Raw genomic sequence first — 53,204 nt, forward strand, 5'->3', positions numbered from 1 at the left:
CACGCGGCCAACCCGGCCACCGCCTTCGCGCTCTCCCGGATCGCCGACGCCGACACCCTCCACCACACCCCGATCGGCGTCCTGCGCGACGTCCGGCGGCCCGTTTACGACGAACTGATGACGAGCCAGCTGGCCGCCGCCACCGCCGATCGCGGACCGGGCGACCTGGCCGCGTTGCTCGCGGGCGGCGACACCTGGACGGTGGACTGACCGGTCCGGTCCGGCCTGGTCCGGTCCGGCCACTGCGGCGCCCCCTCGGTCGAGGGGGCGCCGTCGTTCGGGCCGGGCTACCGCTCGCGCTCGGGCGAGCGGTTACTGCTTGGCCCACTCGACCAGTTCGATCACCACCCCGTTCGGGTCGGTGACCTGGAACAGCTTCTCGCCCCACGGCTCCTCGCGCAGCGGCAGGGTGATCTCGACCCCTTCGCCGCGCAGCCGCCGCTCCTCGCCGGCGAGGTCCTCGACGACGAACGCCAGGATGGCGCCGGACGCGGTCCGGTCGCGCTGGCCCTCGGGCAGCACCTCCAGGCCGCGCCGCAGGTAGACGACGTTGACCCCGCCGCCGGTGTGCTGGAGCGAGACGAAGCCGTCGGCCGACATCTCCTCGGCGTAGCCGAAGTGCCGCTGGAGGAAGGCGGCGGAGGTGGTGACGTCCTCGACGGTCAGGGCGAGGGTGGAGGTGGTGATCTGCATGGCGGAGCCCTCTCGTCGGCGCGTGCGCACGGTTATCCCGTACGCAGTACACTATACATAGTACGGAGAATTGTGCGAGAGGCCTGCGCCCTGGGTCCGGACGCGGGAAAAGCCGTAGGGAGGCTCCCGGGCGGGAGCCTCCCTACGGCTCGGTGCGGTGCGTCAGGTGCGGCGGGTCAGTAGACGCAGGGGATGCCGCCGTCGCTCTGGGCGTCGACCGACGGGCCCTGCACGGGCAGGTTGGCCGCCGGGTCGGACGGGGCCCCGGTCGCGCCGCCGCCCGGCGCTGCGGCGCCGGTCTTGTCGTCGGTCGCGCCGGTGAAGCCGGTGCCGAGGGTGACGACCACCCGGTCGACGGGGGCCGACGCGGACTCCGTGGCGGTGACGCCGTAGCGGGCGGCGATCTGGTCGGCCGCCTCCTTGGCGCCCTTGCCGTAGGCCACGGTGGTGGTCTTGGGCTTCGCGGCCGCGCTGCCGGTCCTGCCCGCCTTGAAGCCCATCGCGACCAGGGCCTTGGACTCGGCGGTGGAGGAGACCCCGGCGGCCGTGGAGGCGTTGAAGACGTCCACGGTGGTGGGGGCGGCGGCCTTGGTGGTGGGCGGCGCGGTCGTGGCCGGCGCGGAGGGGGCCGCCGGGGCGGGCGTGTCGCCCGCCGCGTCGGGGGCGGCCGGGGCGGAGTCGGCGTAGCCGAAGATCTGCTTGACGACCTTCTGGAGCTTCGCGGGGGTGACCAGGTTGACGTCCTGGCCGTTGCGGGTGCCGAAGCCGTCGAAGGTCAGGGTGTTGAACTCGACGTTGCCGCCGGTGAGGTTGGGGGCCTGCTGGGCGAAGTCGAGGACGTTCCACTCGTTGTCGATGACCAGGTCCTTCTGCACCACGCCGAACAGCTGCTGCAGCTTGCCGAGGTCGCTGATGACGCCGTCCTGCTTGAGCTTGTGCACGACGGAGGAGATGAAGGCCTGCTGGCGGTGGGTGCGGGCGAAGTCGCCGCTGTTGCCGTCCGGGCCGTCCAGGTTGTGGCGCTGGCGGACGAAGGAGAGCGCCTGGGAGGCGTTGAGCTTGTTGACGCCCTTGTGGAAGTCGGCGCCGGAGCCCTGGCCCTCCATGGCCGGGTCCTTGGTGTCGTGGGTGAGGCAGACCTCGATCGGCTCGACGGCCTTGGCGATGTCGTAGAAGCCCATCAGGTTGACCTCGGCTATGTGGTCGACGGGCTGGTCGAGGAACTTCTGCACGGTCTGGATGGTGGCCGCCCGGCCGGCGTCGCGGCCGGCCTTCTCCAGGTCCGCGCCCTTGAGCCCCTTCGCCTGGAGGGCCGGGGTGGCCTTCTCCTTGGCTTCGCCGTAGGCCTCCTTGATCTTGCGCATGCCGGCCTGCTTGCCGTCGCCGGTGTAGGTCATGACGTAGTCGTCACGGGGGATGGAGACGGCCTGCACCTTGCCGCCGCCGGCGGGGATGTGCAGCAGGATCAGGGAGTTGGTGTTGTAGCCGCCGATGTCGGAGCTGTGGCCGGCGTGCAGTTCGTCCTGGACGAACTCCGGCGGCAGGTCCGTCCCGTCCATGTTCTTGCGGCTGTCGAGGCCGATCAGCAGGACGTTGACCGAGTTGTCGAGGTGCTTGGGCGCGTTCTTCTTGGTCTCGGCGATGGCGTTGGAGGTGGTCATCCCGTCGGTGAGGGACGTCACCTCGTACCAGACGACCCCGCTGGCGACGAAGACCGCCAGGGCGACCGAGCAGGCCAGCGTCCGGCCCGCGATCAGCAGGGGGGAGGTGCGGCGGGTCGGGGGCGCGGCGGCGCGGCCGCCGTCCCGGGTCTGCCGGTTCTCAGCCATGGTCCCTCCTCCGGTCCCGGACCAGCCGGACCACGATCACCAGTGCGGCCGCTGCGGCGGCCGCGGCCATCACGGGAAAGTCGTGGACCACCCACTTCGCGGAGCCGGTGGCCAAGCCCTTGCCCCGGTAGGTGTCGCCGTTGGCCAGCACTTCCGCGCCGGCCGTCACCCCCAGGACCAGCAGCGGAGAGGCGGCGACGACCCACCACCAGCCGTTGCGGCTGCTGAGCGCGGCCGCCAGGCCGGTGCCGAGCACCGAGCCCACCAGGAAGGCCGTCCCCATGCCGGGGCCGGAGAGCTCGTCGATCCCGGCGCCCACCGCCGGCAGCCCCACGGCCAGTGCCGCGGGCAGGAGCGCTCCGCCGGGGAGGGGTCGGGCGGGGGTCTTGTTCGCCCGCCGGCGTGCTCCCTGGTCGGGGGTGCGCCCCCGTGTCCGCTGGTCGGGTGCCCGCCCTGGTGCCCGCTGGTCGGTCGTCCGCGCCCGCGTCTCCTGGCCGGGCGTCCGCCCGCGTGCCTCCTGGTCGGACGTCCGTCCTCGCCGCCCCGCCACGCACTCACCCCCGGTGTTCCCGTGCTTGCGCGCCCCTGTGGCGCCTGCGCCCGGTCGTCGTGTGATGAGCCGTTTGTGCGCTGCCACTTCTGGACGCTGCTGTTCGGCCGGCCGGTTCCCGCGCTCGGCTTCCGTTTTCCGGTCGGGGGCAGGCGTGCTGTTGAATCCCCTCTACACGGGTGTAGAGGTTGTAGGCAGCATAGAGCACCCTTGTTCGATGGCAACCCTGGCCCGACAGGCCCGGGATACACTACACCGGGCAGTTTTCGAGAGCCCCGGTAGATGAGGAGTGACGCCGTGGCGGCGACGGGCGGAGCGGGACGGCCGGAGAAGCGCAAGGCGATCACACGGGCCGCGACGGCGGTGTTCGGGCGCGAGGGGTACGCCCGGGCCAGCATGGACGCGATCGCGGCGGAGGCCGGGGTGTCCAAGCGGACGGTCTACAACCACTTCGCCGACAAGGAGACCCTCTTCCTCTCCGTCGCGCTCCAGAACTCGGCCGAACTGACCGAGACCATCGGCGAGTTGATGGACAAGCACCTCAACCGGGTGGTGGACCTGCGCCAGGACCTCACCGACTTCGCGGTCGAACGGGCCCGGACCGTCCTCTCGGCCGGGGACCGCGGCGCGCTCGGCCGGGCCATCCGCGCCGAGGTCGCCAACATCCCGGCCGACGTCCTGGAGGCGTGGCTGGAGGCCGGCTCGATCGCCTCGCAGCGCGACCTCGCGCAGCGGTTCGAGGCGATCGCGGGCCGCGGCCTGCTGGCCGTCGACGACGCCCCGCGGGCCGCCGAGCATTTCACGCTGCTGACCTTCCACGGCATCGCCGAGCGTTCGTTCTGGGGCGCCCTGCCGGTGGCGGACGAGGAGATCGCCCGGATCGCGGCGCTCGGCGTCGACGCCTTCCTGCGGATCCACCGGGTGCCCGCGGCGCAGTGAACCCGGGCCCCGGGCGGGGAGGTCGGCCGCACGCCGCCTCCCCGCCCGGGGCCCGTGCCGATCACTTCCAGTTGAGGCCCTTGCCGAGGGTGTACGGCTCGCCCCAGTACTCGGCGCCCGCGACCTTCGAGGCCGCCGGGGCGAGCGCCACCGTGCAGGAGGTGGCGGACTGGCCGTTGGTGAAGCCGCTCGGCAGCGAACTGCTCGGGCACTTGGCGAAGGTGCCCATGATCAGCAGGTCCTGCGCCTCGGTGCCGTCCGCCAGCAGGCCCTTCACGTGGCCGACGCTGGTGAACGACAGGTCGGTGGCGCCGGCGTTGGTGACCTTGTAGTGGATGTAGTACGGCACCAGGCCCTTCGCCTTGTCACCGAGCTTGAGGGCGGTGAGGTCGGCCGGGTCGCCCTGGTCGATCGAGGTGACGGCCAGCGAGATGGTGCCCTTGGTGCTGCCCGAGGTGAACGGCAGCTGGACGGCCTCGCCGATCTTGACGGTCGTCCCGGGCGCCGCGGTCGCCCCGCCGCCGGCCGGCGCGCCCCCGGCGGCCGCCGGGGTGGTGGGCGCGGTGGCCGGGGTGGTGGGCGCGGCCGGGGCGGCGGCCGAACCGGTCGGCGTGGTGACCGCAGTGGTGGGCGCGGCGGCCGCCGGCGGCGGGGTCTTCGCCGTGTCGGACGACGCCGCGTCGTCGTTGCAGGCGGTCAGGCTGAGCGCGCCGACCACGACCAGGCCGGCCAGTACCGCCGTGTTCCTGCTTCTGCCGATGGTCTTCATGTGGAGTCCCCCGTATCTTCGGGCCGCCGGACGGCCGCCCTTCTGAGGGATCTTCATAGTGCAGGGGCAGGGTCGGCCGCCACGTCCTTGGCGTTCTCTTGACCCGGCCGTGACGAGCCCCACGTGGCACGGTGACAGCGGATGCAGGACGGTGACACGCCGCCGGGGGAGGGGGTCGGCGGCGTGTCACGGCGCCCACTCGTGGGCGAGCAGGTCGAGGACCGGCTCGCCCACGAACCCCTCCGCCGGCCCAGGGGTGGCTCGGGAGGGGGGTGGTGGGCGCGGGCCGGTCCGCCCGCCGGCGTCGGCGGGTGGACCGGGGTCGGGGCGGGTCCGGCGATTCGCGCCCCCGGCGGGGATCGCCGGACCCTCCTGGGGACCGTCAGCCGATCTTCCAGCGCTGGGCGGGGTCGTTGCCGTTGCAGGCCGTCACCGAGGTGAACTGGGCGACACCGTTGGACTTGAGGCACTGGCCGGTGGCCACGTTCTGGAGCAGGTACCAGCCGCGGTCCTCGCTGGTCCGGATCCACTTCTGGTTGGTCGGCAGCCAGTCGCCGGCCGGGCGGTTGAGGCCGTCCCAGCCGCCGGGGGTGTCCCAGAGCTGGACGGCGCCCGAGCCGGTGTCGAGGTCGACGACCTTGCCGGCCGAGCCGTGCGAGATGGCGGTGGTGCCGTCGCAGTAGCCCCAGAACGACCAGGTCTGCGCGGGGCTCAGGTTGCCCTGGTAGACGCCGACCCGCTGGCCGTTGGCCTCCGTGTTGGCCGGCAGGTCGAGGGCGCCGGTGGCGCCGTTGGAGACGGCGGTGACGGTCTGCAGGTTCGGCGCCAGCTCGCAGCCGGCGGCGTGCGCGGCCGGGGCGGTGACCACGGCCGCCCCCGCGACGGCCGCGACGGCGCCGAACCCGGCGAGGAACCTGCGGGTACGGGTGAGGGGCTTCATCGGGTTCTCCTTCTGGGTGTGGTGGAGGTGCGGCGTCAGCCGCGCGGGACCTGGAGGGCGTCCCACTGCTTGGGGCCGGGGATTCCGTCGGCGTCGCTGCCGGAGTCGCCCAGCTTGTGCTGCCAGTTGCGGAAGGACTCGCGGTCCGCCCCGGACCACTCGGGGCCGGGGCCCTCGGCGTAGGCGGAACAGCCCTCGGCGACCAGGCGCTCGCCCATCCGGGTGATGACGTCGCTGTGCTGGCCGTCCTGGAAGAAGTCGGCGCCGGGGAAGGGCTCGTAGCCGTCCCCGCCCCCGGCTCCGCTGCTGTCGGCCTGGGGCCGGGAGCCGCCGTTCGGCTGGTCGGCGGCGGAGGCCTCCTGCCCGAAGTAGACCGCCCCCTGGCGGTCCCGCCACTGCGGGTCGGCGAGGATGACGCCGTCGGCGAAGTCCGGGACGCCGTACCCGTACACCCAACTCGACTTGCGGTCGCGGGTCTTGAGGTAGACGCCGTCGCCCTCGGAGCTGCCGTCGTCGTTGGTGTTGCCCTCGATGGTGGTGATGGTGGAGCTGGTGTAGGCGACGCAGATGCCGGTGTGGCTGCCGCCGCCGGGGCCGTAGAACACCTGGCCGCCGATCACCGGGTAGTCGGTGAAGCGGTCGCGGTCCTTGAACCAGGCGACGCCCTCGGCGCAGGAGGCCGTCACCGGGAACAGCCCGCCGTTGCCGGACTGCTGGGCGCACCAGGCGACGAAGGTCGCGCACCAGGCCTCGCCCTGGGACCACTCCAGGCCGGGGACGGCCGGGGAGTACTTCTGGATGTTGTTCCAGTGCGAGCCGCTCCGGCCCTCCTGGTATCCGACCTCGTCTCGGGCGACGCGGATCAGGTCCGCCGCGTTCGAGGACATGAGGGTGGCTCCTTGCTTTGCTGTGGTTGCTGGGCTGCTGGGCTGCTGGGGGAGGGGAGGTCAGGCCTGGGCGAAGGTCTGGACGTAGCGGCCCCAGTTGCCGCGCTGGCGGGGGGCGTAGCCGATGCCGATGTAGTTGAAGTCGCGGCCCAGGATGTTGTCGCGGTGGTGCGGGCTGTTCATCCACATCTGCATGGCCTCCGCCACGCTGTTGCCCGGGGTGACGTTCTCGGCGGCGGAGCGGAACTGGAAACCGGCGGCGTGCATGCGGTCCCACGGGTTGCTGCCGTCGGTGCCGTCGTGCTGGGTGAGGTCGTGCGACGCCATGTCGTTGGCGTGCCGCTGGGCGGCGGCGCTCAGACGGTCGTCGAGCCGCAGCGGCTGGGCGCCGACCCGGCCGCGCTCCGCGTTGACGGCGGCCAGCATCTCGGTGCGGAAGTCGCCGCCGGGCTGCGGCTGCGGCTGGGGCTGCGGCTGCTGCTGGCCGCCGGCGCCGCCGTTCTGGCCGCCGGCCGGGATGAGCTGCCAGCGCTGCGCCGGGTTGTTGTCGTCCTGCTTGGTGAGGGTGAGCGGGGAGCCGGGGGCGGCCGCGGTGAGGAACAGCTGGCCCTCGTCGCAGCGGACGGTCCGGACCCGGAACCAGTCGTTGTCGATGACGTCCAGCACCCAGCGCTGGTTGGGCTGCCCGTGCTCGTTGAACAGCCAGGTCTGGCCGGTGGAGTAGTTGTAGTCGATGGCGATGGCCTGGCCGGGGGCGTGCTTGCCGTTGGTGAGCTGGGTCTCCAGGAGCCAGCTGCCGCCGTCCTTGGCCCAGAAGACCCAACCCTGGGCGGCGCTGCCGTTGGGGCCCCAGGACTGGACCGGGGTGCCCGGGCTGCTCTGGCTGGAGCGCACGTCGGCGACCGTTCCGTTCGCGGACTTGAGGGTCCAGACCTGGGCGTTCTGCGGGAGCGTGGGCATGGGTGGCGCCTTTCGTCGATGGGAGTGGCCCCGGCTCCGCACTGCTGCGGTCCGCGACCTGACGAGAGACAAGATCGCGGACCGCGGTAGACAGATGATCAACAGGCGGTGGACGCGGCCTAGGGCTGCGGCAGGGTCTCCAGCAGTGCCCTGGTCTGCTCGGCGTCCGTGTCGAGCCCGAGTCGCTCGTACACCTCCAGTGCGTCCGCCAGGCAGGCCCGGGCCTGGCGGGGGCGGCCGAGGCCGGTGAGCGCGGTGCCCAGGGTGCGCAGCAGTGCGGCCTCCAGGGCGGCGCTGGTGCGGCGGGCGAGCGGCAGCGCCGCCTCGGCGGCGTCGGCGGCGAGCAGCCAGCGGTCGGCCTCGGCGTGGATCCGGGCGGCGAGGTCGCCCGCCGCCGCCTCGAACACCGTCACCTGGAGGGCGGCGAACTCGTCGCGGGCGCCGACCGCGTGGACGAGGGCCGCCTCCGGGTCGCCGCACAGCCGCAGGACCCGGGCCAGGTAGTAGCGGCCGGTGGCGGCGGACACCGGGCCGGAGCCGCCCATCAGGCGGGCGCCGCGTTCGGCGGCGTCCCGGGCCTCGGCCAGTCGGCCGGTCTGGGCGCAGCTGAACGCGAACTCGCCGAGGGCGCTGCCCTCGGAGCGCTCGGCGCCGAGGCGGCGGAACAGGTCGGCGGCGCGGCCGGCGTGTTCGGCGGCGTCGGCGTAGCGGCCGTGGACGCGGGCGTTGCCGCCGAGGGTGAGCAGGGCCTTGGCGAGGACGCGGACGGTCGGGCCGTCCCCGGTGCCCCCGTTGCCGTCGCCGCCCCCGTCGTCCCCGTCGTCCCCGTCGCCCTGGCAGAGCGCGACGGCCTGGCGGATCTCCTGTTCGGACTCGGCGTAGCGGTTGATGTGCCAGAGCATCCCGCCGCGCACGTAGCGGGCGAGGGCGAGCGGGCCGTGGTCGCCGCGGGCGGTGGCCTCGCGGGCGATGAGGTCGGAGAGGTCGGCGATGTCGCGGGTCTGGGTGCGTTCGGCGAGTACGGAGCCCATCCGGTCGGCGAGTTCGGCCGCCCGGTCGAGCGGCAGCGCCGGGTCGGCGCAGCTCAGGGCGATGGCGGCGGCGTGCACGCCGGCCTGTTCGCGCATCCAGCGGACGGCGGCGGCCCCGTCCGTGATCGGTCGGCCCGCAGCGCGGACGGCTGCGTCGAGCAGGCTGAGTTCGATCGGGTCGGCCTTGCGGGCGGCGCGGTCGGCGTTGCGGGCGCTGGCCAGGCAGTAGTCGACCAGCCGGTCGGCGGCGGCGGTGCGTTCGGCGGCGGGCTCCTCGGCGGCGAGCCGGCCGCGGGCGTAGTCGCGGACCAGGTCGTGGAAGCCGTAGCGGCCGAAGCGGGGGGAGTGCAGCAGGTTGAGGTCGACGAGCGCTTCGAGGAGTTCGTCGGCTTCGGCTTCGGTGCGGCCGAGCAGTGCGGCGGCGCAGGGCAGCGGGACGTCGGGGGCGTCGGGCAGGGACAGCAGGCGGAAGGCGCGGGCGAGGTCGGCGTCGAGGCGGTGGTAGGAGAGGGCGAAGGTGGCCTCCACGGTGCGTTCGCCGTCGCTGAGTTCGGCCAGCCGGTGTTCCCGGCGCAGCCCGTCGGCGAGTGCCGCCAGGGTGAGCGCGGGGTCGGCGGCCAGCCGGGAGGCGACGATGCGGACGGCGAGCGGCAGCAGTCCGCAGGCCCGCACGATCTCCTCGGCGGCCCCGGGTTCGGCGGCGACGCGGTCGGCGCCGACGATCCGGGTCAGCAGTTCCAGGGCCTCGGCGGGCGGCAGGGTGTCCAGGCGCATCTGGTGCGCCCCGGCGAGGCCGGCCAGTCGGACGCGGCTGGTGACCAGGACGGCGCAGCCGGACGAGCCGGGCAGCAGCGGTTCGACCTGGCCGAGGGTGGCGGCGTTGTCGAGGACGACGAGGACCCGCCGCCCGGCCAGCGCCGAGCGGTAGAGGGCGGAGCGCTCCCCGGTGTCGAGCGGGATCTCGGCGGCGGCCACGCCGAGGGCGCGCAGGAAGCCGGCGAGCACCGCGCCCGGGTCCAGCGGGGTGCGGTCGGCGCCGCGCAGGTCGGCGAAGAGCCGCCCGTCGGGGAAGCGCCCGTGGGCCTGCCGGGCGACGTGCACGGCGAGCGTGGTCTTGCCGACCCCGCCCATGCCGTCCAGGGCGGAGACCACGACGGCTCGCCCGCCGGCCCCGGCGAGGCGGTCCACCAGGGTCTCGACCTCCTCCGTGCGGCCGGTGAAGTCGGCCAGGCCGTCGGGCAGTTGGTCCGGCGGTTGCCAGGCGGCGGCGGGTTCGGCGCGGGCGGCGGAGACGGGCAGCAGGGCCGGGTCCTCGCGCAGGATCCGCAGGTGCAGCGCGGCGGGGCCGTCCTCGCCGGGCGGCAGCCGGCGGCGGGCGTCCTCGTACACGGCGAGCGCCTCGGCCTTGCGGCCCGCCTGGTAGAGGGCGCGCATCAGGACGGCGGTCAGCCGGGGCCGTTCCGGGTGCTCCAGGGCGAGTGCGGCGGCCTCGGCCGTCAGGCCGGTGTGGTCGCCGATCTCCGCGTCCAGCTCCAGCCGCGTCTCCTTGGCGTGAAGTCGCTGTTCGGCGAGGCGGCAGCGGACGGCCTCGGCGTGCGGCCCGGGCAGTCCGGCCAGCGGTTCGCCGACCCACAGCCGATGCGCGGCCAGCAGCACCTCCCGGACCTCCTGCGGCGGGGCCTGCTCCTCGCGCAGCCGTCCGGCCGCGGCCAGCAACTCCTCCCAGCGGGCCGCGTCCACCTCCGCGTCCGGCACCCGCAGCGCGTACCCGTCGCCGACCCGCACCAGCGGCATCCGCTCCGGATCCGGCCCGGTGTACGGCTTGAAGGCCGCCCGCAGCCGGGAGACGGCCAGCTGGACGGCCTTGCGCGGGTCGGCCGGCGCGGCCCCGCCCCACACCCCCTCCACCAGTACCGGCGTCGCCACCGTCCGCCCGTCGGCGCTCAGCAGCACCGCCAGGACGGCCCGCTGCTGCGGCCGGCCCAGTTCGATCTCCCGCTCCCCGTACCAGGCGCGCAGCGGTCCCAGCAGTCCGAACCGCAGCCCGGATGCCCCGATGTCAACCATGTCCCGTCCCCGAATGTCGTCCGGTGCCCGGATCACGCCACTTCCGTGCGGACGGCGGCGCCCCCCTGATCCGGTCACCTATGCTTTGTTACGGACTGTGCATTGAATCTCATGGCTTCGAGGGGTGGGGGCATGGGGCTCGAATTCCACGTTCTGGGGCCGCTGCGCGCCCGGCGCGACGGCCATGAGATCGACCTCGGCCGACCGCAGCAGCGGGCCGTCCTCGCGGCCCTGCTGCTCGCCCCCGGCCAGCTCGTGCCGACCGAGCGGCTGGTCGAGGGCCTGTGGGGCGAGGATGACGCCCGCTGGCCCAAGGACCCGGCCGGCCAGATCGGCACCCACGCGCACCGGCTGCGCCGCGCCCTCGATGCCCCCGGGCTGCTGGTCGCCACCGCCGGCGGCTACCGGCTGGAGGTGGAGCGGGCCGCCGTCGACCTGTTCCGCTATGACGCCTGGGTGGATGAGGCGGTCACGCTGCGTTGCGGCGAACCGCTGCGGGCCCGGGAGCTGCTCGCCGGGGCGCTCGCGCTGTGGGAGGGGCGCGCGCTGGACGGCGTGCCCGGCGGCTTCGCCGAACGCGCCCGCGAACGCCTCGCCGCCGGACACCACGCCGCCGTCAAGGTGCTGCACGACCTCGACCTGGCGCTCGGCTGGCACGCCGAGGCACTGCCCGCGCTGGACGCGCTCGCCGCCGCACACCCGCGCGACGAGGAGGTGCAGCGCCTCCACCTGCTGGCCCTGCACCGCTGCGGGCGGACGGCCGAGGCGCTGGCCGCCTTCGAGGCGCTGCGCGAACGGCTGGACCGCGAGCTGGGGCTCGAACCGGCACCGGCGGTCGCCGAGCTGCACGCCCGCATCCGGCGGGGGGACGCCGCGCTGGCCGCCCCGGCCGCCCCGGTGCCGCCGTGCCGGCCCGCCCGGCCCTGCCAACTGCCGCCGGACATCCCCGACCTGGTCGGGCGGGCGGCCCAGGTCCGGGAGGCCGAGCGGATCCTGCGGGCCGCCGGGGCCTCGCCGGTGCTCGGCCTGTCCGGGCCGACCGGCAGCGGCACCTCCGCGCTCGCGGTCCACCTGGCGCACACCGTCCAGGACGCCTTCCCGGACGGGCAGCTGTACGCGGCCGGCGAGACGGCGGAGCCGGGAGCCGTGCTGGCCGCCTTCCTGCGGGCCCTGGGGGAGCGGCCCGTCGAGGGCGCCGGTGTCGACGAACTGGGCGCGCGCTACCGGGCCGCGCTCGCCGGTCGGCGGGTGCTGGTGGTGCTCGACGGCGTCACCGACCCGGCGCCACTGCTGCCCGCCGTGGCGGGCTGCGCGGCCGTCGTGGCCGGCGCCGAACCGGGCGCCCTGCCCGCCGACGCGGCCAGGCTGACCGTGGGCCCGTTGGAGCCGCAGGACGCGTACGAGCTGCTGGCCCGGGTCGTCGGCGCCGAGCGGATCCGCCGGGAGCCGGGCCCGGCCGCCGAGGTCGCCGAACTCTGCGGCTACCTGCCCGTCCTGCTCCGGTCGGTGGCGGCGCGCCTCGCGGCCCGCCCCCGGTGGTCCGTCGCCGACATGGTCCGCTGGCTCGCCGAACGGGGCGCCTGAGTCGCGCTCCGGCGCGGGCGCGGCCCCGGCCGACGGGGAGCTGTCGGCCGGGGCCACGCCGTGCGGGGGCCACGCCGTGCGGGGGTTGCCGGGGCAGCGGATGCCGGGGCAGCGGTTGCCTGGGCGGGGCGTCAGTAGAGGTCCGAGGACAGCGCCCACATGCGGACGTCGCTGCTGGGCGTGGTGACGATGGGGACCCCGCCGTCACCCCAGTAGATGGCGACGCCGCCGAGGTCCTTCACCACCAGCCGGGCACCCGGATGCCCGTACGTGCCGGAGGCCCAGCAGACGCCCCCGGAGGCGGAGTAGACGACCAGGTTGCCGTCGGACTGCATGACCGCCTTGTACCCGCAGCGGTTCACGTTGGTGCCGGTGTTCCAGACGGCCACCGGGTTCGGGGTGTTGTACCCGCGGTAGACGACCAGGTTGCCGTCGGGCTGCATGATCAGCCGGGAGTTCGCGGAGTCGACGTGCCAGCCCGGGTAGAGCGGCTCGTCGTTCCACAGCGTGTGGGTCGCCGGGTCGTACGCCGCCTGCGCGGTGCCCGCCCCCAGCATCGTCCCCGTCAGTGCCAGCGCCGCGGTCGCCGCCCCCACGGCCAGGCGTCGCACTGCCTTCACTGCCTTCATCCCCGGGTACCTCTTTCGTCCATATCGCGCCCGTGAAAGTCCGGGGCGCCCCGTGGCACTGACCATGGGCCAAGGCAGTAGACAAACGATGAACGATCCCGTTGATCTGCCGGGCGGGACGCCTCAGCCCAGGTGCTCCTCGTCCTCGTGGGCGGAGGCGTGGGCGGCGGCGTGGGCGGAGGCGTGGCCGGCGGTCGGGCCGGACATCACCCGCCGGGCGTTGGCCTCGGCCTCGCGCTCGAAGCGGTCGGACGGGTCGCTGACGCTCAGCCCGGAGCCGTTGTCGGAGCCCGCCACCGGGCCCTGCCGCTGTTGGAGGACGTGGGTCAGTTCGTGGGCGAGGGTGTGCTTGTCGCCGCCGCCGTCACCGATGACGACGTGGTTGCCGGAGGTGTAGGCGCGGGCGCCGATCTCGGCGGCGGAGCTCCGGGCGGCGCTGTCGTCGTGGATCCGGACGTCCGAGAAGTCGGCGCCCAAGCGGGCCTCCATGTCGGCGCGGGTGGCACCGTCGAGCGAGCGGCCGCCGCTGCGCAGCACGTCGTGGACGGCGGCGGCGGAGCGCTGTACCTGGCCGGCCCGCTGGAGCCGTTGGACGACGGCGGCGTTCCCGACGCTCGCCTGGAGCCCGAGCAGCGCGGGTGCTGGTGCGGGCGCGTGCGCGGGTGTCCGGGCGGTCGAGGGGGCGTGCGCCTTGTCGTCACTGTCGCTGGTCCTCATCGGCGTCCCTTCGGGTCGATGGCCGGTGAGTCCTGGATACCCCGCCCACACCCGGAGCGATAGGGATGGCGGGGGCAGCAACCGTGCCCACCGGGGGCAGCCCCGCCCGCCGGTCGGTCCCCAACGCGCGGGCAGGGCAGGGGTTTTCGCTTTTTCTGCCGTCAGCCTCGGACCGGCACCGGGTTGCTCGGGCTGTCCAGCCACACGGTGTGGCTGCCGGCCGTGACCGTCAGGCCGAAGCGGTCGAAGCCGGGGCGGCCATGGCCGTCCCACCAGCGCCACGCGGCCTCCACCTCGTCCCAGAGTCTGCGCGGGCCGGACTGGTAGACCTCGTACTCGGTGCGGTCCCGCTCGTAGTCGGCGGAGGCCCAGGAGAGGGTGTCGCGGCTGTAGAGCCAGAGTGTGTACGCGCCGTTGTCGTAGCGCTCTGTCCGCCAGAACGTGGCGGGTACGGCCGCCCCGATGACGAACTGCTCGAACCACCCGCCCGTGGCCCGGGGGGACAGGCCGGTGGTGCTCCGCACCCCGTCGGCCGGCCACTCCTGGCCGTGCAGGTAGTCCTCGAAGGGCGGCCGGTCCGTGCGCTGCTGGCGCAGCCGCATGAACGCGGAGCCTCCGGTGAACCTCCCGCTCGCGCTGCTCCCGTCCTCGCTCATGGTCAGCCTGACGATCTGCTCGCCACCGTACTCGGTGCCGAAGGGCGCCACGATGATTCCGCCGGGGACCGTCTGTTCCAGCCACGCGGGAGGGATCTCCAGCAGGGAGCAGGTGGCGATGATCCGGTCGAAGGGGGCGCCGTCCGGCCAGCCCTGTCGTCCGTCGCCCTCGACCACGGTCGGTGCGAGTCCGGCCCGGTGCAGGTTCTTCCGGGCGCCGCGCGCGACGTTCGGGTCGTACTCGACGGTCACCACGTTGTGGTTGCCCAGGCGGTGGGCGAGCAGGCCCGCGTTCCAGCCGGTCCCGGCTCCGACCTCCAACACCTTGTGGCCCGGGCGTACGTCGAGGTCCTGGAGCATCGAGAACACCATGGTCGGCATGGAGTTGGACGAACTCGGGGTGGTGCCGAGCCCGTCGCCCTGGTGGTCGCCGTCGTCCCACTGCGTGGTCAGCGGGATGTCCGAGTAGACCGCCCTCCGCCATGCTTCGGGGTCCTGAGACCGGTACACCACGGGGTTCTGCCGGGAGCCGTCAGAGATGCCCGGCCAGATGCGGTCCGGGACGAACAGCTCGCGGGGTACGGCGTTGAAGGAGGGCAGCCAGTCCGAGGAGAGCGCGCCGCCGGCCACCAGCGCGGAGGCGAGCCCCTGGGGGCCCGCCTCCTGGTGCGTTTCGCTGGTCACTTTCCGCTGCCGCCCGCCGGGTTCTGGCCGTCCGAGGTGTTGCCGCCCTCGTCGGACCCGCCGCCGTGCCCGGCGCCCTTGTTGGAGTCGTCCTGCTGCCCGCCGCCCTTGCCGTCGCCCGAGCCGCCACCGCGCTTGCCCATGGTTTTCCCCTCTCTGTCGGTCGGGTCGGTCGCTCCCTCGGAGCTGCTGGACCCGATGGCAACACGCTAGGAACACAGGCTGGTTGGGCTCTACGACGTTGCACGACCTTGCACAGATTCACCCGAGAGAGTTGATCGCCGAGGTGATCAGCGTCCGGGAGTCCGGGCCGTAGACCGCCATGTCAGCCAGTTCGGCAAACGTGTCGGCATACGTTGCGACCTCGCTGGGCTGCGTGATCGTGAGATAGCCCGAGACCAGCTCGACATTGACCTGGGCAGCGTCGAAGATCCAGAACCCCTCCACCGGCATCCGTGTCCGACCCGGCCGATCGGGCACGATGCCCAAGCTCACGCTTGGCAGCGAGCCGACCGTGAGCAGGTGACCGAGCTGCTCGATCAGCACGTCAGCGCCGCCGAGCCCGTTGCGCAACACCGACTCCTCCATGAGGAAGGCGAACCGTCGGCCCCCCTCGTACAGGACGGCTTGACGCTCCATGCGAGCCGTCACCGCTTCGGCCACGTCGTCCACCTCGACCCTGCGGCGTTGCACAGCGCGCAACACCGACTCGGTGTAGCCGCGAGTTTGGATCAATCCGGGCACAAGCCATGACGAGTACGAGCGGAAGCGTCGCGTGCGCTGGTACAGGGGCAGGCGCGCTTCCTGCGCCCGCTTGAGCCCGGACCGCTCCATGCGCCGCCAGCCGATCCACATGTCTTCGACGGTCCGCAGCGAGGCAATCAGGTCTTCGGCTTGATCTTCCGCCCCGCATGCCTGGCACCACGCCCGGATATCGTTGGCGGACGGGGGAGTTCTGGCGTTGATGATCCGGGACGACTTCGACGGATGCCAGCCACACAGGCGTGCGATGCCAAGCCCGGTGAGCCCAGCATCCCGGCACAGTTCGGCAAGTCGATTCGCCAGAACATGACGGGCCTGCTGGGCACTTGAAGAGGGTGAGGCGGTCATGGTGGATCAGTGAAGCCGGTACTCCTCGTGCGGTGTGGCCCGGTCCCACACCGCCTCGAATGCCGACTTCACCAGTTCGACGACGGCCGGCTCGGTGCGCCATTCACGGTCGACGACCTCACCGACACCCGAGAAGTACGTGAACAGCACCGACGACCCGTCGAACAGCCACAGGTCGGTGCCGGGCAACGCGATGTCGGCCGCCTTCCGGCGGGGAAGCCAGCGGATCTGCTCGCCTGCTCGGACGTTCGGGAACGTCACGTCGTACTCGTACCGGATGTAGTCGGTGACCGGTTCGGAGACGATCCGGGCGCGCCTCATCGCGACACCGCGCGCCGTCGTCTCGGTCACCACGTCCAGGAACGGGCGCCACCAGGACGACCGCTCGGCAGCAGGGTCAAGGCGTTTCCCCTGCTGCCATGCGATGAACTCGGGGTCGCTGGGTTGGTAGGCGTCGCGCATCTCAAGATGCACGGCGGAAACCTTGGCCTCGGCCAGGCCCTCAAGTACCGGGTTTGTCATCGCTCCTACTCACTGTCGGGCTTGGGGATGAACTGAAGCATGATCTTGGGAAGCCTGATGATCGTCTCGTGATCGGGCACGTCGGTGGAGTAGCCGGGGATCGAACCGATCTCCTGACATGCCTTCACTTCGTTGTCCGTGGCCTTGTAGGACTGGATCAGCAAGTCTCCGGTTTCCTCGTCCAACCAGATCGTCGGCGAGTCCGTGTCCGGGGTGTTCGGGATGATGCCGAGGAACCTCAGGGCCATTCTCACTCCCGTAGTCGAGTGGGGTGCACCGGTGTGCGTGAGCCTCACCCTTCCGGTTGATAGCCGTCAAGAGGGCGGTAGGACGTTTGCCGCCCGCTCGTTGGGCTCCAACGAGCGGGCGGGTGCGGCCTCCTCCTACGGCACCTGGCTAACGCCAGATTGCCTTGCTGGACGCCGGATGACGCGCGTGCACCGGTCAGTGGAGCCGGAAGTCCTCGTGTGGCACCGCGCGCTCCCAGACAGCCTCGAACGCGGAGTGGCAGAGCTTCAGGGTCTGTGGGTCGGTGCTGATCTCGTCATCGACGAAGTCACCCTCGCCGCTGAAGTGGTGGACGACGAGAAGCCGTTCGTCGATGAGCCAGAAGTCGTTGCCCGGGAGGGCCAGGTCGGTCGTCTGCTGGCGGGGGAGCCACCTGACCTGTTCGCCGGAAACGACGTTCCGGAACGTGATCTCGTGTTCGAACCGGATGTACTCACTCACCGGTTCCGACACCACGCGGGCGCGTCGGACCTCGACGCCTCGGGCGGTGGTTTCGTGGATCAGCTGCAACCACGGGTTCCACCACGACGAGCGGTCGGCCAGGTCGTCCCGGTGCCCGTCGAGCCAGCGGAGGAACAGCGGGTCGTCCCGCATGTAGCCGTCGCGCATCTCAAGGTGAAGCGCGGAGTGGGTGCAGGATCGCAGCAGGTCCTCAAGTGGGGGATCTGCGGGCATCGTTCACCTCCGGGAAGAACTGCATCGTTCGTTTGGGAGATTCGACCACGGCCTCGACCCTCCGGGCGCCGATCTTCGCGGGACGGCCGGGGTTCGCGCGCAGCCGAGATGCTCGAAGAGGAGGTCACCGGCGTGGTCGTGCCGGAAGGCGGGAATCGGCCAACGATGCGTCATGGCGGGATATTTGAGGGCGGGAGGCCGGCTGGGCAACGGGAGCGCCCGCTCGTCGGGATCGACGAGCGGGCGAGGGTGTGTAGCTGTGGAGTGGGGCTGCCTCAGATGGCGAAGAGGCGGCGGCGGGGAGCGCGCGCGATGACCTTGGCGTGTTTGAGGGTGCCGACGAGCTCGATCCGGAGCCGGGGCCTGGTGGCGTCGTCGCCGCCGTCGGAGCGCTGCTTGACCGTGGAGTAGGTGAGGGTGAGACCGTCGGTGTCGACGGTGACGAGGCCCGGCGGGCTGATGATGAGCAGCTTGCCGTACCGCAGGGCCGAGTCGATCAGAAGGGTGTCGGCCGTGATCACCGCCTCGGTGAAGTCGAGGGTGACCGTGCAATGTTTCGGCCGCAACTCGATGTGCCGGGGGACCACCCAGCGTCCGGTCCGGGTGTATTTGCCGCCGTGCTGGTCGATGACCAGCACGTCCTTCGGCGCGGGCACGGTGGACGGGAAGTTCGGCAGGTCGGTGGTCAGCTCGGCCAGCTCGGCGAGCGTCCGGGCCGAGAGCGCGGCCTCCAGCCGGGCTTCGAGCTCGTCGGAGGTGAGCCGGCCGTCCGCGGCGGCGACCTGCAGCGTTTCTACGATGCGGTCCCGGTCCTCGTGGGATGCCCGGAACGCGGGCAGGTCACTCGACATGGACTCCACGCTAGCCCAGTGCGGGCGCCCGGGCACAGAGCGGCGGTCAGCACCAAGTGTGCTGACCGCCGGGCGTGCGGGGGGAGTTCAGATGTGGTGGTCGAACTCGCCTGCCTTGGCTCCGAGGATGAAGGCGCGGAGTTTGGGGACGGTGGTGGTGACGATGACGTCGGGGTCGTCGGACTCGCGGAGGTGACGGATGGCTTCGTTGCCAGTGGCAAGTTCCAGGCATGCATTGCCGGCATCTCCACCACTGAACGACGATTTCTTCCAGGAGAGTTCGGGCATTTGTGACGCCTCTCATGCTTGTAGCGGGTAAAGGAGATACTGGAGAAGCCCCCATGAGTTACGTGAGCTGTGGCCGCGTGCCGATGTTGCGTCGATGGCTGGCAGCGCAATCTCGCTCAACTGCTGGAACTTCCACAGGTACCCCGCAATGCTCTCAGGGTCACCGCTGTGCTCCGCACTGCCGGGCACATCTAGAACGATCGTCGAGAGGTCGACGCAGCCGGGATCGCACAAGAGAAAGGGGCCAGACTGGGAAGGCTTCCTGGGCGCTGCGAACGGAAGGATCTGGATGGTCACGTTGGGACGCTCTGCCACATCCAGTAGGTGGACCAGCTGAGCCCTCATGACGTCCGGGCCAGGGAATAGCATTCGCAGGGCCGCTTCATGGATGACGAACCGGAACTCTCGTTGGCTATCAATAACGCACTGGCGGTCCATGCGGAACTGGACCGCGGCTGTCAGATCCCATGGACCATTGCGATAGCCATCCTTGTAGAGAGCCTCGGCGTATTCGGGAAGCTGAAGTAGCCCGGGAACGTAGAGCGTTTCGTAGTTGTCGAAACGGGTCGTACGGTCTTCGAGCTCTGCAAGGTCGAGTGAGAGGTCGGGAACCTTGCCTTCGAAGCTGCTCCACCAGCCTTTGCCAGTGCTTCGGCCCATCTCGGCCAGGATCTTGCGATAGGCAGGATCGTTGCACCCGTAGGCGTCGAGCCAGATCTCAAGGCGCTCGGGGTTGAGGGTGATCCGGCCAGCCTCGGTGTGGCTCACCGCCGGACCCTTCATGCCCACCAGCGCGCCAGCTTCCGGCGCAGACAGTCCGGCGGCCGTACGCAGAAGCTGCAACTCCTCGCCGAATCTGCGCTGCCGCTGGCTGATTGGTCCCTTGTATCCCACGATCATCCTTCCCTGTCGGCGCAGTCTCGCGCACAACCCATCCGGGATGCCACCAACGAGTGACGGCCTTGCAATGTTGTCATAGACCCCCCTACTCTCAGTGTTGCACCGGTCACATGACGGATCGTCAGTGGCTCCCCCCTCTCCCTCCCGGGGTCTCCCATGCGTGCTTCCAACCCTCCCGACTGGACCACCGCCCGCACCGAGCTGTGCGACCTCCTCACCGCCGCCGGCTGTCCGCCCTCCACCATCTCCGACGCCGAACTCGCCCTCCACGAACTCTTCTTCAACGCCTAGGTGCGCTACACGTAGTAGTGCCCTGGAAGTCCCTGCGCTCTCCCGTGGTGTGAGACGAGTAGGGAGCGTGAACCATGGCACCGAAGACCCTGACCAGCACCGAAGCGCCCGTAACCCCATACGACGGATGCGGGAAGTGCCTACTGGGACTGCGCCGCCTGTCCCGAGTCCGGGCATCGACCAGCAGCCCTGAGCGGCAGATGGACTATGTGCTGTCGGCGGCTATGGAAGTCGGCGGGCACATCATCGCGTGGGCCGATGACTGGGAGGTGTCAGGCGCAACCGACCCGAACACCCGGCCTCGACTCGGCCCGTGGCTCCGTGGTCAACAAGGCCCCTTTGACGGCCTAGTGGCGTCGTCCGTCGACCGCATCGGTCGTGATGTGCTCGAAGGGCTCACCCTCGCGTGAGACGCCAGCCGGCGCGGACAGCTACTGGTCACGGCCGACCATCGGGGCATCTGGGATCTCCAAGACCCCAACCAGGAAAGCGAGTTCACTCTAAAGCTCTTCGGTGCGCAGATGGAGCACCGGGCTATTCGGACCCGCAACCGACAGGAATCCCGTCGTGCCCGGTCGGCTGGGCAGGTGGCCAACAAGCCGAGTTACGGCTACCGGCATGTACGCCCGGGGCCGACAGCGAAGATCTCGCACACTGAGATCGATCCCGAGTCCGCAGAGGTGATCCGGGAAGTGGTTCGGCGCATCCTGTCTGACGAAACGGGCTGCATCACGCCGTGGACTGAGATCCACCGACTCACCCGGGCGGGCGTGCCCAATCCGGGGGATCGACTTGCAATGCTGTACGGCCGTGAGCCGAAGGGGGCTCCGTGGCGGCCGAACAGCCTGGTCCGAATACTCCTCAGTGAAGCTGCAATGGGCTACCTGATGCACGATCGCCGTGCGGTGATCGGTGACGACGGCATGCCTGTCCGCATTGCGCCGCCCCTGTGGGACCGGCCCACCCATGATGCGCTGATGGCGAAGCTCGGGCCGAAGCGTGCGACCCCGAGGAAGCGCCCGGCCCCAAGGGGAACGGCACTGCTGTCTTACAGGGTGTGGTGTGGCGTCTGCGGCCACCAAGCGGAACGAGCGGGTTCGGCGGATATAACCGTTGACGGCAAGCGGGTGAGTATTCCAGCGTGGGGCTGCCGGGCTCGCACGCTGGCGTGGGAAGACGCGCAGCACTGCAAGCCGGCTCCCTCGTTCGGGGTGGCCGCTCTGGACAAGGAGGTGGAGTCCTGGTTCCTGGGCCGGTTCGGGGCCGGTCAGCTCATGCAGCGCATCTACGACCCGGGCAACGGGATCGCCAACGAGATCGCCGAGCACGAGGCGGCGAAGCAGCGGTTGCGTGCCGACCGGCAGGCGAAACTGTATGACTCGGTGGAAGACACCGCCTGGTACCAGCGCGAGTACAAGCGGATCACCGACAAAATCACGGAGTTGAAGAAGCAGCCCGAACGGCCCGCAGGCTGGTACAGCATTCCAACCGGTCGCACGGTGGCGGACGAGTGGCACGCCGCTGACAACGTCGCCCGGCGCGAGATGCTGGCGGAACACGGCGTTGTGGTCCGCCTGTTCCCCCGCAGAGGAATGAAGAAGAAGGGCGGCGAGAACCACCCGACAGGCTTCGAGATCTCTACCGAGATCGACCACGACCCGGCGGGGGAGATCGCAGAGCCACCGATGAGCGGCAAGCCGTTCATCCCGGGATCGCGTCTCCGCATCCACGAGTCCGCCAAGGCCGCCTGACGGCCCCAAGGCAGCCCCGGCAGGCCCTGAGCCTGCCGGGGCTTTCTCATGCCTCAGAGGGGCGCCCAGGACCGCGCTAGGGTGCATGGCCACCTGCACCCGTACGGAGAGGAAGACTTAAGGCATGGACCGAGCAAAGAGCCGCGAGGAAGTGGCGCAGCGAGTCCGGGACCTACTGGACACCTGCGTAGGCAGTGAGTTGGGGGGTTATGACAGCCTTCGTGCCACGCTCGAAGTCGAGATAGCCAAAAAGCAGGTCGCCAACATGGCAGAGGACGAAGCGGCCGGTTTGTACAGCACGGGCTACGGCAAGGAATGGTTGGCGAGGAGCCGCCCCGCAGCCGTCGAACGAGTCCGCGCAACGGAAGGACGCCTTGCCGACCTTGAAGCGGAGACGGCTCGACGCATGGCCGAATGGGAGGCTCAAGGAAAGTAGCGGCCTAGCGACCCTGGCAGCCCCGGTACGGCGCTTCGGTGCCTGCTGGGGCTTCTCTTTGGGGGCTCTATGGCGTGCGCACGACAGAACCAGCGGGAATCCTGGCGTTCTGGTGCTTTGGTACCTGTTTTCTACACACCATAGAGATCTCTAAGGCATCCCAGAACTGACCATCGAAACGCCAGAACACCAGTCGTCGCCCCAGGAAGTGCTTGCGCTCTAGAGGAAGTGGGAGAACGCAGTTCGGCACCGCGCGTTCTCCAGCTGCTGAATGTACCTAGAGTGGAGTGTCGCATGAACCATGCCGAGATTGCGCAAGTAGCGATAGACAGGCGAGAGGCCGCCATAAGGCAGCTTCGCGAACTGACCGACGGTGCGAAGAACCGTTCACTTACTCGCGGCGAGAAGAAGCGAGAGAGCGAGCTTCTCGATCTCATCGCAGAGGAAGACTCGAACGCGAAGCGGCATATCTCTGCTGCTGCCGCCGAGGATTCGGCAATGCGTGCGCACTCTCCGCTTCGCGGTATTGCGTCGGCTGGTTACCCCGAGAGGTTCACGAAGGCATCTTCGAGCGCCACACCCGGGGAACTCATGCACCGTTCGCTGGAAATTTCCCGGGGAATCACCACTCCTAGCACGGGAAAGGCGTTCTCTCCGGAGCAGGTGGCGAAGAACTTCGTTGACCTTCTCGCGCCGCAGTCCGTGGTCATGGCATCCGGCGTGAACCGAGTGGAGACGGACGCTGAGACCTACTCGTTCCCGGTGATCCGGTCGGACTTCTCCGCTGGATTCGTCGGGGAGCTGGACGACCTTCCGACCGGTGGCTTCGGAGCCGAGCCGCTCAAGGTCACTCCGAAGAAGATCGCCGTTGCTGACCTGATCGCCAACGAGCTGATCCAGGATGGCGGCCCCGCCTTTCTGAACCCCATGGCGAAGTCGCTGCTACGTACGGTCGCCCTGGGATTCGACAGGGAAGCCTTGGTGGGCACCGGCACCGGGAAGGGTTTTGTCGGCATAGCCAACACCGCCGGAATTCAGAAGCTCGCCATCACGGGCGGTCTCAAGGACCTGGACCCGTTCGTGTCGGCCTTCGGCCTCCTGGAGTCCGCCAACGCGAAGGCTTCGGCAATCGTCATGGCGCCCAAGTCGTGGTCTTCGCTAATGGCGCTGCGAGAGATGTCCGGTTCACTCAAGCCGCTTCTGAGTGAGTCGGCTGGCTCTCCCACTGCCGGGGTCCAGCGGTCGATCCTCGGGGTTCCCGTGTGGCTCTCCTCGTTCATGCCGAATACCGACATTCTCGTGTACGAGGCGGATCAGGTCTTCGCCGTCTGGCGCAAGGACGCCGGATTCGAGATCAGCAATCAATTCGGCTTCCTCAAGGACGGTACGGCAGTCCGCGCGATCGCCCGCGCTGCGATCGCGGTTCCGAACGCTGCCGCCGTCTGCAAGATCACCGTTTCCGCCTGATAAGGAGTTCACCGCAATGACCAACTTCAACACCAACGAGCCGACCGCTTCCGTCCGCATGACCGGCTGGATGGGATACGGCCCGGCCCGCAATGGCACGCCTTCCCGGATTCTCCAGAACGGGGAGATCTACGAGGTTCCACAGAGTGAGGTGGAGTGGCTGGTGGGCGCTGGCCTGGCCGTACGGGTCTGACCGTGTTCGTTGAGCTGCTGACCGGGCTGCGGATCGACCGGGCCCCGGTAGGGGCGGGTATGCGGGTGGTGGTGCCCTCCGATGTCGGGGGGTACCTCATCGCACAGGGCTGGGGCCGGAAGGTCGAGACCGGTCACCGCGTCGGCGACGACCGGCAGCTTGTTGGGTTCAAGGCATCCCAACTTCCTGGCGCAGACGAGTGGTTCAGCGAATGGCCGTCGTGGATGCGACCCGCTTGGGTTCAGCCGGCCGGGCGAGCGCTGCGGGACGGTGGTGAACGGTTGTGGGTTCCGGTTCGCTGCCGTTCCTGCCCGCGATACTCCTACGCACCAAAGGACAAGCTGCCTGTTGGCACCGAGCGTGAGGCGCGTTCGGATGCCTGGCTGGTCCTCTGCACAGCATGCCGTCGACGTGCCTGATCGTGGCCACGCTGGGTGGGCAGGGCGCTGCCGAAGTTCCCAGCTCTGCCGCCGCAGCGATCCCGGTAGCAGCTCGAAACACGCGCCCTGGGTGTAACGCCGTTTTCAGGCCCCCCACGCGTCAACACCGTTACAGCTTCGGCATGTTGACGTTCTCAACCCGCTAGAAAGCGCCCTGTAAGCGCACCTTAACCGCGCGATCAGAGTCCGGAACATGCTCCCAACAGCAAAGAGACCCCAGCGGATTCCGCTGGGGTCTTTCTGCATTCTGGGTCCGCCTACGGCGTGTACTCGTAGCCGATGGTGAACCGGGGAGGCAGGCAAGCCTCCGTGTACTCGATCAGCCCTTCGTCATCCGACCAGCGGTGGACGAGCGCCAGGATCGAGCTGCCGACCGGCACTGCCAAGGCGGCTGCTTCTCGTTGGTCTGCCGTTCGCGCGTGCATGTCGTCGCGTGCCGCCGTGATGGTTCGACCAGTGGCTTCGAGAACCCGCGCCGTGATCCCGTCGTTGCGCCCCGGTGCCGTGTTAAGCAAGTCGGGTACGAGAGCCGCGAAGTGCGCGGGGTACCAGGACACTGCGAAGAGGGTGCGCGACTTACCGCGTCCAGCGATGTATTCGCGACGCACCAGTTGGGCGCCGTGCTCCAGATCGAAGAGATCCGCGACGTAGAGCGGCGGGATGACGAGTTCGGCAGCCGTCACACGGCTGGTCTCGCCCTCCATGAGGCTGGACTGGACCCTCTGCACCCGGGCAAGACGGTCCCGACTGCTGGCGCTCACGCGCGGGTCGTCTGCGACGAACGTTCCGCGTGGTGACGTGCGCAGATAGCCCTCCACCTGGAGGTGCTGGAGTGCACGGCTTACCGTGGCCACGGCGACGTTCCAACGACCGGCGATCTCCTTGTTACTGGGCAGCTTCGCGCCCGGCTCCAGCCCCCCAGACAGGATTCGCTGCCGGTAGTGATCCGCGATCACAGACCATGTCTTCGGCGTCTTGCTCGGCATGTTCGCTCGCTTCCGCTCGATGGACGGTACCCCGCTTGAGCAGACTAGTTCACTCGGAACCGTAGCGACCGAACTAGGCCACTCTTCATGCTGGACTAGTTCACTGACTGGCCGTCGGTTGATCCGCGACCAGCCCTGTCTTGAGGGAGTGCGCATGCAGGATGAGAAACCCAACCGGTGCCCGTGCGGTGATGAACTCAGCCCTGGCCCACCGCGACCGGACGGCATCGCTGAATGGCGTTGTGCCTGTCGCCGCTTCGGCTACTTGCTGCCGCCGGACTTCGTGGTGACGCACCCCTTCGAGACCGCCGTTCAGGTCTGCGGCCGGAAGCGGGTCCACAGCGTGCCCGCGCCGGTTATGGCCTGACGGCACCAACGATCAACACGCCCAAGTGGCCCCCCGGCACCTGGACGAGTAGCCCCTTCAAGCCCCGTCCCGGGCGCGCAGTCATGGCAGATAGCGGCCCGGGGCGGTCTCATCTCCCGTACCCCGCTCCGGGGCTGAAAACGGTGGGCGACACCGGTACGGGAACTGGTCTCGTCCGTCCGTGCAACAACCCCCGTTACGGACGGGCGGGACCACCTCACGACCCCTGTCCTGGGGCTATGGGTCTCCTGGTCCGAGCCCGGTCACCCTGGGGCGGGCGCCAGTCCCCTGGGCGTTCTGACAAACAACTGGGGGGCCGGCACACAGACCCCCGCCCCGGCCGCGCCGACCGTCCAAAGTCGCTGAGCCGACCGGGGCGGGCTCAACCGTTGGACCACGACTGACGGGAACGCCCGTGAACTACAAGGTTGTTCAACCGGCCCTGCTCGCGCGGTGGACCGCGTGATGGGCGAGACGTCGAGCGGCGGCTTCAACCCCGAAGGCAAAGCCTGGCGGGCTGAGTACGTGTTCCTGGGGCAGCGTGGCGTTCCCGGTTTCAGCGCCGGTGGCTCCGACGTCCACGGGTTCGCCGCCACGCACAGCTTCGAGCGACTTGCCGCGCACCTGATCTCGGAAGCGGCGCGGCGGTGGTGGACGCTGGACGTCCCGCCGGAGATGGCGGACTTCGGGGAGATCCTTCTTCGCCACGCGAAGGCGGTGGCCGAGTCGCGCGGCGCCTGGAAGTACGAACCCGGAAGCCGTCAGGAATGGGCGGACGTCACCGTGACCCACCACCCCGCCGGCTGACCCGTGGCGGCGACTAAGCGCCCCGGTGAGCTGCACGTCGAGGCCGCCGTTCACACGGGCGGGAACTCCACCAGGTGTCGGTGCCCCCAGCCCGCCACATGCGTCATGCGGCTTCAACTCCCGCCGCCGGGGGGCTCCTTCCGAGACACTATGAACCGGTTGTGGACGGTGGTTCGACGGGATCAGGCCGCCGATCCGGTGTCCGGGCAAATCAGGAACACGACGATCAAGATCCGGCGAATCGAGCAGGGCAAGCCGGTCGACCTGTCGTTCACGTGCGCGGGCCCGGTGAGGGTGGAGAACCACTACGAGAAGAACCGTCTTCACCGCCCGCCCAGCGCCCGGACCTAACGGGCTCCATAGACCCCCGCCCCGGCCGTCATCCCTGGCAGGCAGCCGACCGGAGCGGGTTCCGCAACACCGTACGAACCGGACGCCGACCGGTGTCCGGAACTCCGCGCGATGTGAGGAGACACCAGTATGACCACTCCGACCGAGCGCCCGCCGGGAGACACCGGCCCCGGCGTCCGCAGCCTGCTCACCCCCGACCAGTTCAACGGGGTCGTGTTCACGGTCCTGGATAGCAACCCGGGGATGGCGCCCGCCATGGCCGAGCGCATCGTGATCGAGGCGCTCAAGTTCGTCGCCACCGCCCGCACGTTCCCCAAGGTGCGGATCACCCCGTCCAACGTCGTGGACGAGGGGTGGCACGCCCTGATCCTGCACACCCGCCCGTACGCCGAACTGTGTGGCAGGCTCGGTGGGTTCGTCCACCACTACCCCGAGCGCCCCGACCCGGAGCGCCACGACGAGGCGGCCTTGGTGCGGACCGTCGCTCTGATCGAAGAGGCTGGCTACACCCCGGACCGCGAACTGTGGACGGGCCCGACCCGTGCGCTGGTGGCCGTGGCTGCGCAGTGCTCCCACACCCCCGTCCCGGGTGGGTGCGGACCGATCAACCCCGGCGGGTGCGCCTCCCACTGCAACGGCGGTGGTGGCGGTGGTGGGGGCGGCGAAGCGCACTAGCCTGGGCGCACCGACACGGAAGGGCGCGAGCATGGATCGAAACGAAGCCCAGCGAGTAGCCGCAACGCTCCGGAGCCTGGGCATTCGGGGAGTCGTCTCCCCGGAAGACCCGGACAACCCGGATGGCCAGTGGTGGGTGTACGACAGCACCGACCCCGACACCCGGCGGGACGTCACCGACACGGCACTCACCCTTGTTCGGGGTAGGTCCAGTGAGGTCGGTCCGGGGCGAGGCTTCGTCCTCCCTGTGTCTCGCTGACTTCTCCGGAAACGGCCCCGTCCGGGTTCACCTGGGCGGGGCTACTTCGTGCGGTCCGTGACGAAGCTCCCCATCCCCGTCTCAGTCCGGATCAGCCCGTCTTCGCGGAGCGCCGCCGTGACCTTCTGGACAGTCGCCCGTGCCACGCCGAAGTCCCGTTCGAGTTGCACCGCCGAAATGAGGTAGCCGGGCGGGTACTCGCCGCTTTCGATCTTGCGGGCGATCTCGTCGCGGATCTGTCGCCACTTGGGGCGGGTCGGGTCGAACTCCATGCCATGAAGGTAGCCGCCGACGACCGTTGACGGGAGTCGGGTGCTATAGGGGGTGATAGACAGGGGTAGGGACCCCTAGTAAGGTCGGCGCACAAGAAACCCGGCGACCGCGCCAACGGTCCCGGGGATGGCCCTAGCTTTCTCGGAGCTAAGACATGATTCAGCTTATCGTTCTCGCACTCCTCTGGGCGTTGCGTCTGCTGCTGCCGGCGCGGGGAAAGCACCGCGCACCGTGGGAACAAGGCGAAGCTGCCGAGCAGCGTCCCGCAAACACGCTGCCGCTGTGCTCTGGATTCCGGCAGCCGATCCCGCCGCACGTCATTGCCCGCACGATCATGCCGGAGTGGGAACCGGTCCGGATGCACGTGATCGCCCACACCGAGCACTACGTCACCGAAGCCGCAGCCGTCCGAGCCCGCCGGGCCGCAGCCTTCGCCGCCGCGCTGGATCTTCCCGACCCCTCACACTGGCTCGACACCGTGGTGACCGGTGTACCGCACACCCTTGCCGGGGCGGTGGCGTGATGGCGGACGCCCCGAAGGCGCACCCGTGCTCCCTCTGCGGCACGAAGACCGCTGACGGCAAGGTCATCGGCGTCATCGACCGTGTGAGCGGCCCGTCCTACGTCCGCTGGGCGTGCCGGACCCCCTGCGCCCCGCCGAAGACCCGCTAGACCCCTCACAGCCCCGTCCGGGCCGATCCTGGGCGGGGCATTCATTCAGACCCTCTTACTACGGGAAGAGACAGCAGGCGAACGCGTGGAGGCACGCCGGGAGCCTCGCGCCCCTCGTCGTGCTCTCCCTCCTCGACCGCAGGCTCCGCGTCTCGGTCTGCGACGACAGCCAGGCCCTCCCGCCCGAGCCGTGCGCCCCCGTCGACCCCTACGCCCTCTCCGGCCGAGGCCTCCACCTCGTCCGTTCCCTCACCCACCGCTTCGGCGCCGACCTGCGCAAGCAGGGCAAAGCCGTCTGGTTCGAGCTGCAGTTGGACGCCGCCTGATGCCCCTTCCCCGCCGCCGCCCGATGCTCCCGACCGACCCCCGGATCCGGTACTACACCGACGACCACATCCGCACGCTCCTCGCCGAAGTCGACGAGCGCGGCCGCAGGTTCGGCCTCGTCTTCCCCTCCGCCACCATCGACCGCACCATCGACGGCCGCGTCCTCGTCCGCTTCAACACCGCCCCGGCCTCCACGCTCCTCAACCTCCTCTCCCTCCTCCTCGCCGCCGACCGAGACCGCGAAGACCCGTGCGCTTCCTGATCGCCGCCGCCTTCGCCGTCCTCCTCGCCCTGGCGATCGCCACCGTCGTCCTGGGCGTCATCACCGCACTCAACGTTGCAAAGCCCGACGAGGAGGACCCCTGACATGTCCGACCCGGTCCCGGAGCCCGACTTCGGCCCCAACCCCCTGGCCAACGCCCTCGCCGCGACCCACTACGCCGTCGCCGCCGCCTTCAACACCCTTGCCCCCGGCGCCGCCCAGCCCGTCCCCGACGACTTCGACTGGCGCGAACTCGAAACCTTCATCTTCCACTTGGGCTTCGCCGCCGACGACTCCGACGCCGCCCTCAACCTCTACCGCCTGCTCACCGCCGTCCAGCGGATCGCCTACCGCGAGGCCGCCGGCCGTAACGCCGCCGGGCACCCCGCCCGTCTCAACCCCCGCCCGTCCTCGACCGCATTCACCCGTGGGAGTGGTGCCGGGTGAATGCCACCGACCGCGCCCCGCGCGGCCCCTAGCGTGGGTAGCGCCAAGCGCCAGCCACCCCAGGGGAGGGGACCCGACGTGTCCGACGTCGCCGAATACCTGCTGCTCTACGTCGACGGCGACGCGGTCGTGGCGCACGACGTCGACCTGCGCCCGCACACGTTCCCCCTCCCGCCCGGCGAGCTGGGCGCCGCCATCGCCCGGGCCGATGCCGCCGGGGGCTCCCAACTCCTGCTGGCCGTCAGCCCGGCTGGGATCGTCTCCTGCCGCGAGATCTGATGCATCGTCAAATCCCGGGCGTGTTCCGCGCCGCCCACCGTCCGCGTCTGGTTGGCTACCCGGATGCGAGGCGACAGGCGCCTCCAAGTCAAAGGAACACCGGCATGACGACAGAGCGCACCAACCCGGCGGCCCGGCTCGGGTTCGATCCCGGGCAGGTCGTCCAGGAGATCGGTTACGACGAGGACGTCGACCAGGATCTCCGCGAGGGCATCGAGGTGCTGATCGGCCAGGACCTCGTCGACGAGGACTACGACGACGTGGCCGACACCGTCCTGCTCTGGTTCCGTGAGGACGACGGCGACCTCACCGACGCCCTGGTCGACGCCATCGGCCTCCTCGAAGAGGGCGGCACGATCTGGCTGCTCACCCCGAAGTCGGGCCGGGACGGCTACATCGAGCCCAGCGACGTCAACGAGGCCGCCCAGACCGCCGGCCTCGCCTCGACCAAGGCCATCAGCGCCGCTGCGGACTGGACCGGCATCCGCCTCATCGCCCCCAAGCGCTGACACCCCCGGAGCAGGAAGTCGGCGGAGCAGGAAGTCGGCCCCGCCGACTTCCTGCTCCGCGCCCCTCACCTCACCGCTGCGGCAGCTCGCACCCGTCCGGCCCGCAGACCTCGCCGCTGCCGTCACCGCTCGTGCCACCGCCGCTGCCGCCGACCAGCAGCGGCACCACCGCTCGGCTCTCCCAGGCCTGCTCCAGCGCCGCCGTGAACGTCTCGGCCGGCTGGGCGCCCGAGACGCCGAGCCGCCGGCCGAACACGAAGAACGGCACCCCGGTGGCACCCATCGCGCTCGCCGTCGCCTCGTCCTCGCGCACGGCCTCCGCGTAGGCGTCCGGATCGGCCAGCACCGCCGCCGCGGCCTCGCCGTCCAGCCCCGCCTCGACGGCCAGCTCGACCAGCCGCCCTTCCGCGAACGCGGACCGCGCGTCGGCGAAGTTGGCCCGGTACAGCGCGTCCAGCAGTTGCCCCTGCCGCCCGTGGTCCTTGGCGAAGTGCAGCAGGCGGTGCATGTCGAAGGAGTTCGCCGCGTCGCGCCCCTCGCGGAGGTACGCCAGCCCCTCCCCGCGCGCGTTGTCAGCGATCCGCGCCTCCGCCGCCTCGGCCTGCTCCAGGCTGAGCCCGTACTTGGCGGCGATCAGCGGGACGACCGGCCGCGCCTCGGCCGGCGAGTGGGGGTCGAGCTCGAAGGAGCGGTGGACGACCTCCACGTCCCCGCGGTGGGGGAACCGCTCCAGGGCCTGCTCGAACCGGGCCTTGCCGATGTAGCACCACGGGCAGTTGATGTCGGTCCAGATCTCCACGCGCACGGCGTCGCTCCCGTCTCCAGCCGTGCGGGGCCTTCCCGCACCCGGCTCCGTGGCCAACGCCGACGGCCACCTGAATATTTCTCGTGATGAAATATTCAGGTGCCAGTACTCCAGCTGTCGTTCGTGAGGCGTGGCTGGAGGGATGGAACGGGAGATCATTCCCAGCCGTGCTCGGCGTAGGTCTGTCTGTCCCACTCTGGGTGCTCTGCGGTGTAGGTGCCCCAGCCCATGCGCTGGTAGTACAACGTCATCGCGTCGAAGTAACTCGCGGCCTCGACGGTCCACACGAGCCGGGCACGTTCGGACAAGAGCGCACGAGCCCCGTCTCCGCGCGGTCCGGCCAGGCAGAACGTCTTGCCCTCCTCGCCTTCGTCCCAGAGCTCATGAAGCACTGGCTCAGGATAGTGGTCAGGATCGGACGGCCGGCATTTCATCCAGACCGGTCAGTCCTTTTCCGGACTCGAATGACTCCTCGACTTTCCACCTGGTGCTGGCGGTGGCGACCAGAGCGGCCGGAGACACCCGCTCGCGAGCCCGGCCGCGGTAGAGCGCTCGCCGGTGACGAAGTCGCGGCGGATGGGCAGGTAGCGCTGGCCGCCGTGGGGCGAGGGGTCGGCGCCGGATGCTCGGCGTGGAAGGCCTTCAGGAACGCTTCCTGCGCTGTGGTCGTCGTCATGTTCCCGGACCCGGACCCGGACCCGGACCCGGACCCGGATCGGCGAGAGCAGCAGGGAAGCGCCATCATCGGGCGCCCGCACGCCTGTTACCGTACCGGTGGTGACTCCAACGGAAGGGTTGACCGGATGGGAACCTCCGCGCACGTCATGGCGCCGCCGCTCCTCGCGGTCGCGGTGCTCCTGCTCGCCGTCAAGTGGATCAGGCGGCGTCGGGACGGCAGGCCCGTGCCGTTGCTGCCTCGATCGGGACCGGCCTGGGCGGGCGCGTTGGCCGCCGTCGCGTTCGTGCTGGTCACCGGCGGTCTGGCCGGCCGTGCCGGGGACGCGGTCGTGCCGGCCGTCGCGCTCGGGGGGCTGGTCGGGGCCTTCGTGGACCTTCGCTTCGACGCCCGGCGATGACGTCCGGCGCTGACGCCGCCCCTGGCCGCAGCACGAAACGACCCCGTGAGCAGGAAGTCGGCCCGGCCGACTTCCTGCTCAACTCTCGGCGCATCAGCAGGAGATGTTGCCGCCGCCGACGTCGGTGCCGAGGACGCCGACGAACTTCTTGAAGAGGTTGATGCGGTCGTTGCGCTCGTCCGGGTTCTTGCCGTTGCACTCCAGGTCGCCGTTGATGCTGCGGATGGTCTCGCCGAAGCCCTTGTTGTTGACGATGGCGTCGTGCGGGGTCATCGTCCCGGCGCCCTTCTGGGTGTCCCAGAACCAGAGGGCGGTCTTCCAGGAGACCGCGGCGTCCCGCTCGACCTGGTAGGGGTTGTTCAACAGGTCGATGTGCAGGGCGTCGCCCGCCGCCTTGTAGTTGAAGTTCCAGCTGATCTGGAGCGGGCCGCGCCCGTAGTAGGCGCTCTTGCCGGCGGGACAGCCGTAGGGCTGCGAGGCGTCGCAGTAGTGGCTGTAGTTGGCGGTGTTCTGCTCGACGACGTACTTCAGGTCGCCGGTCTCGTGGCTGACGTTGGCGAGGAAGGCGGCGGCCTCGCGCTTGCGGGTGGCCTCGTTGCCGGTGGTGGTGAACCCGGGGTAGGCGCTGAGGGCGTCGGTCAGGCCGCGGTAGGTGTAGAAGGAGTTCCGGCTCGGGAACATCTGGTTGAACTGGGCTTCGCTGACCACGAACGAGGCGGCGGCCGCCGGTGTGGCGTGCCCGGTGAGGGCGCTGGTGCCCAGGGCGACGGTGCTCAGGACGGCGGCCGAGGCGGCCATGGACAGGGTGCGGGAGAGCTTCATCGTCACTTCTCGCTTGGCGTCGGGGTGGGGTGAAGTGGGGTGCTTCGGGAGCGAAGCGCCGGTGACATCGTGGTGCGCGATTTCCGGAGAAAGGCGCTCGTCGACGCCCAAACCACTCGTTTGGGCCCTATCCACCCCAAGGTCTGAGAGCGATTCAGGCCATTTCCAGCTCGTCCGACACACCGACAGCGTGATCATCAGGTCATCAGATTCGCGGGATAACCTCGTCCGCGCACAGGAGACACCGCGAGCGGGGGGATGACCACATGGGGCACGCCGACGACGAGGGCGACGAGCGGCTGGCGGCGGAGGGCGAGGTGGCGGTGGCCCGGCTGGCCATCGACTCCGGAGACCTCCCGCACGCCGCCGACCACCTGGCCGACGCGATCCTCGCCGACCCCCAGCTGCCCGAACTGCACGAGGCACTGGCCGAGTTGAGCGCCGCCGCCGGAGGCCCGGCCGCCGCCCGCGAGCTGTTCCCGCTGGACGGCCAGGTCTACCTGGGCACCGTCGCCTGCCGGGCCCACGTCGAGGCCGCCGCCGGGGACTGGGACACCGCCGTCGGCCTGCTCGCCTCCGCGATCCAGTACGAGCCCGCGAGACCCTGGGCGCACACCGCCTGGCTCGCCCGCGAGGACCTGCCCGCCCTCGTCGACCCCGACGCCGTCGCCCAGGCGGTGGCCCGGGCCACCGGCGGCCTGCCCGACCCACTGCCCACCGAACTCGCCGACGCCGTCCAGCCGTTCGAGGACTTCGTGCAGGCCGTGGTGGCCCGCCACGGCGACCACGCGCTGCTGCTCGCGATGGCCTCCGGCCTCACCCGCCGCCTCGGCGCCACCGACCGCGCCGTCGAACTCGCCGAACTGGCCCACCTGCTGGCCCCCGGCTACCTGCCGTCCGTGATGCTCGGCAACGCCCTGCGCGCCCACGGCCGGCCGGAACGGGCGCTCGCCGTCTGGGAGGCCGAACTGGCCCGGGTCGAACCGGAGCGGGACAACTCCAGCAGCTACCTCGCCGTCGACGTCGCCGAGTTGTACGGCGCCCTCGGCCGCCCCGCCGACGGCCTGCCCTGGCTGGACCGGGTGCTCGCCACCGAACCCGACCACCCCAAGGCGGCCCCCGCCCGGTACGGCCTGCTGCACGCCGTCGACGGCGACCCCGCCCACCTGCTCGCCCTGGCCGACCACCACCGCGCCCACCCCGACCACGAGTACGCCCAGGACCTGCTGGAACGGCTCAGCCACCGGGAACCCTGGCTCGGCATGGTCTCCGGCGCCACCGAGGCGACCGTCAACGTGCTGCACCAGGTCCTCGCCGCCCCCGGCACCACCCGCGACAGCGAGATCGAATGCAGCGCCTCCGCCGTGGAGCCGCCCAGCTCCCTGCTGGCCGTCCGCCTCGCCCTGCCGCGCGCCACCGTCGACTACCGGTCCGTCGCCGAGCCCGACCCCCGGCTGCCGCTGGCCGAACCGACCACCCCGATCTGGTCCTGGGACGGCACCGACCCGCGCCCGGCCGTCGCCCCGCCCGCGCCGGACAGCGCCGAACTCGTCCGGGACACCGCCGAGATCGTCTGGGCGACCGTCCCCGCCGCCTACGACCACGCCGTCCGGCTGGCCGGGCTGCCCCTCGACGACCTGCTGGGCACGCTCGTCCACCCGCCGACGCCCCGGGAGGACGACCTCGGCCGGGCCCTGCTCGCCCACCAGCCCGAACTGTGGGTGCGGGCCGTCCAGGTCTTCGCCTGCCTCGGCATCGCCCACCACCGCACCGACCAGCCGTGGGAGGGCTCCGACCGCCGCCGCGTGCTGGTCGACCTGCTGCTCGGGCCCGAGGACTGGGTGGTCGAGGCGGCCGGCTTCGCCCTCGTCGCGATCGGCTGGACGCACCCCGAGACCCGCGCCGACATCGCCGACCGGCTCCGGCAGCGGCTGCACTACAGCGCCCGGGCCCACCGCACCCGGGTGGTGACCGTCCTGCGCTCGCTCGCCGCGCTGGCGCTCACCGCGCCGTGGCTGCCCCCGGCCGACCTCGATCTGGCCCGGCGGCTGATCGAGCGGGCCAAGGCCCGGGAGGCGCGGGAGGCCCGGGAGGCGGCGGAGGCCGGAGAGCCCGGAGGGGCCAGGGCGACCGAGAAGGCCGCGGAGCGCGAACCGGCGACCGAGGAGCAGCCGGAACCCCGCCCCGGCCTCCTCCGCCGCCTCTTCCGGCGCGCCTGACGAGCGGAGCGCTACGCGGCCGGCGCCGGTTACCCGGCGCCCGCTAGCCGATGCCCGCTACCCGGCGCCCGCTACCCGATGCCCGGCAGCGGATCCTGGTCGACGTCGAAGCGCGCGACCCGCTCCGCCGGATCACGGCACTCCGGGCCGAGCCGCAGGATCCGCGACTCCGGGTCGTGCAGCGGGCGGTGGCAGCGGCGGCAGGTGACGCGGGGGCGGATGGCCTCGGGGGTGTCGGTGCCCGGGAGCGGGTCCGGGCCGCCGGTCAGGCCGCTGCCGTTCGGGCCGCCGCCGGTCGGGACGCTGCTGCTCGGGACGCTGGTCATGGGGAGACGGTAGCCGGGCGGGGCCGTGAAAAGATCCCCCCATGGCCACGGACCGCAGCAGCGCAGGAGACCCGGCGCGCACCCTCGCCCTGCTCTGGGGGCTGACCGCCGAGGAGAAGCCCGGCCGGCGCGGCCCGAAGCAGGCCCGGTCGACCGGCGAGATCGCCGCCACGGCCATCGCCCTGGCCGACGCCGAGGGCGTGGACGCCGTCACCATGCGCCGGGTGGCGCAGGAGCTGGGGCTGTCCCCGATGGCGCTGTACACCTACGTCCCCGGCAAGGCCGAACTGCTCGACCTGATGCTGGACACCGTCTACGCCACGACGCCCCGCAGCACCCCCGCCGACGACGGCTGGCGGGCCAGGGTCACCGCCGTCGCCGACGACAACCGGGCGCTGCACCGCGCCCACCCGTGGGTCGCGGCCGTCTCCACCAGCCGACCGCCGCTCGGCCCGGGCCTGATGGCCAAGTACGAGTACGAGCTGCGCGCCTTCGAGGGCACCGGCCTGCCCGACGTCGAGCTGGACGCGGCGCTCACCCACCTGCTGGGCTTCGTCCAGACCTGCGCCCGGATGGCCGCCGACGAGCGCGCCGCCCGGCAGGACAGCGCGATGACCGACGCGCAGTGGTGGGCCGCCAACGCCGACCTGCTCGCCAAGGTCTTCGACGCCGAGCGCTACCCGGTCGCGGCCCGGGTCGGGGCCGCCGCCGGCGAGGCGCACGGCGGCGCGTACGACCCGGACCACGCGTACGCCTTCGGCCTGGCCCGCGTCCTGGACGGGCTGGCGGCCCTGATCAGCGAACGCTAGGCCGGGCGTCGTACTCCGCGCGGGCGGCCTCGACGGCGGGGACCCGCCGCTCGGACCAGTGCGCGAGGGCGGCGACCAGTTCGGCGGCCTCCCGGCCGAGCGGGGTGAGGCTGTAGTCGACCCGGGGCGGGATCACCGGGTGGGCCTCGCGGTGCACGAATCCGTCGCGCTCCAGCGTCTGCAGGGTCTGCGCGAGCATCTTCTCGCTGACGCCGGAGACCCGGCGGCGCAGTTCGCTGAAGCGGTAGCCGCGCTCGTGCAGCGCGCCGAGGACGAGGACGCCCCAGCGGCTGGTGACGTGCTCCAGCACGCCCCGGGACGGGCACATGCGGTCGAACACGCCGGTCGGCGGCAGCTCGCGCACCGGGACGGCCGGGCCGCCCTCCTCCAGGACCTTCATGCCATGACCTCCGCGCTGTCACCTCTGTGCCATTACCTCTATATCAGTACCGTACTTTGAAGTGCGTACTTTCGAAAGGTTAGTGCCGCCCCTAGGGTGAGTTCCGAGGCAGAAACCCCGTCCAAGGAGCATCCCCATGTACGTCGTCACCGGTGCCACCGGCCAGCTCGGCCGTCTCGTCGTCGAAGGCCTGCTGGCCGCGGTCCCCGCGAGCGAGGTGGCGGTCGCCGTCCGCTCCGCCGAGAAGGCGGCCGACCTGGCCGCGCGCGGGGTGGCCGTCCGCGTGGTCGACTACGACGACCCGGCGTCCCTGGCCGGTGCCTTCGCGGCCGGGGACCGGGTGCTGCTGATCTCGGGCAGCGAGGTCGGCCGCCGGATCCCGCAGCACCGCGCGGTGGTCGACGCGGCCCGTGCGGCCGGTGTCGCGCTGTTCGCCTACACGAGCGCGCCGGGCGCGGCGACCTTCCGGCTGGCCGACGAGCACCGGGCGACGGAGGAGCTGATCCGCGCCTCCGGCCTGCCGTCCGTCCTGCTGCGCAACGGCTGGTACACCGAGAACTACCTGGGCGACGCGGCCGGTACGGTGGCGCGCGGCGTGGTGCTCGGCAGCGCCGGGGGCGGCCGGGTGGCCACCGCCCCGCGCAAGGACTACGCGGACGCGGCGGTCGCCGTCCTCCTCGGCGAGGGCCACGAGGGCAAGGTGTACGAGCTGAGCGGCGACGCCGCGTGGAGCCTGGCGGAGCTGGCGGCCGAGCTGGCGCTGGTCTCCGGCCGGCCGGTCGAGCACCGGGACGTGCCGCCGGCGGAGCACCTCGCGGCGCTGGTCGGCGCGGGCCTGCCGGAGGGCTTCGCCGAGGTGCTGGTGGACGTGGACGCGGGCATCGCCCGCGGCGAGCTGGCCGGCACCCCGGGCGACCTGGCCCGGCTGATCGGCCGCCCGACCGTCCCGCTGGCCGAGTCGGTCCGCGCCGCGCTCCGGGCCTGAGGCGCTCCGGGCCTGAGACGTTCCAGGCCTGAGACGTTCCAGGCCTGAGGCGCCCCAGGCCTGAGACGCTCCGGCCGGCCGCGAACCCCGCGTTTCCCGAGGTCAGAGCTGTCATGACCAAAATGCGGAAACGGAGATGACAGGCCGCCCCTCCGCCCGCTACCGTCACCTCGACACACGCGCGCGGAGGGCAGGCGGCCATGCCGGAGACAACCCAACAGGACAACGGCCGAGGCCTCTGGTACGGCGTCGCGGCCTACGGCATCTGGGGCCTGTTCCCCCTGTTCTGGCCACTGTTGGAGCCCGGCGCCGCCGACGACATCCTGGCCAACCGGATGGTCTGGTCCCTGGTCGCCGTGGTGCTGCTGCTGATCGTCCAGCGGCACTGGAGCTGGATACGCCCGCTGCTGCGCCAGCCCCGCCGGCTCGCCATGCTGGCCGGCGCGGCCACGGTGATCTCGATCAACTGGGGCGTCTACATCTGGGGCGTCAACGCCGGGCACGTCGTCGAGACCAGTCTCGGCTACTTCATCAACCCGCTGGTCACCATCGGCTTCGGCGTCCTGGTGCTCAAGGAGCGGCTGCGGACGGCGCAGTGGACGGCGGTCGGCGTCGGCGCGGCCGCCGTCGCGGTGCTCAGCGTCGCGTACGGGCGGCTGCCGTGGATCGCGCTCACCCTGGCGCTCTCCTTCGCCACGTACGGCCTGCTGAAGAAGAAGGTCGGGCTGAGCGGGCTGGAGAGCCTGGCGGCGGAGAGCGCCTTCATGTTCCCGTTCGCGCTCGGCTACCTGGTCTACCTGGAGGTCAGCGGGCGCGGCACCTTCGGCCACACGGTGGCCGGCTCGTACGGCTGGGGGCACTCCGGGCTGCTGCTGCTCAGCGGGGTGATCACGGCGATCCCGCTGCTGTTCTTCGGCGCGGCGGCGGTGCGGGTGCCGCTGACCGTGCTCGGGCTGCTGCAGTACCTGGCGCCGGTGTTCCAGTTCCTGATCGGTGTGGCGGTGTTCCACGAGTCGATGCCGCCCGCCCGCTGGGCCGGCTTCGGCCTGGTCTGGCTGGCGCTCGCGGTGCTCACCTGGGACGCGCTGCGCCAGGTGCGGGCCGACCGCGCCGGGCGGGCCGCGGCCGTGCCGCAGCCCGCCCCCGCCGAGGTGGCGATCAGGCGCTGATCCGCCCCCGCCCGGCCGGTGGTCAGGCGCTGATGTCCCGGCTGGTGAAGCGGGACCAGGCCGCCGCGCCGAACACGGCGACGTAGGCGGCCTGGAGGCCGAGGTCCTTCCACACGCCGTCCCAGTACATCGGCTGCCGCAGGAGGTCCGCGAAGCTGAGCCAGTAGTGGGTGAACAGGAAGGGCCGCACGGCGTCCAACTGCGGGAAGGCGTCCAGGATCTGCACGGTGACCACCAGCCCGACGGTCGCGGCCATCGCCGCGATGCCGCTGCCGGTGAGCGTGGAGACGAACAGCCCGATCGCCACCAGCCCGGCCAGCGAGGCCGCCACCACCCCGGCCACGAGCACCGCCCGCAGCAGCGCGTCGCCGAAGCCGATGGTGTCCCCGGAGATCAGCGTCACCTCGCCGAGCGGGAACAGCGCGGCACCGGTGGCCAGCGCCGCCGCCGCGACCGCCACGGTGGCGGCCAGGCAGAACACCAGCCCGGCGGTGAACTTGGCGGCCAGCAGCCTGGTGCGCCCGGCCGGTGCGACCAGCAGGTAGCGCAGCGTCCCGGTGGCCGCCTCACCGGCGACCGAGTCCCCGGCGACCACGCCGACCGTCATCGGCAGGAACACCGGCAGCGCGACCGCGAGGGCGGTGAAGACCAGGAACAGGCCGTTTTGGGTGGTCTGCGCGATGAAGTTCACCCCGCCGCCGCCCTCGTGCGGGCTGCCCGTGTTGAGCTTGACGACCACGCCGATCAGGATCGGCAGCACCGCCAGGATCCCCAGCAGCACCTTGGTGCGCATCCGGCGGAAGGTCAGGTGCAGTTCGTTGCGGAACAGCGCCAGGAACCCGGCCGCCGTCTGCGGCCTCCGCCCGGTCCGGACCGGCTGAGCCCCGACCGGCACCGCCCCGGCCTGCGACATCCCGGCCTGCGACAGCTCAGCCTGCGACATCGAAGCCCTCCCCGGTCAGCGCCACGAAGGCGTCCTCCAACGTGCCCCGCTCCAGCCCGAACCCGTGCACCCGCACCCCGGCCTCGACCAGCGCCGCGCACAGCTTCGGCAGCGCCTCCTCGACCGGGGCGTCGAGCGAGCCGAGCGCGCCGAGCTCGCCGTCCACCCGCCCGTCGCCGGGCAGCAGGGAGCCGACCCGGTGGGCCGCCAGCACCTCCACGGCGTGCGCCACGTCCGGCGTGCGGACCACCAGCCGGCCCTGCGCGCGGGCGGCCAGTTCGGCGACGGTGCCCTGCACCACCAGCCGGCCCCGGGACATCACCGCCGCGTGCGTGCAGACCTGCTCGATCTCGTCCAGCAGGTGCGAGGAGAGGAACACCGTGGTCCCCTCCGCCGCGACCTCCCGCACCAGCGCCCGGATCTCGCGCATGCCCTGCGGGTCCAGCCCGTTGGTGGGCTCGTCCAGCACCAGCAGCTCGCGCGGCTGGAGCAGCGCCGACGCCAGGCCGAGCCGCTGCTTCATGCCCAGCGAGTACGCGCGGGCCTTCTTGGCCGCCGCGGCGCTCAGCCCGACCCGTTCCAACGCCGTCTCGACGCGCAGGCGCCGGGTGCGCGGGTCGGCGGTCGGGTCGGCGGCGTCGAACCGGACCAGGTTGTCCCGCCCGGAGAGGAAGCCGTACAGCGCCGGGCCCTCGATCAGCGCGCCCACCCGGGGCAGCACGGAGGCGACGGACTGCGGCATCGGCTCGCCGAGGACGGTGGCGACGCCGGAGGTGGGGGCGATCAGGCCCATCAGCATCCGGATGGTGGTGGTCTTGCCGGAGCCGTTCGGGCCGAGGAAGCCGAAGACGGAGCCGCGCGGCACGCTCAGGTCCAGGCCGTCCACGGCGAGCTGGCCACCCCGGAAGCGCTTGGTCAGGCCGCGGGTCCTGATCACGTCGTCGGGACGGGAGGAACCGGGGGAACCAGGGGAGGAGGTGGAGGGGGAGGAGGAGGTGGAAGGCACGGGGCCCGGGCGCTGCTCGGCGCCCGGACCCCCGGCCGACTCCGTAACGTCCCCCGTTACGGGAGCCTTCGTCATCCGTCAGTTCACCCCGGCGGCGTGCTGGAGCACCGGCAGGGTCACCGCGCCGGCGAACACCCGGCCGTCGTCGGTGACCAGGACGTTCACCACCTTGGTGCTGATCAGCGTGCCGCCGCCGACCGGCTTGCCGAGCGACTTCACCAGCGCCTGCGGGTTCAGGGCCGCACCCCGGCCGCCGTGCTTGCCGCCCTGGCCGCCGTCCTGCGGCGCGTCGACGGCGCCGCCGGGCAGCTGCGCCGAGACCACGGTCGTCCAGCCCTCGCCGATCACGTTCACGCCGCCGTGGTCCTGGCCCGAGGCGTCCTGACCGGCCTTGCCCCCGGGCGCGGAACCCGTGGGCGCGAAGCCCTGCGGCATCTCACCCTTGGCGCCCCCGTCCGCCTTGTGCTCCGTCACCTTGGCGCCCTTGGGCACGGTGAAGTCGAAGGTCTTGGCGGCCGGCTTGGCGAAGGACACGTCGGTGAAGTGGACGTCCAGCACGGTGGAACCGTCGACGCCCTTGACCACCACCGAGAGCGGCACCCCGTTGTCGGCGGCGACCGCGATCCGGACCTCGGCGACGGTCGAACCGGACTGGGCGGGCTTGACGCTCAGCTGGTACGCCTTCTGCCCGGCCACGTTGGCGGTGCCGGCCACGGTGACCGACGTGGTGCCCGCGCTCGCGGTCAGGAACTGCCGGGCGGCCTCCTGCGGGGTCGTCGGCACCCCGGTCAGCGGTGCCCCGGGGTGCTTGCCGGCGGCGTCGGGGTGCTTGCCAGCGGCGTCGGGGTGCCGGGCGGCCGCCTGGCCGGTCAGGCGTACGGCGGTGTTGGTCGAACTGTCCCAGGCCCAGGCCTGGTCGCCGTTGTGGACGACGGTGTAGCCGGCCATGTCCTCCAGCAGGTCGACCCGCTGGCGGTCCGGGCCGTCCACCGCGACCCGCAGGGTCTGGTCGCCGCCGAGCAGGCCGAGCAGCTTGGCCTGCGGGTCGGCCGCCGAGGAGCCCTGGCCGCCGCCCCCGCGGCCGGCCACCGCGCCGAGCCCGCCGGCCGCGGCGCCCAGCAGCTGGCTGGGCAGGCCGAGGTCGGTGGAGACGGACACCGTGCCGGAGAGGGTCTGCGCGTCGGAGCCGAGCGCCTTGGCCACCAGCTGCTCCGCCGTCAGCGAGGGAAGGTCGGGCGGGGCGTCGGCCGCCAGCGCGGGCACCAGCCCGACCCCGGCGGCGATCACCGCGGCCACCGCCAGCGGCACCCCGGCCCGCACCAGCGTGCGCCGCCGTGAGCGGTACGGCACGCCGCCGTCCACGTTGTCCCCCGCCGCCGTGTCATTGGTCATGGCGTCCTCAACTCCTCTGTGAACACGGGCGATTGGCTGTGCCCCTCCATTAGAGGCCCCCGCCCCGCCGCCGTCATCGCCCTGCAGGGCCAGTTCGGGGTAAACCTCACGGGTACACCGACCCTGAGACGCCCTCAGGGTTGGCTCCTCCGAACGTACGACACCTGGCGTAGGGTCGCGCCATGGACGGAACCGCCATGGACGCAAGCAACCCCCCGACCGCGAACGCGATGCGGCGCGCCCTGCGCCGCGCCCGGGACGGCGTCGCCCTGGACGTCACCGAGGCCGCGGTGCTGCTCCAGGCCAGAGGCGAGGACCTGGACGACCTGTGTGCGAGCGCCGCCCGGGTCCGCGACGCGGGCCTGGCGGCGGCCGGGCGGCCCGGCGTCATCACCTACTCCAAGAGCGTCTTCATCCCGCTCACCCGGCTCTGCCGCGACAAGTGCCACTACTGCACCTTCGCCACCGTCCCCGGCAAGCTGCGCCGGGCCGGCCACGGGATGTTCATGTCCCCCGACGAGGTGCTGGACGTCGCCCGGCGCGGAGCCGAACTCGGCTGCAAGGAAGCCCTGATCACCCTCGGCGACAAGCCCGAGGACCGCTGGCCCGAAGCCCGCGAGTGGCTCGACGCGCACGGCTACGACGACACCATCGCCTACGTGCGGGCGATGTCGATCCGCATCCTGGAGGAGACCGGCCTGCTCCCGCACCTCAACCCCGGGGTGCTCGGCTGGACGGACTTCCAGCGGCTCAAGCCCGTCTCCGCCTCGATGGGCATGATGCTGGAGACCACCGCCACCCGGCTGTGGAGCGAGCCCGGCGGCCCGCACTTCGGCTCGCCGGACAAGGAACCGGCCGTCCGGCTGCGGGTGCTGGAGGACGCCGGGCGCAGCTCCGTCCCGTTCACCAGCGGCCTGCTGATCGGCATCGGCGAGACGTACCAGGAGCGCGCCGAGTCGCTGTTCGCGCTGCGCAAGGTCTCCCGGGCCTACCACGGCGTCCAGGAGCTGATCCTGCAGAACTTCCGCGCCAAGCCGGACACGGCGATGCGCGGCATGCCCGACGCCGAACTGGACGAACTGGTCGCCACCGTGGCGGTGGCCCGGCACGTGATGGGCCCGGCGGCCTGCCTGCAGGCGCCGCCGAACCTGGTGGACGGCGAGTACGGGCGGCTGATCGCGGCCGGCGTCGACGACTGGGGCGGCGTCTCGCCGCTCACCCCCGACCACGTCAACCCCGAACGCCCGTGGCCGCAGATCGAGCGGCTCGCCGAGCGCTCCGCGGCCGCCGGCTTCGAGCTGCGCGAACGCCTCGCCGTCTACCCCGAGTACGTGCGGCGCGGCGAGCCCTGGCTGGACCCGCGGGTGCTGCCGCACGTGCGCGCCCTCGCCGACCCGGGGACGGGGCTGGCGAACCCGGACGCGGTGGTCCGCGGCCTGCCCTGGCAGGAGCCCGAGGACCTGCCCGTCTCGTACGGGCGGACCGACCTGCACGCCACCATCGACACCGAGGGCCGCACCGGCGACCGCCGGGCCGACTTCGAGGACGTCTACGGCGACTGGGAGGTGCTGCGCGAGCAGGTGCTCGCCGAGGGCGCGCCCGAGCGGCTGATCGGCGACCTGCGCGAGGCCCTGGCGGTGGCCGCCGACGACCCGACGCGGCTCACCGACGACCAGGCGCTGGCGCTGTTCCACGCGGACGGCCCGGCCCTGGACGCGCTCTGCCGGATCGCCGACGACGTCCGCCGGGCGGCCGTCGGGGAGGACGTCACCTACTGCGTCACCCGGAACATCAACTTCACCAACGTCTGCTACACCGGCTGCCGCTTCTGCGCGTTCGCCCAGCGCCGCACCGACGCCGACGCCTACACCCTGTCGCTGGAGCAGGTCGCCGACCGGGCCGCGCAGGCCTGGGAGGTCGGCGCCACCGAGGTCTGCATGCAGGGCGGCATCCACCCGGACCTGCCCGGCACCGCCTACTTCGACATCGCCCGCGCGGTGAAGGAGCGGGTGCCCGGCATCCACGTGCACGCCTTCTCGCCGATGGAGGTGGTCAACGGCGCGACCCGCACCGGGCTGTCCATCCGCGACTGGCTCCAGCGGGCCAAGGAGAACGGCCTGGACAGCATCCCGGGCACGGCGGCCGAGATCCTGGACGACGAGGTCCGCTGGGTGCTCACCAAGGGCAAACTGCCGGCCGCCACCTGGGTCGAGGTGGTCACCACCGCGCACGAGCTGGGCATCCGCTCCTCGTCCACCATGATGTACGGGCACGTGGACACCCCGAAGCACTGGCTCGGGCACCTGCGGCTGCTCGCCGAGATCCAGCAGCGCACCGGTGGCTTCACCGAGTTCGTGACCCTGCCGTTCATCCACACCAACGCGCCGGTCTACCTGGCCGGCATCGCCCGGCCGGGCCCGACCGCCCGGGACAACCGCGCGGTGATCGCGATGGCCCGGCTGCTGCTGCACCCGCACATCCCCAACATCCAGACCAGCTGGGTCAAGCTGGGCGCGGAGGGCGCCGCCGAGATGCTCCGCTCGGGCGCCAACGACCTGGGCGGCACGCTGATGGAGGAGACCATCTCGCGGATGGCCGGCTCGGCGTACGGGAGTTACAAGTCGGTGCGCGACCTCCAGGCGATCGCCGAGGCGGCGGGCCGCCCGCACCGCCAGCGCACCACCACCTACGGCGAGGTGCCGGCCGAGCGCCTGGCCGCGGCGCTGGCCTCGGACGGGCACCTGCCGGAGCTGCTGCCGGTCCTGGACTGATCCCCGCCCCGCCCCTCCGGTTTCCCGGCCCCGGCTGCTGCCCTTGCGGCGGCCGGGGCCGGGAAACCGGAGTACGAGGGACGCCCTTGATTCGCTCGGGTCTTCGAATACAGTGCCAGGGCGCGCGCCACGGCCGTGCGTCGCGCAGCCCCTACCCCGAGGAAAGGCGCCCCGTCGTGATGCCACTGTGGTCACGCGCCCAGCAACAGGACTTCCGCAGCCGGGTGCGGGGCTGTCTGCTCGGCGGTGCCCTCGGCGACGCGCTCGGCGCCGGCGTCGAGTTCGAGTCGCTGGAGAAGATCCGCGCCCAGCACGGCCCGCAGGGCGTCACCGGCTACGTCCCCGCGTACGGGCGCACCGGCGCCGTCACCGACGACACCCAGCTCACCCTGTTCACCGTCGACGGCCTGATCCGCGCCCACATCCGGCGCGACACCGGCAGCTGGCACCCGCCCACCGACCTGCACCTGGCCTACCTGCGCTGGGCCGCCACCCAGCGCGACTGGGGCCCCGACGAGCGCCGCCCCGACCTCGGCTGGCTCGGCCGCGAGGAGTGGCTGTACGCCCAGCGCGCCCCCGGCCAGGGCTGCCTGTCCGGCCTGACCGGGGCCGACGGCGAGTCCCTCGGCACCGTGGAGCGGCCCAAGAACCCGCACTCCAAGGCCTGCGGCACGGTGGTGCGGGCGGCGCCGTTCGGCCTGCTCACCACCTGGGAGCCGGGCCTGGTGTTCCAACTCGCGGTGGAGTGCGCGGTGCTCACCCACGGCCACCCCACCGGCTACCTCGCGTCGGGCGCGCTCGCGGTGATCGTCCAGAGCGTGGCCCGCGGCGGCACCCTGGAGGAGGGCGTCCACCTCGCCCTGGCCCTGCTCTCCGAGCGGCAGGCGCACGAGGAGACCACCGCCGCGCTGCGGGCCGCGCTGGACGCGGTCCGCGCCGGCGAGCCCTCCGCCGACCGGGTGGAGGCGCTGGGGGAGGGCTGGGTCGCCGAGGAGGCGCTGGCGATCGGGGTCTACTGCGCGCTGGTCGCGCACGACGTGCGCTCGGGCCTGCTGCTCGCCGTCAACCACTCCGGGGACAGCGACTCCACCGGCGCGATCTGCGGGAACCTGCTCGGGGTGCTGCACGGCGACACCGCGCTGCCGTCCGGGCTGGTGGCCGGGCTGGAGGGGCGCGGCGCCATCCTCGAACTCGCCGACGACTTCGTGCTGGAGCTGATGCACGGCAACGAACTGCACGACCCGCGCACTCCGGAGGGGCTGACCTGGTCCGAGCGGTACCCGGTGGTGCGCTGAACCGTCCGGGCGGGAGCGGCAGTTCGGGTGGGAGCGGCAGTTCGGGTGGGAACGACAGTTGCCCGTAGCGTCGGCCGCCGACGCCGGTGAGGGCGACGGCCACTGCTACGGGCAACTGGGCCGAGCTCGGATTCGTACCGGGCGCGCGGGGCCGGTTCAGCGGCCGCCGAACACCCCGGTGGCCGCGGCACTCGCGAACGCGGTCCAGGCCTCGGCGGAGAAGCGCAGCTGTGGTCCCTGAGGGTCCTTGGAGTCCCGTACCGCCACCGCCCCCGCGGCCTGCGTGGCGATCTCCACGCAGGCGCCGTTACCGCCGCTGTGGCTGCTCTTTCGCCAGCGGGTTCCGTGCTCGGAGGTGGTGCTCATCAGTGGTATCCCTCTTCAATCTCAGCTATCAGCGTCCGGCTCTCCGCCACTCCGAGTGCCGCCGCCCTCAGGTAGTCGTACAGACCGGTATAGCGGCGCACGTCCGCGTCCTTCTCCAGGTAGAGATCGCTCGTCACCCCTTCGAAGTAGACAACCGTGGAATCGGCTGACTCGGGGAACTCCAGCAGGGAGAATGTCCCGGTCATGCCGGGGTGGGCCCCGGCCGAGAACGGGATCACCTGGATGGTGATGTTCGGGCGCTGGCTCAGCTCCATCATGTGCTTGAGCTGCTGGGCCATCACCTCGCGGCTGCCGACCTCGCGGCGCAGCACCGCCTCGTCTATGACGGTCCACAGGCTGCCCAGCTGGTGCTCGCCCTGGATGCGGTCCTGGCGCTTCATCCGGACCTGCACCCGGCGCTGCACGGCGAGCGCGTCGGTGTCCGGCTGGGTGCCCTCCACGACGGCCTGCGCGTACTGCTCGGTCTGCAACAGGCCCGGGACGAAGGAGGACTCGTACGCGCGGATCGAGGAGGCCTCGGCCTCCAACCCGATGTAGACGCTGTACGGGGTCGGCATGTCGTTGAAGTCGTGCCACCAGCCGCGCTGGCGGGACTCCTTGGCCATCTCCATGAGGCTGGAGCGCATCTGCTCGTCGTTCACGAGGTAGACGTCGCAGAGGTCGCGCACGTCGCGCTGGCTGATGCTGCGGCGGCCGTTCTCCAGTCGGCTGATCTTCGACTGGGAGACCATCAGCCGGCCCGCCACCTCCTCCGCCGTCATCCCGAGGCCCTCGCGGAGTTTGCGCAGCTCCGAACCCAGGCGCCGACGGCGCACGGTGGGATTGATGCTCGTGGACACATCGACCTCCGGCCGGACCTCTGGTGATCGTTGGAACGGCAGCCCTCGGAACACTTCGGACATTGGGACCAACCCCCCTGACTTGGAGCAGCATGTCACCTCGGGCCAGGTCGGCGTCAGGGAATCACAGCAGCGCATTAGAACAGATCGTCATAAAAGCACTTCTGTGAGACGGCGAGGGCCTTCGCGTGGTAATGCGGCTCAGCGGCTCGAACCGGTACGGGCTAAGGATGTGCTCCCCGGCGGCGCAGGTGCCGGTGGCACATGCGAGGGCAGGACCGCCGGGCTCCCCGGACGGGGCCCCGGCGGGCCCTCGGGGACGGCAGAGGGGCGGTCGCCGGGCGACTTCCGTCGCGGGGCGACCGCCCCTCCGTGCTGCTGGTGGTGCGGGGTGGTGCCGGTGCTGCTTCGGTGGTGCGTCGGGTCGCTCACGCCGTTGCTCAGCGCCGTCGGGCGGCGTGAACGGAGCGTCGCGCGCCGTCGTAGCGGGTCGTGCGGGTCTTGCCCGTCGTTACGGGCCGTGCGGGCCGTACACGCCGTGCGGGCTGCACGTGCCGCGCAGGCCGGACGGCGATCGGTGCGGCGCCCCGCGTGCCCGGGCGGGCCCGGTCAGCGGACGCCGACCCGCGAGGCGGCGACCCGCCCGGAACCCCGGCCCGCCGCCCGGGCGCCGGAACGCCCGGCCCCGGCCCCGGCCCCGGTCCCGGTCCCGGTCCCGGAACCCTGGGGAGAACGGTTCTGCTGCGCCGGCAGGCCGTTCTGCACGTCCATCACGGCGTGCGCGACCATCCCGCCCAGCGGGTCGTACCGGATCAGGTCGCGCAGCCGCGACCGTGAGGACCGGCCCTCGTTGCCCGGATACAAGTGCTTGCCCAGGCCCACCGAATGGGCCAGCGCCGCCAGCGCCGCCGTCCGCGGGTCCGGCGGCACGCCGGTGCGGATGGCGGTGTCCAGCCGCTGTTTGATCGCGGCGTTGGTGCAGTCGTCCGACGCCTGGTAGCGGGTCGTCGGCAGCACCCCGCACACCTGGCCCGGCACGGCCGTGACCATGCCGCAGCGCTCCAGGTGCGCCAGGTAGGTCTGCCGCAGCCCCAGTCGGGGCCCGCCGATCCAGTGCGCCGCGCGGACCGGACTGCCGCGTCGGCGCAGCAGTTCCAGTGCGTGGTCCAGGGTCGGGTCGCCGGTCGGCCGTGCGAGCACGACAGCGATCCGGTCTCCCTCCGGTACGATCCGTCCGGCCAGGGACAGCTCGACGAGCTGCGCCCCGGCGAGTCCGAGGTCGAGGGTCTGCGGCTGCGCCGTGGTACCCGTGGTCGGGTCCAAAGCGAGCAGCAAGAGTTCCTCGGGAATAGTTCTGCGGCTCTTGCCCATCCAAGCCTCCCCGCGTGGATGAGAGACAGGGTGACGCCTCTCACACGGGCTTGTCGAGTACGCCTCCGAATCGTGACCTTGCAGTGAAGGCGGGGAACCAGGGGCGGCGGGCCCGGCGTCTGACCGGTGAACAGACCGCAGTACGCCCGTGCGACGGCAATAAGCGCCGGTCGGGCGGGGTGTGCGCGGCCGGATCGGCCGGCGGTGGCGGAGACTGTACAGGTACACGGGGCGGGGCGTCGGCTTCCCGAAATCGGGTCTGCCGGTGCCCCGCCGGGCGTTGAGGAGGCTGGGATACGTGGGCGAGTCCCCCGACAGGGTGCTGAGGGACGGCGAGCGGGCGCAGGAGCGCGAACGCGAACGGACCGGGAGTGCCGCCGGCGCGGACCCGGACGGCACTCCGGACGGCACTCCGGACCGGGAGGCCGACGCCGCCCCCGGCGACGCGCCGGCGGCGGGGGTCAAGCGCGGCTCGACCGTACAGCTCCGTGTCCGGGATGTGGACAGCAAGACCACGATGCTGCGGCTGCCGGTGGACAGTGCGACCACCGCGCTGCGGCTGCCCGAGGAGCTGACCAGGCCCGCCGGTGGCGGAAGTTCCGGGGGTGAGGGCGAAGACGCGGAGGCCGCGACGGCCGCCGGTGGCGAGGGGAAGGCGGCCGGACGGTCGACCGGAACCGATCCTCGTCTCGCCATGCGGACGGCCGTGGGCGGCGCCGGCGCGGTGGCGGGGAGCGTGGAGAAGGGGACGGAGGAGTCCGGCGAGAAGGCCGCGTCCGGGGGCGACACGCCCGGGGCGGCCACGACCGCCGGGGCCGCCGAGGCCGCCGCGCCCGAGGCCGGGGAACCGGAGGAGGCTGCGCCGAAGACGGTGGCGGCCGAGCCGGCCAAGTCCGAGAAGTCCGGGAAGTCCGAGGAGCCGGGGAAGCCGGGGAAGCTGGAGAAGCCCGTGCCGCTGCGTGCCCCCGTCGCTTCCGCGGCTGCTGCGGCCTCCGCAGCCGGCACCGTGCCCGAGCCCCCGGCGCCGACCCCGCCGCCCGAGCCGGCCCCCGTCCCGGAGCCGGTGCCCGAGCCGCACCCGGCGCCCAAGCCCCTCCCCGAACCCGAGCCGCAGCCCGGCCCGGAGCCGCTGCCGAAGCCGGCCCCCGTGCCCGCGCCCGGCCCCGCCCCGGCCCCGAAGCCGCTGCCCACCCCCGACCCGCAGCCGGTGCCGTCCGTCCCGCCGCTGCCGAAGCCCGAGCCGCTGCCCGCCCCGGAGCCGCTGCCCGCGCCGGAGAACACCGCCGAGGCGATGGAGGTCCTGGCGACCCTCAACGCGCGCCCGGTCTCGCCGCTGCGCCGCGCGCTCAAGCGGATCACCATCTGGACGGTCTTCCTCGCCGTGGTGCTCGGTGCGGCAGTGGTGGCCCAACTGCTGCGCCCGCTGCCGGACGCCAAGGTGCGGCTGTCCGCCGCAGGCGGCTTCAGCTTCGCCGGCGACCAGCTCGACCTCGCCTGGCCGGCCAAGGGCCAGTCCGCCGCCGAGGTGGTCGGCGTCGGCAGCCTCGGCAGCTCCGGACAGGAGACGCCGGCCTCGATCGCCAGCGTCACCAAGGTGATGAACGCCTACCTGATCCTGCAGAAGTTCCCGCTGAAGAAGGGGGAGAGCGGCCCGAAGATCACCGTCGACAAGCAGGCCGCGCAGGAGTCCGGCAACCTCGACGAGTCCCGGGTCACGCTCACCGAGGGCCAGGTGCTCACCGAGTACCAGGCGTTGGAACTGCTGATGCTGCCCTCGGCCAACAACGTGGCCCGGCTGCTCGCCCGCTTCCACTCCGGCTCCGAGGACGCGTTCGTCAAGCTGATGAACGAGACCTCGGCCAAGTTCGGCATGACCAACACCACCTACGCCGACCCGGCGGGCTTCGTCGCGGACACCAAGTCCACCGCCAAGGACCAGCTGAAGCTGGCCGAGCAGGTCATGCAGGACGAGATCTTCCGGCAGATCGTCTCCACCCCGGAGACCAACTTCAACAACGCGAAGGTCCCCAACACCAACAACCTGATCAACCCGAAGAGCGGGGTCATCGGCGTCAAGACCGGCTCCAGCACCCCGGCCGGAGGCTGCCTGATGTGGGCCGCCTACAAGGAGATCGGCGGTGTGAAGCGGCTGATCCTCGGCGTCACCCTGGGCCAGCCGGCCACCTCGCCCAATCCCGGCGACGGCATCCTGCCGACCGTGCTCAAGGTCAGCGGCAAGCAGATCCAGGCCGCGCAGAACGGCCTGACCGGCCAGACCGTGGTGAAGAAGGGCGACGTCGTCGGCACCGTGGACGACGGCCTCGGCGGCAAGGTCCAGGTCGTCGCGACCAAGGACCTCGTGGTGGCCGGCTTCCCGGGCATCACCGGTACCGTCACCCTGGACGCGGCCAAGGTCGGCCACACCGCGAAGGCCGGCCAGGAGGTCGGCCTGCTGCGGGTGGGCGCGGGCGACGACAAGACGGAGGTCCCGGTGGCCCTCCAGTCCGACCTGAACCCGCCGTCCATCCAGTCCCGGCTGATCCGCACGCTCTGAGACCGCGACGACGGAGGGGGAGCCGGTCCGCCCGGCTCCCCCTCCGTCGTGTTCCGTCGTGTCCGGTCGCGCTCCGTCGTGCCGCGTCGTGCTCCGGGTCGCTCTCCCGTCAGTTGTCGCGGTCGAGCAGGGCGACCGTGACCCCGCCGAGCGGCGTCACCTGGTCGGGCGCGCCGTACTGCGTGCGGAGAGCCTGCGCCTGGTCCTCCGGCATGGTGGTCAGCGGGTCCTCGGTGTCCCCGAGGACCAGCAGCCAGATCCGCGCCGCCTGCCCCAGACAGGCCTCCGGCTGCGGGCACGGCGTCGGCGACAGGTCCTCCGCGTCGTCGGCGCTCTGCGCGACGAACACCGGGTACGGGTGGACGTCCGACGGCAGGTAGTAGCTGACGCCCGGCCACACCATCGCCCAGGCCTGGTTGCCCAGGGGGGCCGCCATCCCGTCCCCGGACCGGTAGCCCGCGGCGATCACCCCGGCCGCCGCCCGGAACGGCTCCTCCGACCCGTTGTGCGAGCCCACGTAGCGCACCGCGGGCTGCTTCGGCAGCGCCGCCACGGCCGGGGCGGCGAGCAGTCCCAGCGCCAGCAGTCCCACCGCCGCCCTGGCCGGTCCCGGAGCGCGGAAACGTTTCGCCCAGGCCGCCGCGACGCCGTACACCGCGCCGACCCCGCCCCCGGCCAGCACCGCCCACGCGGGCACCGTGAACAGCATGTACCGCTCGATGAAGTACGAGGTGCCGCCCTGCGACACCACCCACACGCCCGCCACCGGCAGCCCCGCGAGCAGCAGCGCCTGCCCGGCCTGCACCCGCCGGCCCGGCAGCAGCAGCGCCGGCAGCGCCAGCAGCACGAAGGCGTAGAACACCGTGTGCGAGCCGAACAGGTGCTGGCCGAAGTGCACCAGGCCCCCGAGGTTCGGCGTCTCGATCCAGCCCAGCTGCCGGTCCGACTGCCGGCTGCCGAGCAGCACCACCGGCAGCACCGGCACCGCCGCCACCCCCACCGCCGCCGGGTACTGCCACAGCAGCCGCCGCTCCGCCGCGCCGCGCGTGCGCCACAGGTGCAGCAGCACCAGCGCGACCTGCCCGGCCACCGTGCTGAACGAGATCAGGTGCCCGGCGCCGGCCACCGCCATCGCCGCGCAGTACGGCGCCCACCGCCGCCACGTGGGCCGCTCCAGCGCCCGCACCAGGAACCAGGTGGCCGCCGTGATCGCGAAGGTCACCAGCGCGTACGCGCGCGCCTCCTGCGCGTACCGCGACACCTCCGGCGGCACCGCGAACAGCAGCCCCGCGCCGACCGCCGCCACCCGGTTGCCGAACAGCCGCTCGGCGGTCAGCGCCACGAACGCGGCCGCCCCCGCCATCGCCAGCACGGACGGTATTCGCAGCGCCACCACGGAGTCGCCGAACACCGTCGTCCAGCCGTGCATCAGCAGGTAGTACGCCCCGTTGCTGGCGTCCACGTGCTGGAGCAGCCGGAGCAGGTCGCCCAACGACCGGGTGGCCACCGTCCAGGTCGCCATCTCGTCCCGCCACAGCTCCGGCGTCCCCAGCCGGTACCCGCCCACCGCCAGCATCACCACCGCGGGCCACACCCACACCTGCCCCAGCAGTCGCACCACCGGGTGCCCAGCAGGTCTCATCGGGTCCTTCGTCTCCTTCGCACGGCGCGGCA

General features: G+C 71.8%; 57 protein-coding genes and 2 pseudogenes. 26 read left to right on the top strand and 33 right to left on the bottom strand.

The genetic code is table 11. The features are described from left to right. Positions 1–210, top strand: a pseudogene (locus ACIPLC_RS30790) (2-oxoacid:ferredoxin oxidoreductase subunit beta); the annotation flags it as partial. A gap of 102 nt (positions 211–312) precedes the next feature. On the opposite strand, the gene ACIPLC_RS30795 reads toward ACIPLC_RS30790, so the two are convergent. The 3 genes from ACIPLC_RS30795 to ACIPLC_RS30805 all read right to left on the bottom strand — a co-directional run bounded on the left by ACIPLC_RS30795 (position 313) and on the right by ACIPLC_RS30805 (position 2,841). Then, on the bottom strand, positions 313–693 hold the full coding sequence (locus ACIPLC_RS30795) for a VOC family protein (protein ID WP_400476314.1): 381 nt from the start codon (positions 691–693) through the stop codon (positions 313–315). A 176-nt stretch (positions 694–869) separates the two neighbouring features. Beyond that, the gene (locus ACIPLC_RS30800) at positions 870–2,522 is read right to left on the bottom strand and encodes an LCP family protein (RefSeq protein ID WP_400476315.1); all 1,653 of its coding nucleotides are present in this window, start codon (positions 2,520–2,522) and stop codon (positions 870–872) included. Continuing rightward, positions 2,515–2,841, bottom strand: a complete 327-nt coding sequence (locus ACIPLC_RS30805) for a DUF6542 domain-containing protein (RefSeq protein ID WP_400476316.1) — start codon at positions 2,839–2,841, stop codon at positions 2,515–2,517. Before ACIPLC_RS30805 ends, ACIPLC_RS30800 begins: the two co-directional genes overlap by 8 nt. A gap of 528 nt (positions 2,842–3,369) precedes the next feature. Here ACIPLC_RS30805 and ACIPLC_RS30810 point away from each other — a divergent pair. Next, a complete protein-coding gene (locus ACIPLC_RS30810; protein WP_400476317.1) occupies positions 3,370–4,011 on the top strand; it encodes a TetR/AcrR family transcriptional regulator in 642 nt (213 codons plus the stop codon). A 61-nt stretch (positions 4,012–4,072) separates the two neighbouring features. On the opposite strand, the gene ACIPLC_RS30815 is transcribed toward ACIPLC_RS30810, so the two are convergent. The 5 genes from ACIPLC_RS30815 to ACIPLC_RS30835 all read right to left on the bottom strand — a co-directional run bounded on the left by ACIPLC_RS30815 (position 4,073) and on the right by ACIPLC_RS30835 (position 10,665). Next, the gene (locus ACIPLC_RS30815; protein WP_400476318.1) at positions 4,073–4,780 is read right to left on the bottom strand and encodes a hypothetical protein; all 708 of its coding nucleotides are present in this window, start codon (positions 4,778–4,780) and stop codon (positions 4,073–4,075) included. A 382-nt stretch (positions 4,781–5,162) separates the two neighbouring features. Beyond that, positions 5,163–5,720 carry an RICIN domain-containing protein gene (locus tag ACIPLC_RS30820; protein ID WP_400476319.1) on the bottom strand — a complete coding sequence of 186 codons (558 nt, stop codon included), beginning with the start codon at positions 5,718–5,720 and terminating at the stop codon, positions 5,163–5,165. A 35-nt stretch (positions 5,721–5,755) separates the two neighbouring features. Continuing rightward, positions 5,756–6,607 carry a peptidoglycan-binding protein gene (locus ACIPLC_RS30825; protein WP_400476320.1) on the bottom strand — a complete coding sequence of 284 codons (852 nt, stop codon included), beginning with the start codon at positions 6,605–6,607 and terminating at the stop codon, positions 5,756–5,758. Positions 6,608–6,667: 60 nt separating this feature from the next. Beyond that, on the bottom strand, positions 6,668–7,567 hold the full coding sequence (locus ACIPLC_RS30830; RefSeq protein WP_400476321.1) for a CAP domain-containing protein: 900 nt from the start codon (positions 7,565–7,567) through the stop codon (positions 6,668–6,670). 119 nt (positions 7,568–7,686) lie between these two features. Continuing rightward, the gene (locus ACIPLC_RS30835) at positions 7,687–10,665 is read right to left on the bottom strand and encodes an AfsR/SARP family transcriptional regulator (protein ID WP_400476322.1); all 2,979 of its coding nucleotides are present in this window, start codon (positions 10,663–10,665) and stop codon (positions 7,687–7,689) included. Positions 10,666–10,797: 132 nt separating this feature from the next. Between ACIPLC_RS30835 and ACIPLC_RS30840 the strand changes: the two genes are divergently transcribed. Next, complete coding sequence (locus ACIPLC_RS30840; protein WP_400476323.1) at positions 10,798–12,249, top strand: BTAD domain-containing putative transcriptional regulator; 1,452 nt, start codon at positions 10,798–10,800, stop codon at positions 12,247–12,249. Between the two features lie 131 nt (positions 12,250–12,380). On the opposite strand, the gene ACIPLC_RS30845 is transcribed toward ACIPLC_RS30840, so the two are convergent. The 11 genes and pseudogenes from ACIPLC_RS30845 to ACIPLC_RS30895 form a co-directional block, all read right to left on the bottom strand. Further along, positions 12,381–12,878, bottom strand: coding sequence for a hypothetical protein (locus tag ACIPLC_RS30845; RefSeq protein ID WP_400476324.1), 498 nt, complete (start codon positions 12,876–12,878; stop codon positions 12,381–12,383). Between the two features lie 162 nt (positions 12,879–13,040). Then, positions 13,041–13,595: pseudogene (locus ACIPLC_RS30850) on the bottom strand (DUF4157 domain-containing protein); the annotation flags it as partial. 161 nt (positions 13,596–13,756) lie between these two features. After that, complete coding sequence (locus ACIPLC_RS30855; RefSeq protein ID WP_400476325.1) at positions 13,757–14,935, bottom strand: methyltransferase domain-containing protein; 1,179 nt, start codon at positions 14,933–14,935, stop codon at positions 13,757–13,759. Further along, on the bottom strand, positions 14,932–15,078 hold the full coding sequence (locus ACIPLC_RS30860) for a hypothetical protein (RefSeq protein WP_400476326.1): 147 nt from the start codon (positions 15,076–15,078) through the stop codon (positions 14,932–14,934). Before ACIPLC_RS30860 ends, ACIPLC_RS30855 begins: the two co-directional genes overlap by 4 nt. A 118-nt stretch (positions 15,079–15,196) precedes the next feature. Further along, the gene (locus ACIPLC_RS30865) at positions 15,197–16,045 is read right to left on the bottom strand and encodes a helix-turn-helix domain-containing protein (RefSeq protein ID WP_400476327.1); all 849 of its coding nucleotides are present in this window, start codon (positions 16,043–16,045) and stop codon (positions 15,197–15,199) included. A 6-nt stretch (positions 16,046–16,051) separates the two neighbouring features. Next, a complete protein-coding gene (locus tag ACIPLC_RS30870; protein ID WP_400476328.1) occupies positions 16,052–16,567 on the bottom strand; it encodes a DUF6879 family protein in 516 nt (171 codons plus the stop codon). Between the two features lie 5 nt (positions 16,568–16,572). Next, positions 16,573–16,815: a hypothetical protein gene (locus ACIPLC_RS30875; protein WP_400476329.1), complete on the bottom strand. Its 243-nt coding sequence runs from the start codon at positions 16,813–16,815 to the stop codon at positions 16,573–16,575. A 196-nt stretch (positions 16,816–17,011) separates the two neighbouring features. Further along, the gene (locus ACIPLC_RS30880) at positions 17,012–17,530 is read right to left on the bottom strand and encodes a DUF6879 family protein (protein WP_400476330.1); all 519 of its coding nucleotides are present in this window, start codon (positions 17,528–17,530) and stop codon (positions 17,012–17,014) included. Positions 17,531–17,805: 275 nt separating this feature from the next. After that, positions 17,806–18,381, bottom strand: a complete 576-nt coding sequence (locus ACIPLC_RS30885) for a DUF1707 domain-containing protein (protein ID WP_400476331.1) — start codon at positions 18,379–18,381, stop codon at positions 17,806–17,808. A gap of 87 nt (positions 18,382–18,468) precedes the next feature. Beyond that, positions 18,469–18,669 carry a DUF397 domain-containing protein gene (locus ACIPLC_RS30890; RefSeq protein WP_400476332.1) on the bottom strand — a complete coding sequence of 67 codons (201 nt, stop codon included), beginning with the start codon at positions 18,667–18,669 and terminating at the stop codon, positions 18,469–18,471. A 12-nt stretch (positions 18,670–18,681) separates the two neighbouring features. After that, positions 18,682–19,563 (bottom strand): helix-turn-helix domain-containing protein, encoded by an 882-nt coding sequence (locus ACIPLC_RS30895; RefSeq protein ID WP_400476333.1) that lies wholly within the window; start codon positions 19,561–19,563, stop codon positions 18,682–18,684. 162 nt (positions 19,564–19,725) lie between these two features. Between ACIPLC_RS30895 and ACIPLC_RS30900 the strand changes: the two genes are divergently transcribed. The 6 genes from ACIPLC_RS30900 (at position 19,726) to ACIPLC_RS30925 (ending at position 23,707) form a co-directional block, all read left to right on the top strand. Continuing rightward, on the top strand, positions 19,726–19,860 hold the full coding sequence (locus ACIPLC_RS30900) for a hypothetical protein (protein WP_400476334.1): 135 nt from the start codon (positions 19,726–19,728) through the stop codon (positions 19,858–19,860). A gap of 74 nt (positions 19,861–19,934) precedes the next feature. Then, positions 19,935–20,270: a recombinase family protein gene (locus tag ACIPLC_RS30905; protein ID WP_400476335.1), complete on the top strand. Its 336-nt coding sequence runs from the start codon at positions 19,935–19,937 to the stop codon at positions 20,268–20,270. Positions 20,271–20,447: 177 nt separating this feature from the next. Further along, positions 20,448–21,611, top strand: coding sequence for a hypothetical protein (locus ACIPLC_RS30910; protein WP_400476336.1), 1,164 nt, complete (start codon positions 20,448–20,450; stop codon positions 21,609–21,611). 124 nt (positions 21,612–21,735) lie between these two features. Next, a complete protein-coding gene (locus tag ACIPLC_RS30915) occupies positions 21,736–22,047 on the top strand; it encodes a hypothetical protein (protein ID WP_400476337.1) in 312 nt (103 codons plus the stop codon). A gap of 294 nt (positions 22,048–22,341) precedes the next feature. After that, positions 22,342–23,514: a phage major capsid protein gene (locus ACIPLC_RS30920; protein WP_400476338.1), complete on the top strand. Its 1,173-nt coding sequence runs from the start codon at positions 22,342–22,344 to the stop codon at positions 23,512–23,514. 16 nt (positions 23,515–23,530) lie between these two features. Then, positions 23,531–23,707, top strand: a complete 177-nt coding sequence (locus ACIPLC_RS30925; protein ID WP_400476339.1) for a hypothetical protein — start codon at positions 23,531–23,533, stop codon at positions 23,705–23,707. 697 nt (positions 23,708–24,404) lie between these two features. Here the strand turns inward: ACIPLC_RS30925 and ACIPLC_RS30930 are convergent. Next, positions 24,405–25,133 carry a GntR family transcriptional regulator gene (locus ACIPLC_RS30930; RefSeq protein WP_400476340.1) on the bottom strand — a complete coding sequence of 243 codons (729 nt, stop codon included), beginning with the start codon at positions 25,131–25,133 and terminating at the stop codon, positions 24,405–24,407. A gap of 820 nt (positions 25,134–25,953) precedes the next feature. Between ACIPLC_RS30930 and ACIPLC_RS30935 the strand changes: the two genes are divergently transcribed. Further along, a complete protein-coding gene (locus ACIPLC_RS30935) occupies positions 25,954–26,307 on the top strand; it encodes a hypothetical protein (RefSeq protein ID WP_400476341.1) in 354 nt (117 codons plus the stop codon). 480 nt (positions 26,308–26,787) lie between these two features. Beyond that, positions 26,788–27,333, top strand: coding sequence for a glycine-rich domain-containing protein (locus ACIPLC_RS30940; protein WP_400476342.1), 546 nt, complete (start codon positions 26,788–26,790; stop codon positions 27,331–27,333). A gap of 300 nt (positions 27,334–27,633) precedes the next feature. Here the strand turns inward: ACIPLC_RS30940 and ACIPLC_RS30945 are convergent, their stop codons facing one another. Beyond that, positions 27,634–27,864 carry a GntR family transcriptional regulator gene (locus tag ACIPLC_RS30945; RefSeq protein ID WP_400476343.1) on the bottom strand — a complete coding sequence of 77 codons (231 nt, stop codon included), beginning with the start codon at positions 27,862–27,864 and terminating at the stop codon, positions 27,634–27,636. 155 nt (positions 27,865–28,019) lie between these two features. Between ACIPLC_RS30945 and ACIPLC_RS30950 the strand changes: the two genes are divergently transcribed. The 7 genes from ACIPLC_RS30950 (at position 28,020) to ACIPLC_RS30980 (ending at position 30,361) form a co-directional block, all read left to right on the top strand. Continuing rightward, positions 28,020–28,388 (top strand): hypothetical protein, encoded by a 369-nt coding sequence (locus ACIPLC_RS30950; RefSeq protein ID WP_400476344.1) that lies wholly within the window; start codon positions 28,020–28,022, stop codon positions 28,386–28,388. Further along, a complete protein-coding gene (locus ACIPLC_RS30955) occupies positions 28,388–28,537 on the top strand; it encodes a hypothetical protein (RefSeq protein WP_400476345.1) in 150 nt (49 codons plus the stop codon). Before ACIPLC_RS30950 ends, ACIPLC_RS30955 begins: the two co-directional genes overlap by 1 nt. Before the next feature lie 119 nt (positions 28,538–28,656). Beyond that, a complete protein-coding gene (locus tag ACIPLC_RS30960; protein WP_400476346.1) occupies positions 28,657–28,863 on the top strand; it encodes an ATP-binding protein in 207 nt (68 codons plus the stop codon). Then, entirely contained in the window at positions 28,863–29,126 is a 264-nt protein-coding gene (locus ACIPLC_RS30965) for a hypothetical protein (RefSeq protein ID WP_400476347.1), read from the top strand. Before ACIPLC_RS30960 ends, ACIPLC_RS30965 begins: the two co-directional genes overlap by 1 nt. Positions 29,127–29,231: 105 nt before the next feature. Next, on the top strand, positions 29,232–29,573 hold the full coding sequence (locus tag ACIPLC_RS30970) for a hypothetical protein (protein WP_400476348.1): 342 nt from the start codon (positions 29,232–29,234) through the stop codon (positions 29,571–29,573). Between the two features lie 78 nt (positions 29,574–29,651). Continuing rightward, on the top strand, positions 29,652–29,852 hold the full coding sequence (locus tag ACIPLC_RS30975; protein ID WP_400476349.1) for a hypothetical protein: 201 nt from the start codon (positions 29,652–29,654) through the stop codon (positions 29,850–29,852). A 104-nt stretch (positions 29,853–29,956) separates the two neighbouring features. Then, positions 29,957–30,361 (top strand): DUF3052 domain-containing protein, encoded by a 405-nt coding sequence (locus ACIPLC_RS30980; RefSeq protein ID WP_400476350.1) that lies wholly within the window; start codon positions 29,957–29,959, stop codon positions 30,359–30,361. 70 nt (positions 30,362–30,431) lie between these two features. On the opposite strand, the gene ACIPLC_RS30985 is transcribed toward ACIPLC_RS30980, so the two are convergent. Continuing rightward, positions 30,432–31,166 (bottom strand): DsbA family oxidoreductase, encoded by a 735-nt coding sequence (locus ACIPLC_RS30985; RefSeq protein WP_400476351.1) that lies wholly within the window; start codon positions 31,164–31,166, stop codon positions 30,432–30,434. Between the two features lie 155 nt (positions 31,167–31,321). After that, positions 31,322–31,558: a hypothetical protein gene (locus tag ACIPLC_RS30990; RefSeq protein ID WP_400476352.1), complete on the bottom strand. Its 237-nt coding sequence runs from the start codon at positions 31,556–31,558 to the stop codon at positions 31,322–31,324. A 411-nt stretch (positions 31,559–31,969) separates the two neighbouring features. Here ACIPLC_RS30990 and ACIPLC_RS30995 point away from each other — a divergent pair, with 411 nt between their 5' ends. Continuing rightward, on the top strand, positions 31,970–32,242 hold the full coding sequence (locus ACIPLC_RS30995; protein WP_400476353.1) for a hypothetical protein: 273 nt from the start codon (positions 31,970–31,972) through the stop codon (positions 32,240–32,242). A 93-nt stretch (positions 32,243–32,335) separates the two neighbouring features. Here the strand turns inward: ACIPLC_RS30995 and ACIPLC_RS31000 are convergent, their stop codons facing one another. Beyond that, positions 32,336–33,064 carry a chitinase gene (locus tag ACIPLC_RS31000; protein ID WP_400476354.1) on the bottom strand — a complete coding sequence of 243 codons (729 nt, stop codon included), beginning with the start codon at positions 33,062–33,064 and terminating at the stop codon, positions 32,336–32,338. Between the two features lie 266 nt (positions 33,065–33,330). Between ACIPLC_RS31000 and ACIPLC_RS31005 the strand changes: the two genes are divergently transcribed. Next, positions 33,331–35,283, top strand: coding sequence for a tetratricopeptide repeat protein (locus ACIPLC_RS31005; RefSeq protein ID WP_400476355.1), 1,953 nt, complete (start codon positions 33,331–33,333; stop codon positions 35,281–35,283). A 71-nt stretch (positions 35,284–35,354) separates the two neighbouring features. On the opposite strand, the gene ACIPLC_RS31010 is transcribed toward ACIPLC_RS31005, so the two are convergent. Next, positions 35,355–35,609, bottom strand: coding sequence for a DUF6011 domain-containing protein (locus ACIPLC_RS31010; protein WP_400476356.1), 255 nt, complete (start codon positions 35,607–35,609; stop codon positions 35,355–35,357). Positions 35,610–35,650: 41 nt separating this feature from the next. Between ACIPLC_RS31010 and ACIPLC_RS31015 the strand changes: the two genes are divergently transcribed. Beyond that, a complete protein-coding gene (locus tag ACIPLC_RS31015) occupies positions 35,651–36,418 on the top strand; it encodes a TetR/AcrR family transcriptional regulator (RefSeq protein WP_400476357.1) in 768 nt (255 codons plus the stop codon). Here the strand turns inward: ACIPLC_RS31015 and ACIPLC_RS31020 are convergent. After that, on the bottom strand, positions 36,405–36,746 hold the full coding sequence (locus ACIPLC_RS31020) for a winged helix-turn-helix transcriptional regulator (RefSeq protein ID WP_400476392.1): 342 nt from the start codon (positions 36,744–36,746) through the stop codon (positions 36,405–36,407). The two genes, ACIPLC_RS31015 and ACIPLC_RS31020, sit on opposite strands and share 14 nt — an antisense overlap. 208 nt (positions 36,747–36,954) lie before the next feature. On the opposite strand from ACIPLC_RS31020, the gene ACIPLC_RS31025 reads away from it, so the two are divergent. Beyond that, positions 36,955–37,803, top strand: a complete 849-nt coding sequence (locus ACIPLC_RS31025; RefSeq protein WP_400476358.1) for an SDR family oxidoreductase — start codon at positions 36,955–36,957, stop codon at positions 37,801–37,803. Positions 37,804–38,003: 200 nt separating this feature from the next. Further along, the gene (gene rarD / locus ACIPLC_RS31030) at positions 38,004–38,972 is read left to right on the top strand and encodes an EamA family transporter RarD (protein WP_400476359.1); all 969 of its coding nucleotides are present in this window, start codon (positions 38,004–38,006) and stop codon (positions 38,970–38,972) included. 22 nt (positions 38,973–38,994) lie between these two features. Here the strand turns inward: rarD and ACIPLC_RS31035 are convergent, their stop codons facing one another. The 3 genes from ACIPLC_RS31035 to ACIPLC_RS31045 are packed head-to-tail and all read right to left on the bottom strand — an operon-like array spanning position 38,995 to position 42,313. Then, positions 38,995–39,915, bottom strand: a complete 921-nt coding sequence (locus ACIPLC_RS31035; RefSeq protein WP_400476360.1) for an ABC transporter permease — start codon at positions 39,913–39,915, stop codon at positions 38,995–38,997. Next, on the bottom strand, positions 39,902–40,996 hold the full coding sequence (locus tag ACIPLC_RS31040) for an ABC transporter ATP-binding protein (RefSeq protein ID WP_400476361.1): 1,095 nt from the start codon (positions 40,994–40,996) through the stop codon (positions 39,902–39,904). The genes ACIPLC_RS31035 and ACIPLC_RS31040 overlap by 14 nt, the downstream gene beginning before the upstream one ends. A 3-nt stretch (positions 40,997–40,999) precedes the next feature. Further along, on the bottom strand, positions 41,000–42,313 hold the full coding sequence (locus ACIPLC_RS31045) for an outer membrane lipoprotein carrier protein LolA (RefSeq protein ID WP_400476362.1): 1,314 nt from the start codon (positions 42,311–42,313) through the stop codon (positions 41,000–41,002). A gap of 182 nt (positions 42,314–42,495) precedes the next feature. Here ACIPLC_RS31045 and ACIPLC_RS31050 point away from each other — a divergent pair, with 182 nt between their 5' ends. Both ACIPLC_RS31050 and ACIPLC_RS31055 read left to right on the top strand, forming a co-directional pair. Continuing rightward, on the top strand, positions 42,496–45,084 hold the full coding sequence (locus ACIPLC_RS31050) for a bifunctional FO biosynthesis protein CofGH (protein ID WP_400476363.1): 2,589 nt from the start codon (positions 42,496–42,498) through the stop codon (positions 45,082–45,084). Between the two features lie 179 nt (positions 45,085–45,263). Further along, positions 45,264–46,379 (top strand): ADP-ribosylglycohydrolase family protein, encoded by a 1,116-nt coding sequence (locus ACIPLC_RS31055; RefSeq protein WP_400476364.1) that lies wholly within the window; start codon positions 45,264–45,266, stop codon positions 46,377–46,379. A gap of 156 nt (positions 46,380–46,535) precedes the next feature. Here the strand turns inward: ACIPLC_RS31055 and ACIPLC_RS31060 are convergent, their stop codons facing one another. The 3 genes from ACIPLC_RS31060 to ACIPLC_RS31070 all read right to left on the bottom strand — a co-directional run bounded on the left by ACIPLC_RS31060 (position 46,536) and on the right by ACIPLC_RS31070 (position 48,976). After that, positions 46,536–46,745 carry a DUF397 domain-containing protein gene (locus tag ACIPLC_RS31060; protein ID WP_400476365.1) on the bottom strand — a complete coding sequence of 70 codons (210 nt, stop codon included), beginning with the start codon at positions 46,743–46,745 and terminating at the stop codon, positions 46,536–46,538. Beyond that, complete coding sequence (locus ACIPLC_RS31065; protein WP_400476366.1) at positions 46,745–47,605, bottom strand: helix-turn-helix domain-containing protein; 861 nt, start codon at positions 47,603–47,605, stop codon at positions 46,745–46,747. The genes ACIPLC_RS31060 and ACIPLC_RS31065 overlap by 1 nt, the downstream gene beginning before the upstream one ends. A 609-nt stretch (positions 47,606–48,214) precedes the next feature. Further along, complete coding sequence (locus tag ACIPLC_RS31070) at positions 48,215–48,976, bottom strand: GPP34 family phosphoprotein (RefSeq protein ID WP_400476367.1); 762 nt, start codon at positions 48,974–48,976, stop codon at positions 48,215–48,217. A 298-nt stretch (positions 48,977–49,274) separates the two neighbouring features. Here ACIPLC_RS31070 and ACIPLC_RS31075 point away from each other — a divergent pair, with 298 nt between their 5' ends. Continuing rightward, a complete protein-coding gene (locus tag ACIPLC_RS31075; protein ID WP_400476368.1) occupies positions 49,275–51,530 on the top strand; it encodes a D-alanyl-D-alanine carboxypeptidase in 2,256 nt (751 codons plus the stop codon). 109 nt (positions 51,531–51,639) lie between these two features. Here ACIPLC_RS31075 and ACIPLC_RS31080 read toward each other — a convergent pair whose 3' ends face one another. Then, on the bottom strand, positions 51,640–53,172 hold the full coding sequence (locus ACIPLC_RS31080; RefSeq protein ID WP_400476369.1) for a glycosyltransferase family 39 protein: 1,533 nt from the start codon (positions 53,170–53,172) through the stop codon (positions 51,640–51,642). Between the last annotated feature and the right edge of the window lie 32 nt (positions 53,173–53,204).

The sequence above is a fragment of the Kitasatospora sp. NPDC086801 genome (assembly GCF_044745805.1).
Taxonomy (GTDB): domain Bacteria; phylum Actinomycetota; class Actinomycetes; order Streptomycetales; family Streptomycetaceae; genus Kitasatospora.

What these genes read in the sequence shown, in the direction of transcription:
- ACIPLC_RS31025 (WP_400476358.1), top strand. Translation starts at nt 36,955, where the DNA reads ATGTACGTCGTCACCGGTGCCACCGGCCAGCTCGGCCGTCTCGTCGTC.
- ACIPLC_RS31000 (WP_400476354.1), bottom strand. Translation starts at nt 33,064, where the DNA reads ATGAAGCTCTCCCGCACCCTGTCCATGGCCGCCTCGGCCGCCGTCCTG.
- ACIPLC_RS30915 (WP_400476337.1), top strand. Translation starts at nt 21,736, where the DNA reads ATGGACCGAGCAAAGAGCCGCGAGGAAGTGGCGCAGCGAGTCCGGGAC.
- ACIPLC_RS30920 (WP_400476338.1), top strand. Translation starts at nt 22,342, where the DNA reads ATGAACCATGCCGAGATTGCGCAAGTAGCGATAGACAGGCGAGAGGCC.
- ACIPLC_RS30830 (WP_400476321.1), bottom strand. Translation starts at nt 7,567, where the DNA reads ATGCCCACGCTCCCGCAGAACGCCCAGGTCTGGACCCTCAAGTCCGCG.
- ACIPLC_RS30880 (WP_400476330.1), bottom strand. Translation starts at nt 17,530, where the DNA reads ATGCCCGCAGATCCCCCACTTGAGGACCTGCTGCGATCCTGCACCCAC.
- ACIPLC_RS30870 (WP_400476328.1), bottom strand. Translation starts at nt 16,567, where the DNA reads ATGACAAACCCGGTACTTGAGGGCCTGGCCGAGGCCAAGGTTTCCGCC.
- rarD (WP_400476359.1), top strand. Translation starts at nt 38,004, where the DNA reads ATGCCGGAGACAACCCAACAGGACAACGGCCGAGGCCTCTGGTACGGC.
- ACIPLC_RS31070 (WP_400476367.1), bottom strand. Translation starts at nt 48,976, where the DNA reads ATGGGCAAGAGCCGCAGAACTATTCCCGAGGAACTCTTGCTGCTCGCT.
- ACIPLC_RS30945 (WP_400476343.1), bottom strand. Translation starts at nt 27,864, where the DNA reads ATGGAGTTCGACCCGACCCGCCCCAAGTGGCGACAGATCCGCGACGAG.
- ACIPLC_RS31010 (WP_400476356.1), bottom strand. Translation starts at nt 35,609, where the DNA reads ATGACCAGCGTCCCGAGCAGCAGCGTCCCGACCGGCGGCGGCCCGAAC.
- ACIPLC_RS30835 (WP_400476322.1), bottom strand. Translation starts at nt 10,665, where the DNA reads ATGGTTGACATCGGGGCATCCGGGCTGCGGTTCGGACTGCTGGGACCG.
- ACIPLC_RS30900 (WP_400476334.1), top strand. Translation starts at nt 19,726, where the DNA reads ATGCGTGCTTCCAACCCTCCCGACTGGACCACCGCCCGCACCGAGCTG.
- ACIPLC_RS31050 (WP_400476363.1), top strand. Translation starts at nt 42,496, where the DNA reads ATGGACGGAACCGCCATGGACGCAAGCAACCCCCCGACCGCGAACGCG.
- ACIPLC_RS30905 (WP_400476335.1), top strand. Translation starts at nt 19,935, where the DNA reads ATGGCACCGAAGACCCTGACCAGCACCGAAGCGCCCGTAACCCCATAC.
- ACIPLC_RS30800 (WP_400476315.1), bottom strand. Translation starts at nt 2,522, where the DNA reads ATGGCTGAGAACCGGCAGACCCGGGACGGCGGCCGCGCCGCCGCGCCC.
- ACIPLC_RS30970 (WP_400476348.1), top strand. Translation starts at nt 29,232, where the DNA reads ATGTCCGACCCGGTCCCGGAGCCCGACTTCGGCCCCAACCCCCTGGCC.
- ACIPLC_RS31045 (WP_400476362.1), bottom strand. Translation starts at nt 42,313, where the DNA reads ATGACCAATGACACGGCGGCGGGGGACAACGTGGACGGCGGCGTGCCG.
- ACIPLC_RS30825 (WP_400476320.1), bottom strand. Translation starts at nt 6,607, where the DNA reads ATGTCCTCGAACGCGGCGGACCTGATCCGCGTCGCCCGAGACGAGGTC.
- ACIPLC_RS30865 (WP_400476327.1), bottom strand. Translation starts at nt 16,045, where the DNA reads ATGACCGCCTCACCCTCTTCAAGTGCCCAGCAGGCCCGTCATGTTCTG.
- ACIPLC_RS31060 (WP_400476365.1), bottom strand. Translation starts at nt 46,745, where the DNA reads ATGAGCACCACCTCCGAGCACGGAACCCGCTGGCGAAAGAGCAGCCAC.
- ACIPLC_RS30950 (WP_400476344.1), top strand. Translation starts at nt 28,020, where the DNA reads ATGATTCAGCTTATCGTTCTCGCACTCCTCTGGGCGTTGCGTCTGCTG.
- ACIPLC_RS30840 (WP_400476323.1), top strand. Translation starts at nt 10,798, where the DNA reads ATGGGGCTCGAATTCCACGTTCTGGGGCCGCTGCGCGCCCGGCGCGAC.
- ACIPLC_RS30820 (WP_400476319.1), bottom strand. Translation starts at nt 5,720, where the DNA reads ATGAAGCCCCTCACCCGTACCCGCAGGTTCCTCGCCGGGTTCGGCGCC.
- ACIPLC_RS31015 (WP_400476357.1), top strand. Translation starts at nt 35,651, where the DNA reads ATGGCCACGGACCGCAGCAGCGCAGGAGACCCGGCGCGCACCCTCGCC.
- ACIPLC_RS30925 (WP_400476339.1), top strand. Translation starts at nt 23,531, where the DNA reads ATGACCAACTTCAACACCAACGAGCCGACCGCTTCCGTCCGCATGACC.
- ACIPLC_RS30955 (WP_400476345.1), top strand. Translation starts at nt 28,388, where the DNA reads ATGGCGGACGCCCCGAAGGCGCACCCGTGCTCCCTCTGCGGCACGAAG.
- ACIPLC_RS31040 (WP_400476361.1), bottom strand. Translation starts at nt 40,996, where the DNA reads ATGACGAAGGCTCCCGTAACGGGGGACGTTACGGAGTCGGCCGGGGGT.
- ACIPLC_RS31035 (WP_400476360.1), bottom strand. Translation starts at nt 39,915, where the DNA reads ATGTCGCAGGCTGAGCTGTCGCAGGCCGGGATGTCGCAGGCCGGGGCG.
- ACIPLC_RS31020 (WP_400476392.1), bottom strand. Translation starts at nt 36,746, where the DNA reads ATGTGCCCGTCCCGGGGCGTGCTGGAGCACGTCACCAGCCGCTGGGGC.
- ACIPLC_RS31055 (WP_400476364.1), top strand. Translation starts at nt 45,264, where the DNA reads ATGCCACTGTGGTCACGCGCCCAGCAACAGGACTTCCGCAGCCGGGTG.
- ACIPLC_RS31005 (WP_400476355.1), top strand. Translation starts at nt 33,331, where the DNA reads ATGGGGCACGCCGACGACGAGGGCGACGAGCGGCTGGCGGCGGAGGGC.
- ACIPLC_RS30860 (WP_400476326.1), bottom strand. Translation starts at nt 15,078, where the DNA reads ATGGGCAAGCGCGGTGGCGGCTCGGGCGACGGCAAGGGCGGCGGGCAG.
- ACIPLC_RS30795 (WP_400476314.1), bottom strand. Translation starts at nt 693, where the DNA reads ATGCAGATCACCACCTCCACCCTCGCCCTGACCGTCGAGGACGTCACC.
- ACIPLC_RS30940 (WP_400476342.1), top strand. Translation starts at nt 26,788, where the DNA reads ATGACCACTCCGACCGAGCGCCCGCCGGGAGACACCGGCCCCGGCGTC.
- ACIPLC_RS30885 (WP_400476331.1), bottom strand. Translation starts at nt 18,381, where the DNA reads ATGTCGAGTGACCTGCCCGCGTTCCGGGCATCCCACGAGGACCGGGAC.
- ACIPLC_RS30995 (WP_400476353.1), top strand. Translation starts at nt 31,970, where the DNA reads ATGGGAACCTCCGCGCACGTCATGGCGCCGCCGCTCCTCGCGGTCGCG.
- ACIPLC_RS30980 (WP_400476350.1), top strand. Translation starts at nt 29,957, where the DNA reads ATGACGACAGAGCGCACCAACCCGGCGGCCCGGCTCGGGTTCGATCCC.
- ACIPLC_RS30965 (WP_400476347.1), top strand. Translation starts at nt 28,863, where the DNA reads ATGCCCCTTCCCCGCCGCCGCCCGATGCTCCCGACCGACCCCCGGATC.
- ACIPLC_RS30930 (WP_400476340.1), bottom strand. Translation starts at nt 25,133, where the DNA reads ATGCCGAGCAAGACGCCGAAGACATGGTCTGTGATCGCGGATCACTAC.
- ACIPLC_RS30875 (WP_400476329.1), bottom strand. Translation starts at nt 16,815, where the DNA reads ATGGCCCTGAGGTTCCTCGGCATCATCCCGAACACCCCGGACACGGAC.
- ACIPLC_RS30845 (WP_400476324.1), bottom strand. Translation starts at nt 12,878, where the DNA reads ATGAAGGCAGTGAAGGCAGTGCGACGCCTGGCCGTGGGGGCGGCGACC.
- ACIPLC_RS30815 (WP_400476318.1), bottom strand. Translation starts at nt 4,780, where the DNA reads ATGAAGACCATCGGCAGAAGCAGGAACACGGCGGTACTGGCCGGCCTG.
- ACIPLC_RS30890 (WP_400476332.1), bottom strand. Translation starts at nt 18,669, where the DNA reads ATGCCCGAACTCTCCTGGAAGAAATCGTCGTTCAGTGGTGGAGATGCC.
- ACIPLC_RS31080 (WP_400476369.1), bottom strand. Translation starts at nt 53,172, where the DNA reads ATGAGACCTGCTGGGCACCCGGTGGTGCGACTGCTGGGGCAGGTGTGG.